The organism is Duganella aquatilis (assembly GCF_009674565.1).
GTDB lineage: Bacteria > Pseudomonadota > Gammaproteobacteria > Burkholderiales > Burkholderiaceae_D > Rugamonas > Rugamonas aquatilis.
The window spans coordinates 1-57,186 of the sequence record NZ_WKJL01000030.1; the positions used below are offsets into that span (position 1 = coordinate 1).

Annotated in this window: 36 protein-coding genes; 23 read left to right on the forward strand and 13 right to left on the reverse strand. The window is 63.8% G+C overall.

All coding sequences use genetic code 11. The features are described from left to right. Positions 1 to 87: 87 nt before the first annotated feature. On the reverse strand, positions 88 to 546 hold the full coding sequence (locus GJ698_RS26435) for a rhodanese-like domain-containing protein (protein WP_154360855.1): 459 nt from the start codon (positions 544 to 546) through the stop codon (positions 88 to 90). Positions 547 to 861: 315 nt separating this feature from the next. On the opposite strand from GJ698_RS26435, the gene glnA reads away from it, so the two are divergent. The 4 genes from glnA (at position 862) to ntrC (ending at position 5,554) form a co-directional block, all read left to right on the forward strand. After that, a complete protein-coding gene (glnA, locus tag GJ698_RS26440) occupies positions 862 to 2,277 on the forward strand; it encodes a type I glutamate--ammonia ligase (protein ID WP_154360856.1) in 1,416 nt (471 codons plus the stop codon). A 109-nt stretch (positions 2,278 to 2,386) separates the two neighbouring features. Next, positions 2,387 to 2,869: a DUF4124 domain-containing protein gene (locus tag GJ698_RS26445; protein ID WP_154360857.1), complete on the forward strand. Its 483-nt coding sequence runs from the start codon at positions 2,387 to 2,389 to the stop codon at positions 2,867 to 2,869. Continuing rightward, complete coding sequence (glnL, locus tag GJ698_RS26450; RefSeq protein WP_154360858.1) at positions 2,866 to 3,978, forward strand: nitrogen regulation protein NR(II); 1,113 nt, start codon at positions 2,866 to 2,868, stop codon at positions 3,976 to 3,978. Before GJ698_RS26445 ends, glnL begins: the two co-directional genes overlap by 4 nt. A gap of 64 nt (positions 3,979 to 4,042) precedes the next feature. Then, positions 4,043 to 5,554: a nitrogen regulation protein NR(I) gene (ntrC, locus tag GJ698_RS26455; RefSeq protein ID WP_154360859.1), complete on the forward strand. Its 1,512-nt coding sequence runs from the start codon at positions 4,043 to 4,045 to the stop codon at positions 5,552 to 5,554. Between the two features lie 53 nt (positions 5,555 to 5,607). On the opposite strand, the gene GJ698_RS26460 is transcribed toward ntrC, so the two are convergent. Continuing rightward, positions 5,608 to 6,345 carry an SDR family oxidoreductase gene (locus GJ698_RS26460; protein ID WP_154360860.1) on the reverse strand — a complete coding sequence of 246 codons (738 nt, stop codon included), beginning with the start codon at positions 6,343 to 6,345 and terminating at the stop codon, positions 5,608 to 5,610. Positions 6,346 to 6,440: 95 nt separating this feature from the next. Here GJ698_RS26460 and GJ698_RS26465 point away from each other — a divergent pair, with 95 nt between their 5' ends. Next, positions 6,441 to 7,355, forward strand: a complete 915-nt coding sequence (locus GJ698_RS26465; RefSeq protein ID WP_154360861.1) for an AraC family transcriptional regulator — start codon at positions 6,441 to 6,443, stop codon at positions 7,353 to 7,355. Here GJ698_RS26465 and GJ698_RS26470 read toward each other — a convergent pair. After that, entirely contained in the window at positions 7,327 to 8,268 is a 942-nt protein-coding gene (locus tag GJ698_RS26470; protein ID WP_154360862.1) for a GlxA family transcriptional regulator, read from the reverse strand. The two genes, GJ698_RS26465 and GJ698_RS26470, sit on opposite strands and share 29 nt — an antisense overlap. A gap of 90 nt (positions 8,269 to 8,358) precedes the next feature. Here GJ698_RS26470 and GJ698_RS26475 point away from each other — a divergent pair, with 90 nt between their 5' ends. Together GJ698_RS26475 and corA are read left to right on the forward strand one after the other, a co-directional pair. Beyond that, the gene (locus GJ698_RS26475; protein ID WP_154360863.1) at positions 8,359 to 9,144 is read left to right on the forward strand and encodes an SDR family NAD(P)-dependent oxidoreductase; all 786 of its coding nucleotides are present in this window, start codon (positions 8,359 to 8,361) and stop codon (positions 9,142 to 9,144) included. A 73-nt stretch (positions 9,145 to 9,217) separates the two neighbouring features. Next, positions 9,218 to 10,186: a magnesium/cobalt transporter CorA gene (gene corA / locus GJ698_RS26480; protein ID WP_154360864.1), complete on the forward strand. Its 969-nt coding sequence runs from the start codon at positions 9,218 to 9,220 to the stop codon at positions 10,184 to 10,186. Between the two features lie 54 nt (positions 10,187 to 10,240). Here corA and GJ698_RS26485 read toward each other — a convergent pair whose 3' ends face one another. Continuing rightward, the gene (locus GJ698_RS26485) at positions 10,241 to 13,006 is read right to left on the reverse strand and encodes a TonB-dependent receptor (protein ID WP_154360865.1); all 2,766 of its coding nucleotides are present in this window, start codon (positions 13,004 to 13,006) and stop codon (positions 10,241 to 10,243) included. A 312-nt stretch (positions 13,007 to 13,318) separates the two neighbouring features. Here GJ698_RS26485 and GJ698_RS26490 point away from each other — a divergent pair, with 312 nt between their 5' ends. Next, positions 13,319 to 14,668: a GAF domain-containing sensor histidine kinase gene (locus tag GJ698_RS26490; protein WP_154360866.1), complete on the forward strand. Its 1,350-nt coding sequence runs from the start codon at positions 13,319 to 13,321 to the stop codon at positions 14,666 to 14,668. A 76-nt stretch (positions 14,669 to 14,744) separates the two neighbouring features. On the opposite strand, the gene GJ698_RS26495 is transcribed toward GJ698_RS26490, so the two are convergent. Then, complete coding sequence (locus GJ698_RS26495) at positions 14,745 to 16,382, reverse strand: NAD(P)/FAD-dependent oxidoreductase (protein WP_154360867.1); 1,638 nt, start codon at positions 16,380 to 16,382, stop codon at positions 14,745 to 14,747. A gap of 98 nt (positions 16,383 to 16,480) precedes the next feature. Next, on the reverse strand, positions 16,481 to 17,209 hold the full coding sequence (locus GJ698_RS26500; RefSeq protein ID WP_154360868.1) for a 16S rRNA (uracil(1498)-N(3))-methyltransferase: 729 nt from the start codon (positions 17,207 to 17,209) through the stop codon (positions 16,481 to 16,483). 545 nt (positions 17,210 to 17,754) lie between these two features. On the opposite strand from GJ698_RS26500, the gene GJ698_RS26505 reads away from it, so the two are divergent. The 3 genes from GJ698_RS26505 to gap all read left to right on the forward strand — a co-directional run bounded on the left by GJ698_RS26505 (position 17,755) and on the right by gap (position 24,022). Continuing rightward, positions 17,755 to 20,781: a TonB-dependent receptor gene (locus GJ698_RS26505; protein WP_371865442.1), complete on the forward strand. Its 3,027-nt coding sequence runs from the start codon at positions 17,755 to 17,757 to the stop codon at positions 20,779 to 20,781. Positions 20,782 to 20,968: 187 nt separating this feature from the next. After that, complete coding sequence (gene tkt, locus GJ698_RS26510) at positions 20,969 to 22,963, forward strand: transketolase (protein WP_154360870.1); 1,995 nt, start codon at positions 20,969 to 20,971, stop codon at positions 22,961 to 22,963. A gap of 48 nt (positions 22,964 to 23,011) precedes the next feature. Next, positions 23,012 to 24,022, forward strand: a complete 1,011-nt coding sequence (gap, locus tag GJ698_RS26515) for a type I glyceraldehyde-3-phosphate dehydrogenase (RefSeq protein ID WP_154360871.1) — start codon at positions 23,012 to 23,014, stop codon at positions 24,020 to 24,022. Positions 24,023 to 24,184: 162 nt separating this feature from the next. Here the strand turns inward: gap and GJ698_RS26520 are convergent, their stop codons facing one another. Further along, positions 24,185 to 24,637, reverse strand: coding sequence for a cache domain-containing protein (locus GJ698_RS26520; RefSeq protein WP_154360872.1), 453 nt, complete (start codon positions 24,635 to 24,637; stop codon positions 24,185 to 24,187). A 100-nt stretch (positions 24,638 to 24,737) separates the two neighbouring features. Next, positions 24,738 to 27,488: a bifunctional [glutamate--ammonia ligase]-adenylyl-L-tyrosine phosphorylase/[glutamate--ammonia-ligase] adenylyltransferase gene (gene glnE / locus GJ698_RS26525; RefSeq protein ID WP_154360873.1), complete on the reverse strand. Its 2,751-nt coding sequence runs from the start codon at positions 27,486 to 27,488 to the stop codon at positions 24,738 to 24,740. 78 nt (positions 27,489 to 27,566) lie between these two features. On the opposite strand from glnE, the gene GJ698_RS26530 reads away from it, so the two are divergent. The 3 genes from GJ698_RS26530 to tldD are packed head-to-tail and all read left to right on the forward strand — an operon-like array spanning position 27,567 to position 34,063. Continuing rightward, positions 27,567 to 31,757: a YhdP family protein gene (locus GJ698_RS26530; protein WP_154360874.1), complete on the forward strand. Its 4,191-nt coding sequence runs from the start codon at positions 27,567 to 27,569 to the stop codon at positions 31,755 to 31,757. Positions 31,758 to 31,759: 2 nt separating this feature from the next. Continuing rightward, on the forward strand, positions 31,760 to 32,560 hold the full coding sequence (locus tag GJ698_RS26535; RefSeq protein ID WP_154360875.1) for a carbon-nitrogen hydrolase family protein: 801 nt from the start codon (positions 31,760 to 31,762) through the stop codon (positions 32,558 to 32,560). A gap of 42 nt (positions 32,561 to 32,602) precedes the next feature. Further along, complete coding sequence (gene tldD, locus GJ698_RS26540; protein WP_154360876.1) at positions 32,603 to 34,063, forward strand: metalloprotease TldD; 1,461 nt, start codon at positions 32,603 to 32,605, stop codon at positions 34,061 to 34,063. Positions 34,064 to 34,098: 35 nt separating this feature from the next. Here tldD and GJ698_RS26545 read toward each other — a convergent pair whose 3' ends face one another. Further along, complete coding sequence (locus tag GJ698_RS26545; RefSeq protein WP_229260184.1) at positions 34,099 to 36,735, reverse strand: TonB-dependent receptor; 2,637 nt, start codon at positions 36,733 to 36,735, stop codon at positions 34,099 to 34,101. A gap of 266 nt (positions 36,736 to 37,001) precedes the next feature. Beyond that, positions 37,002 to 39,638, reverse strand: coding sequence for a TonB-dependent receptor (locus tag GJ698_RS26550; RefSeq protein ID WP_154360877.1), 2,637 nt, complete (start codon positions 39,636 to 39,638; stop codon positions 37,002 to 37,004). A gap of 352 nt (positions 39,639 to 39,990) precedes the next feature. On the opposite strand from GJ698_RS26550, the gene aroG reads away from it, so the two are divergent. Then, positions 39,991 to 41,070 carry a 3-deoxy-7-phosphoheptulonate synthase AroG gene (gene aroG, locus GJ698_RS26555; RefSeq protein ID WP_154360878.1) on the forward strand — a complete coding sequence of 360 codons (1,080 nt, stop codon included), beginning with the start codon at positions 39,991 to 39,993 and terminating at the stop codon, positions 41,068 to 41,070. Positions 41,071 to 41,116: 46 nt separating this feature from the next. Here aroG and GJ698_RS31215 read toward each other — a convergent pair whose 3' ends face one another. The 3 genes from GJ698_RS31215 to GJ698_RS26565 form a co-directional block, all read right to left on the reverse strand. Beyond that, a complete protein-coding gene (locus GJ698_RS31215; protein ID WP_267874239.1) occupies positions 41,117 to 41,251 on the reverse strand; it encodes a hypothetical protein in 135 nt (44 codons plus the stop codon). A 190-nt stretch (positions 41,252 to 41,441) separates the two neighbouring features. Further along, complete coding sequence (locus tag GJ698_RS26560) at positions 41,442 to 43,610, reverse strand: TonB-dependent receptor domain-containing protein (RefSeq protein ID WP_371865443.1); 2,169 nt, start codon at positions 43,608 to 43,610, stop codon at positions 41,442 to 41,444. 58 nt (positions 43,611 to 43,668) lie between these two features. Beyond that, the gene (locus GJ698_RS26565) at positions 43,669 to 46,455 is read right to left on the reverse strand and encodes a TonB-dependent receptor (protein ID WP_229260185.1); all 2,787 of its coding nucleotides are present in this window, start codon (positions 46,453 to 46,455) and stop codon (positions 43,669 to 43,671) included. A gap of 322 nt (positions 46,456 to 46,777) precedes the next feature. Here GJ698_RS26565 and GJ698_RS26570 point away from each other — a divergent pair, with 322 nt between their 5' ends. The 8 genes from GJ698_RS26570 to GJ698_RS26605 all read left to right on the forward strand — a co-directional run. Then, positions 46,778 to 48,547 carry an ABC transporter substrate-binding protein gene (locus GJ698_RS26570; RefSeq protein ID WP_154360879.1) on the forward strand — a complete coding sequence of 590 codons (1,770 nt, stop codon included), beginning with the start codon at positions 46,778 to 46,780 and terminating at the stop codon, positions 48,545 to 48,547. Position 48,548: 1 nt separating this feature from the next. After that, on the forward strand, positions 48,549 to 49,487 hold the full coding sequence (locus GJ698_RS26575) for an ABC transporter permease (protein ID WP_154360880.1): 939 nt from the start codon (positions 48,549 to 48,551) through the stop codon (positions 49,485 to 49,487). Further along, positions 49,484 to 50,566, forward strand: a complete 1,083-nt coding sequence (locus GJ698_RS26580; RefSeq protein ID WP_154360881.1) for an ABC transporter permease — start codon at positions 49,484 to 49,486, stop codon at positions 50,564 to 50,566. The genes GJ698_RS26575 and GJ698_RS26580 overlap by 4 nt, the downstream gene beginning before the upstream one ends. Continuing rightward, positions 50,563 to 52,233 (forward strand): ABC transporter ATP-binding protein, encoded by a 1,671-nt coding sequence (locus GJ698_RS26585; protein ID WP_154360882.1) that lies wholly within the window; start codon positions 50,563 to 50,565, stop codon positions 52,231 to 52,233. Before GJ698_RS26580 ends, GJ698_RS26585 begins: the two co-directional genes overlap by 4 nt. A 25-nt stretch (positions 52,234 to 52,258) precedes the next feature. Next, a complete protein-coding gene (locus GJ698_RS26590; RefSeq protein WP_154360883.1) occupies positions 52,259 to 53,212 on the forward strand; it encodes a VTT domain-containing protein in 954 nt (317 codons plus the stop codon). Positions 53,213 to 53,421: 209 nt separating this feature from the next. Continuing rightward, positions 53,422 to 54,447, forward strand: a complete 1,026-nt coding sequence (locus tag GJ698_RS26595) for a glucokinase (RefSeq protein WP_154360884.1) — start codon at positions 53,422 to 53,424, stop codon at positions 54,445 to 54,447. 246 nt (positions 54,448 to 54,693) lie between these two features. Then, a complete protein-coding gene (scpB, locus tag GJ698_RS26600) occupies positions 54,694 to 55,416 on the forward strand; it encodes an SMC-Scp complex subunit ScpB (protein ID WP_154360885.1) in 723 nt (240 codons plus the stop codon). After that, positions 55,403 to 57,186 (forward strand): pseudouridine synthase (locus GJ698_RS26605; protein WP_154360886.1); only part of this gene is annotated, 1,784 nt, incomplete at its 3' end. The genes scpB and GJ698_RS26605, both read left to right, overlap by 14 nt.

Here is a 57,186-nt window from a genome sequence, read left to right on the forward strand (position 1 = left end):
TCAGTTCTGCCAATCGCACACGGGCTCTGCCGTAGCGGCCGCTACGGCAGAGCCCGTGTGCGATTGGCAGAACTGACCCCGGATTATTTAGGCGCCGATCCAGGGCAGGCCGGCCTTGCACCAGCCGCTGACGTTCTTGCGGTGGCCCAACTCGTCCTTGTCGCCTTCGAAGCCTTCCAGGATGTCGTAGCAGTGCTGGTAGCCGTGCTCGGTTGCCAGCTTGGCTGCACCACGCGAGCGCACGCCGGAACGGCACAAGAACAAAATCACCTGATCCTTGCGCGCCACCGAATTTAATTGCTCGATGAATTCATGGTTGGCGTTGCCGCCTGGATAAGTTGCCCACTGCACCGCACCATGTTGGGCGTCCGGAATGGCCACCCGGCCCACCCAGTCGCGCTCGGCGTTGGTGCGCACGTCGACCAGCTTGACGGCGTTTTCCGCCCCCAGCAATTCAAACGCTTCCTGCGGCGTGACCGCGCCGGCATAGGGCCAGTCCTTGCTCCGGCTGCGCGCCAAAGCCAGAATCTCATCTATTTTGCTCATAAGGTTTTCCGGTTATAGGTTTAAGTTTATTATAGGCGTCCGTGCGCGGCCCACGATTGCGATGCACCAAAACCATGCGCTTTTCAGAAAAAATCCTAAAATGCACTTACAAGGTGCAAAATACAGGAAATGCACTAAAGAAGTGCGAAGCTGATTTGCTGACAATTTGGGCAATTGGACACGCTCGTGAATTTTAGATTCATTTTGCACCCAAGTTCAAAGACGCTACCAACATATCGATATGAGTTTCGGGCTGGCACAGATACTGCTTACTTACGCCTCACGAGTTCCACACATTCCCTTTAGGAGATACGCATGGCAATGACAGCCGCAGAAGTTCTGAAAATGGTCCAGGAAAACGAAGTCAAATTCGTTGATTTCCGTTTCGCTGATACCCGTGGTAAAGAACAGCACGTCACCGTGCCTGTGTCGGCTTTCGACATCGACAAGTTCGAATCGGGTCACGCGTTTGACGGTTCCTCGATCGCCGGCTGGAAGGGTATTGAAGCATCCGACATGATTCTGATGCCTGATCCAAACACCGCGAACATCGATCCGTTCATGGAAGAGACCACGCTGTTCATGCAGTGCGACGTCATCGAGCCAGCCGACGGCAAGGGCTATGACCGCGACCCACGTTCCATCGCCAAGCGCGCTGAAGCCTACCTGAAATCGTCGGGCATCGGCGATACCGCCTACTTCGGCCCGGAACCAGAATTCTTCATCTTCGACAGCGTGCGCTGGAAGATCGACATGTCCGGCTGCTTCGTCAAAGTGGATTCCGACGAAGCGTCGTGGTCGACCGACAAGGAAATCGAAGGCGGCAACAGCGGCCACCGTCCAACCGTCAAGGGCGGCTACTTCCCAGTGCCACCAGTGGACAGCTTCCAGGACATGCGTTCGGAAATGTGCCTGATCCTGGAATCGCTGGGCATCCCGGTTGAAGTGCACCACCACGAAGTGGCCGGCGCTGGCCAGAACGAAATCGGCACCAAGTTCTCGACCCTGGTCGAGCGCGCCGACTGGACCCAGAACCTGAAATACGTGGTCTGGAACGTGGCCCACAGCTACGGCAAAACCGCGACCTTCATGCCGAAACCTATCGTTGGCGACAACGGTTCGGGCATGCACGTGCACCAGTCGATCTGGAAAGGCGGCGTCAACCTGTTCGCAGGCGACGGCTATGCCGGCCTGTCGGAAACCGCGCTGTACTACATCGGCGGCATCATCAAGCACGCCAAGGCACTGAACGCGATCACCAACCCAGGCACCAACTCGTACAAGCGTCTGGTGCCAGGCTTCGAAGCGCCAGTGAAACTGGCTTACTCGGCGAAAAACCGTTCGGCTTCGATCCGTATTCCACACGTGGCCAATCCAAAAGGCCGTCGTATCGAAACCCGCTTCCCGGATCCACTGGCCAACGTTTACCTGTGCTTCTCGGCGCTGCTGATGGCCGGTCTGGACGGTATCCAGAACAAGATCCACCCAGGCGAAGCAGCATCGAAAGATCTGTACCACCTGCCGCCGGAAGAAGACGCACTGATCCCAACCGTGTGCGCTTCGCTGGAAGAAGCCCTGGACAACCTGAACAAAGACCGCGAGTTCCTGACCCGTGGCGGCGTGTTCAGCGATTCCATGATCGATGCCTACATCGAGCTGAAAATGCAGGACGTACAACGTATGCGCATGACCACTCACCCTGCTGAGTTCGACATGTACTACTCGCTGTAATCACTGGCGTCAGCCGGTCATACAGAACGCGGGGCGAGCAGAGCTTTCCCCGCGTTTTTATTTGGATGCTGTATATTCGGAGGGACAGGTTCCACCCACGGATTTACGAATGACAACGAGTTTGAAACTGAGTGCGCTGCTGGCGCTGTTGGCTTCCGCCGCCGCACATGGACAGATCTACAAATGCCAGCCGCCCGGTGGCAGTGTCGAGCTCACCGACGTCAACCGCGGCAGCTACTGCAAGCTGATGGACCTGCCCGGCATGACGGTGCCGGCGCCAGCGCGGCGCGCGGCGCCGGCGGTGCGGAATGCCGCGCCGGTGACCACGCCGGGCGAGTTCCCGCGCGTCGACAACGCCGAGCAGCGCGCGCGCGACGCCGACCGCCGCGGCATTCTGGAAGACGAGCTGAAGACCGAACAGCAAAAGCTGGCCGAGCTGCGCCGCGAATTCAACAACGGCGAGCCGGAACGGCGCGGCGACGAACGCAACTATGCGAAATACCAGGAACGGGTGGCCACGCTGCGCGACAGCATCAGCCGCTCGGAAAAGAATGTCGATGCCTTGAAACGTGAGATTGCGAATATCCGATGAGCCTAGTGAGTAATATTGCGGCCCGCGCGGCCGCCGCCATCAACCGGCCGCCGGCCCTGGCCGGCCTGGAGCTGCTGGCTTCGGCCGTGGTCATGCTGGACGCCGGCGGCCACATCGCCTACGCCAACGCCGCCGCCGAAAACCTGCTGGAAAACTCGGTGAAGGCGCTGTCGCGCCAGAAGCTGGGCGCGCAGTTCGTCAATCCGGACGAGCTGGACAACATTGTCGCGCAGGCGCGCGAACACAAGTTTTCCGACCTGCGTCAGGACCTGACGCTGGAACGCGCCGGCCGCGAGCCGCTGCACGTGCACAGCATCGTCTCGGTGCTGGACGAGCCGGCCGGCCACGTGCTGATCGAACTGCGCGAAAACCAGCAGCACCTGAAGCTGGACCGCGAGGAGCGCATCCTCGACCAGAGCCAGGTCAACAAGGAGCTGATCCGCAACCTGGCGCACGAGATCAAGAATCCGCTGGGCGGCATCCGTGGCGCCGCGCAGCTGCTGGAGATGGAACTGCCGGCGCTGCACGCGGTGCAGCTGCGCGAATACACCCAGGTCATCATCAAGGAAGCCGACCGCCTGCAGACGCTGGTCGACCGCCTGCTGGCGCCGCACCGCCGGCCGCACATCGTCGGCGACGTCAACATTCACGAGGTGCTGGAGCGGGTGCGCAGCCTGATGCTGGCCGAGTTCCCGTCCGGCCTGACCATCCTGCGCGACTATGACGCCTCGATTCCCGAATTCCGGGGCGACAAGGAGCAGCTGATCCAGACCGTGCTCAACATCGCGCACAACGCCGCCCAGGCGCTGGCGACGCAGATCGAGGCGGGCGAGGCGCAGATCGTTTTCAAGACGCGGGTGGCGCGCCAGGTCACGCTGGCCAAGGTCCGTTACGGGCTGGCATTAGACTTGCATATCATTGACAATGGACCGGGTATCGCACCCCAGATCCGCGACCGCATCTTCTACCCACTGGTGTCAGGCAGGGAGGGCGGCAGCGGCCTGGGGCTGACCTTGGCACAGACCTTTGTGCAACAGCACATGGGCGTGATCGAGTGCGAGAGCCGGCCTGGATTTACGGATTTCCGTATTTTGCTGCCGTTGCCATAAGCCGTGGCGGGCAATGCGGACCGTGTCCCTTGATTGACGATCCATCGCGGAATACACACAACACATGAAGCCAATCTGGATAGTAGACGACGACGAATCGATCCGCTGGGTACTGGAAAAAGCATTAGCCAGGGAAAACCTGGCCACCAAGAGTTTTGCCAATGCACGCGACGCCATCGCCGCGCTGGAATATGAAACGCCGCAGGTGCTGGTGTCCGACATCCGCATGCCGGGCGACTCCGGGCTGGACTTGCTGCAACTGGTGAAGTCACGCCTGCCGGGCCTGCCGGTCATCATCATCACCGCTTTCTCCGACCTCGATTCCGCCGTGGCGGCGTTCCAGGGCGGCGCCTTTGAATACCTGGCCAAGCCGTTCGATATCGACAAGGCCGTCGAGCTGATCCGGCGCGCGCTGGATGAAAGCCTGCGCGAGACCAGCGTCGAATCGGGGCCGACGGAAACGCCGGAAATCCTCGGCCAGGCGCCGGCCATGCAGGAAGTGTTTCGCGCCATTGGCCGCCTGTCGCAGTCGAATGTGACGGTGCTGATCACCGGCGAATCCGGCTCCGGCAAGGAGCTGGTGGCGCGTGCGCTGCACAAGCACAGTCCGCGTGCGGCGCAGCCCTTCATCGCGCTGAACACGGCGGCGATTCCCAAGGATTTGCTGGAGTCCGAACTGTTCGGCCACGAGCGTGGCGCCTTCACCGGCGCGCAGACCACGCGCCGCGGCCGCTTCGAGCAGGCCGAGAACGGCACGCTGTTCCTCGATGAAATCGGCGACATGCCGTTCGATTTGCAGACGCGCCTGTTGCGCGTGCTGTCGGACGGTCACTTCTATCGCGTCGGCGGCCATCAGCCCTTGAAGGCCAACGTGCGCGTGATCACGGCAACGCACCAGAATCTGGAGCAGCGCGTGCGCGAAGGCCTGTTCCGCGAAGACTTGTATCACCGCCTGAATGTGATCCGTTTGCGTCTGCCCAGTTTGAGGGAGCGTCGCGAAGACATCCCTATTTTGGTGCGTCACTTCCTGGTGCAGAGTGCGAAACAATTGGGCGTCGAAGCCAAGCGCATGAGCGATGCGGCCTTGCAGTTCCTGGCCAGCCTGGAATTGCCGGGCAATGTGCGCCAGCTGGAAAACCTGTGCAACTGGATCACCGTGATGGCGCCGGGGCAGACCGTGGAGATCAAGGATCTGCCGCTGGAACTGTCGCAGGAGCAGAGTGCTTCGTCGTCTTCGGCGCCGTTGTCGGCCGGTGCGGCAACCGGCGACAGCTACAGCGCGCCGCAGCATCACGGCACGGTGACGGCGGTGGCGACGGATGTGTCCGCCAGCGCGGCCGGTTCGCCGGATGCGTGGCTGGGATTGCTGGAAATGCAGGCTGCTAGCATGCTCAGTGGCGGTCAGCAGGAGGTGATGGCGGTGCTGGGGCGGCAGTTCGAGTCGGCGCTGATCAAGACTGCGCTCAAGCATACGCATGGCCGCAAGAATGATGCGGCGGTGCGGCTGGGCATAGGCCGCAACACCATCACCCGCAAGATCGCCGAACTCGGCATCGACGGCGCGAAGGACGACTAAACCCCTTCACGCGTGAACCAAACGGCGCCTTGCTGCACAAGGCGCCGTTTTTTTTACATCAGCGCCACGGCATCGGCGCCGGCGGCGATGCGCAGGGGCGCGGCCGGATCGGTCGCGGCCTGCCACACCGCCTGCGCCACGTCGATCGCCTGCGTCACTTCCTCTGTCGATTGCTGCCATTCGGCAAACACATTCTGCGCCATGGCCGCATAGGCTTCCGGTATCGCGCCCTGCATGCGCAGCTGCGCGTTGGCGCCAAAGCTGGTGGCCGGCGCGCGGCCCGGCAGCACCAGGCTGACGCGCACCTTGAACTGCTCCAGTTCCAACGCCAGCGACGCGGTGAAGGCATCCACCGCCGCCTTGCTGCCCGTGTACACCGCCAGCAGCGGCAAGGACTTCAAAGTGACGGCGGAAGTGACGTTGATGATCACGCCGGCCTTGCGCTCGCGCATCTGCGGCAGTACCGCCTGCGTCATCGCCATGGTGCCGAAGGTATTGGTCTCGAACACTTCGCGTACCTTGTCCAGGCTGGTGCCTTCGAGCGCACCCAGCATGCCGATGCCGGCGTTGTTGACCAATACGTCGATCGGACCGGCGGCTTCCATCAGGTGGCGGATGCTGGCGGCGTCGCTGACGTCCAGCGGCAGCACGCGCAGATTTGCCGATGGCGGCAGCAGGTCCGTGCGCGGCGTGCGCATGGTGGCGATCACGCGCCAGTCGCGTTCAAGGAAATAGCGGGCGGTCTCCAGGCCGAAGCCGGACGAGCAGCCGGTGATGAGGATGGTTTTCATGGGAACTCCTGTAGATGGGTGTGTCCGCACTGTAGTCCGCCACCGCCGGACTTGCTACAATTGTTCGTCCATATTCCATTAGCAAGCGTCCAGATATGATCGATCCCCTCGCCGAAGTGGTGACCTTGCTGCAGCCACGCATCCGCTTCTCGAAAGTCGTCAGCGGTGCCGGCGCGTGGCGCGTGCGGCGCTCGCACGAAGGGCAGCCGTTTTACTGCGCGGTGCTGGAAGGCGCCAGCCTGCTGACCACCGAAGGGCAGGAAGCGCTGCCGCTGCGGCAGGGCGATTTCGTGCTGATACCGGAGTCGCACGCGTTCTCGATGAGCAGCCTGAAGCCGCCGCCGGCCGCCGCGCTGGATGTCGCGCCGCAGGCGCTGCCGAACGGCGAGTTCCGTTTCGGCCCAACCGACAGTCCGACCGAGGCCGTGCTGCTGATCGGCCATTGCGCCTTCGATTCGCCGGACGCGGCGCTGCTGGTCTCGCTGCTGCCGCGCCTGATCCACGTGCGCGGCGAACAGCGGCTGTCGACGCTGGTGCAACTGGTGGGCGAGGAATCGCGCGCACGGCGTCCGGGACGCGAGGTGGTGCTGGCGCATCTGCTGGAAGTGCTGCTGATCGAAGCCCTGCGCTCCAGCGCCGTCACCGCCGCGGCGCCGGGCCTGCTGCGCGGACTGGCCGACGAGCGCCTGGCGCTGGCGCTGCGGCGCATGCACGAGGACATGACGGCGCCGTGGACGGTGGCGCAGCTGGCCAGGGAAGCAGCGCTGTCGCGCTCCGCATTCTTCGAGCGCTTCAGCCGCGCCGTGGGCGTGGCGCCGATGGAGTACCTGCTGCGCTGGCGCATGGCCAAGGCCAAGCACCTGCTGCGGCGGCGCGAGGACAGCGTGGCCACGGTGGCCGAACGCGTCGGCTACGGTTCCGCCAGCGCGTTCAGCGTGGCGTTCACGCGCCACGTGGGCATGTCGCCGACCCGCTACGCGCTTACGCCGCCGCCCGCGCCGCCCGCTTGACCGCCTGCGGCGGCACACCGTAGGCGCGCAGGAAGGCGCGGCGCATGCGTTCGGGATCGTCGAAGCCGACTTCGCGCGCGACCACGTCGATGGCGTGGTTGCCTTCCTCGATCATGTTGCGCGCCGCTTCCACGCGCAAGGTTTCCACCGCCTTGGCCGGCGACTGGCCGGTCTCCAGCCGGAATGCGCGGCTGAACTGGCGCCGGCTCAGGCTGGCCGCATCGGCCAGTTCGTCGACCGACAGCGCCTTGCGCAGGTTGCGCTTGGCGTAGGTGAGGGCGGTCTGGATGCGGTCCGATTTCGGCTCCAGTTCCAGCAGCGCGGAAAACTGCGACTGGCCGCCGGTGCGGCGGTGATACACCACCATCTTGCGCGCCACATCGCGCGCCAGCTCGACGCCGTAATCGGCTTCCACCAGTGCCAGCGACAGGTCGATGCAGGCGGTCATGCCGGCCGAGCTCCACACGTGGTCGTGCTCGATGAAGATGCGGTCTTCCTCCACCCGGGTTTTCGGATAGCGGCGTTGCAGCTCGCGCGCCAGCGCCCAGTGCGTCGTCACGCGCCGGCCTTCCAGCAGGCCCGCTTCCGCCAGCAGAAAGGCACCGGTGCAGATGCTGGCGGTGCGGCGCGAGGCCTGGCTGGCGTCGCGCAAAAAGTCCACGAACGGGGCCGATGCCTGGATCAGCTCCATGCTGCCGGCCACCATGACGGTGTCGAAGCCCGGTGCCTTGAATGGCTGCGTCATGACCGCCACGCCGGATGAGCTGGCCACCGGCCCGCCGTGTTCGGACAGCATGGCCATCTCGTAATACGGGCCGCCCGGCATGGCGTTGGCAACCTCGAACACCGTCACCGCCGCCAGATCGACGATCTGGAAGCCGGGGAAAAGCAGCAAGCCGATGGTTTTTTTCATGATGGCCTAAAAGGAGGTATCTATGTCACACGGGCCTTAGTGTGCGCCCGTACACTGGGCCTGTCAACTTAACCAACAGGAGCAAACATCATGACCACCGCACTCATTACCGGCGCATCCTCGGGCATCGGCGCAGTCTACGCAGAACGTCTGGCCCGCCGTGGCTACGACCTGATCCTGGTGGCGCGCGACGCCGCCAAGCTGAGCGCGCTGGCGGGCCGTCTGGAAGCCGCCACCGGCCGCAAGGTCGACACCATCGCCGCCGACCTGGGCGTGAGCGCCGACCTGCGCCGCATCGAGCAGCGCCTGAGCAGCGACAGCAGCATCGGCATGCTGGTGAATAACGCCGGCCTCGGCTCGGTCAAACCGCTGGTCGATTCGACGCCGGAAGAGCTCGATACGCTGATCAACGTGAACATCACCGCGCTGACCCGCCTGACCCGCGCCGCCGCGCCGGGCATGGTGGCGCGCGGCCAGGGCGCCATCATCAACATCTCGTCGATCGCCGCGCTCAAGCCCGAGCTGTTGAATGGCACCTACGGCGGCAGCAAGGCCTTCGTGCTGGCGCTGAGCCAGTCGCTGCACCACGAAATCGGCGGCAAGGGCGTGCAGGTGCAGGCGGTGCTGCCGGGCGCGATCGCCACGCCGTTCTGGGACCGCGCCGGCCACGCCGTCGACAACCTGCCGGCGGAATGGGTGATGACGCCGGAAGACCTGGTGGACGCGGCCCTGGCCGGCTTCGACCAGCGCGAACTGGTGACCGTGCCGTCGCTGCCGGACCTGGACGACTTCAACCGTATGGAAGAGGCGCGCAACGCGCTGGCCGGCAACCTGTCGCGCAACAAGCCGGGCGTGCGCTATTTAACCGCTGCGTAATCTGTCGCAACATCAGTTTGAGGTAAGCTCTTGGCTGACGAAGCCAAGGGCTTTTCTTTTTTATGGAATGCGTATGCTGATTAATTGTGTGGCCTATCAGGACGGTAAAAAACTGGCCGACATTCCCGTGGAAGACATCAGCGACTATGTCGAGAAACCGGAGACCTTTGTCTGGGTGGCGCTGCGCGACGCCCAGCCCGACGAGCTGGCGGTGATGCAGCATGAATTCGGCCTGCACGAGCTGGCCGTGGAAGACGCCAGCCGCGGCCACCAGCGGCCGAAGATCGAGGAATACGGCGATTCGCTGTTCGTGGTGGTGAAGACCATCGAGTGCCACGAGCACGAGGTGACGGTGGGCGAGGTCGATATCTTCGTCGGCCAGAACTATGTGCTGTCCTCGCGCGACGGCGACAGCCAGCAGGGTTTCCAGAACGTGCGTGCGCGCGCCGAGAAGGAGCCGCACATGCTGCGCCTGGGCCCGGCCTTCGTGCTGTACGCGCTGATGGATACGGTGGTGGACCGCTACTTCCCGGTGCTGGACATGCTGGAAACCGAGCTGGAAAAAATCGAGGAGATGATCTTCACCCAGGGCCGCCAGCGCGACAACATCCAGCGCCTGTACCAGCTGAAGAGCAAGGTCACCGTGGTGCGCCACGTGGTGGTGCCGCTGATGGAAGCGGTGGGGCGGCTGCACGGCGGCCGCGTGCCGGCGATGTGCCAGGACACGCAGGAATACTTCCGCGACGTGCACGATCACCTGCACCGCATCAGCGCCTCGCTGGACGGCATCCGCGACACCATCGCCACCGCGATCCAGGTCAACCTGTCGATGACGGCGATCGAGGAAAGCGAAGTGAACAAGCGGCTGGCGGCGTGGGCGGCTATCTTTGCTATCGTCACCGCGTTTGCCGGGCTGTGGGGCATGAACTTCAAGTTCATGCCGGAGCTGGAGTGGAAGTTCGGTTATCCGATGGCGATCGCCATCATGGTCGGTGTCTGCCTGTACCTGCACCGGCGCTTCAAGAAGGCTGGCTGGTTATAAAAAAAGCCCCGCGCGGCTTGCACCGCGCGAGGCTTTGTTACAGCTGGCTACTGATTAGAACTTGTAGCCGGCGGTCACGTAGACGAAGCGGCCACGTGGATCGTACTGGTTGATGTCGTAGCCGGCCTGGAACTGGTTGGTCACCGCGGTGCCAATCGGGTCAGGCTGCTTGTCGAACAGGTTTTTCACGCCCAGCGCCAGGGTCACGTTCTTGATACCTTTCCAGGTAACGTTGGCGTCGTAGATGGCTTCCGAACCGATGAACACCTTGTTGTCGTTCAGGTCGTGGCCAACCTGGTAGCCGGTGCGGTAGTTCTGCACCAGGGTGGTCGACCATGGGCCTTTGCTCCAGGTGGCTGCCAGCTGGTGTTTCCAGCGCAGGATCACGCCGCCGTTTTGCGCGCCGATCACCGGAGTGCCGGTGTCGTCAACGATGGTGCCGACCTTGTGCGAGATATCGCCGCCAGGGCTGGTCTGGTCGAAGGTATCCATGTAGGTACCGTTCAGGTTGACGTCCAGGCGACCGAAGCTGAAGTTATCCTTCCAGTTGGCGAACACGTCCAGACCCTGCACGTTGGCGTTGCCGGTGTTGGCCAGGGTTTGCTTGATGCTCTGGATGTCGTTGCCCAGCAGGGTCACCAGGCCAGCGTAGGCTGGATCGCCAGCGCGGAAGCGCGACACGACTTCCTGTGCCGATGGGGTGGCCAGGATGTCACGGATGTTGATGTTGAAGAAGTCAACACCAATGCTGGTCGATGCCACCGGCTGCCAGACGGCGCCGAACGAGTACTGCTTCGACTTCTCTGGTTTCAGGTTCGGGTTGCCGCCGGTCAGCGAGTTCACTTGCAGGCCGGTTTGCTTGGTGCCTGGATCGTTGAACTGTTCCGAGGTGCCCAGGGTTTGCGGGGTCCACAGGTCAACCAGCGACGGTGCGCGGAAGCCGGTGCCGTAGGAGCCGCGCAGCACCAGTTCCTTGATTGGCTGCCAGCGGAAGTTACCCTTCCAGTTGGCGCTGTTGCCGACGTCGTTGTATTTGTCGTCGCGGGCCGCCAGGTTGATCTCCAGCGATTTCAGCACAGGAATGCTCAGTTCGCCGAAGGCCGAGTTGACGGTGCGGCTGCGGTCGATAGGCACGACCGAGCCGCCCAGGCCGGAGATGTCGCCCGACTCGTAGGCTGCGCTTGGATCGGTGATGTATTTCTCTTTACGCGACTGAACGCCGACCGCGTATTGCGGGGTGATGCCGGCCACGTTGAAGAAGTCGCCGGTGATCTTGGCGTCGAAGGCGTCGCTGGTCGACTTGGCGTTCAGGAAGGTGCCGCTGAAGGCGGCGGCCTTCAGCTGGTCAGCCAGGGCGCCGGTTTGCACGCCGCCTGCCGCCCATGGGTTCCAGTTGCTGTTGTTGATGATCTTGGCGTAGTTGACCTGCGAGAAGTAACCGGTGGTGACGGCGCTTTCCAGCTTCGATTCATTGTGGCTCACGGCGACTTCATAGTCGGCGAAGCTCAGCGTACCCTTGGCGCCCACCACGACGCGGGCCTGCTTGGCGGTGTCGACGTTCTGGCGTGGACCGTAGTCGAACACGCGCGAGGTGATCGACAGCGGCTGACCGATCAGGGAGGTGAAGCCCTGGCTGGTCAGGTATGGCACGGCGATCGACTGGTAGGCCGGGTTCGATGGGTACAGCAGCAGCGCCGGGATCACGCCTTGCTTCTCGAATTCGCCGTCGGTGGCGAAGAAGTCGGCACGGGCTGGCGATGGCTGGTAGGTCTGGGTGATCTTGCTCTGCGAGTACAGCACGTCAGCGAACAGCTGGTGGTTCTCGTTGATCTGATAGCTCAGGTTGCTGGTCAGGTTGTACAGTTCACGATCCGGGGTCAGGCCGACGTCCGGGCCGCTGTCGTAGGCGCAGTATGGCGAACCCTTGGCGCCGTTGGCGATGGTGCTCATCTTGATGGTGCTGCACTTGTCGCCGATGGCCAGCGGATTGCCGAAGCCGGAACCGCCGTTGCTGAAGCCGGTGACAGGGGAGTTGGTGGTGGTGTTCCACGCGCCCTGAATGTTACCCTGGCCGGTTGCGGTCGAGTTGTAGTAAGGCAGTTTGGTGGCGGACGCCGCGTAATCGCGGTCGCGGCCGAACAGCGCTTTTTCTTTCTCGTACGAACCCGACACCACAACGCTCAGCTTGTCGGTGTTGTAGCCGCCGGTGATCGAGGCCTTGGCGTTCTTGCCGCCGCCGCTTTCGGTTGGCGAGCCGTAGCCGCCGGTGACTTCGATGCCGTCCACGTGCTTGGACAGGATGAAGTTGACCACGCCGGCCACCGCATCGCTACCATACACGCCCGAGGCGCCGTCTTTCAGGATCTCGACGCGCTCGATGGCGGCCAGCGGAATCGCATTGATGTTGACCGAGGCGCCGTCGCTGCCGGCGAAGGCTGCCAGGCGGCGGCCGTTGACCAGCACCAGGGTCCGGGTCGAACCCAGGCCGCGCAGCGAGATCGACGACAGGCCGCCGGTGGACGAACCAGCGCCGGTGGCGTTGGTGGTGCCGCCGGCCGACGAGAACGCCGAGATCGACTGCAGCAGTTCTTCGGTGCTGGTGGCGCCGGTACGGGCGATGTCCGCCTTGCTCACCACCTGGACTGGCAGCGAGGTTTCGGCATCCACGCGCTTCACCGACGAACCGGTGATCTCCACGCGCTGGATCGGCGCGGTGTCTTGTGCGAATGCCGGCTGGGCCAGCAGGCCGACGCCGATCAGCGCCGCGCTGCCTGAGAACATCAGGCGCAGGGAACGCGAAATTACGGTTTCCATCATCATTCTTGTAACTCCCTTGAATTTATTACTTTTCGTCGCTAGGAAAGACGCTCTTCGGATAATGTCTTGGTAGATTATCCAAGGTGTGAATGAAACCACTGCAACGCTGTGACGGTCAATTGTCAATCTGTAATGTCAGCGCAAGAAACAACACTTTTGGGCCTTTTTCCAACAATTGGCAGACTACTTTTACACAAAAATACAAAATATTTCGTTTATTAACTAAAAATTGTGCTAAAGAACCGATTTTTATTAACCTAAATTCATGACGGGTTGGCGCTACAATGGCCTTACTTAGCGATCCGGAGCCAGGCCATGAGCGATAACCAGTATCGGATGTTCAACGCGGAGGAGGGGCGCGTGCTGGCCGAGGCCGCGCTGCGTTCGATCACCGACTCGACGGCGCGGGCGCGCGGCGACGATTTCCTGCGCATCCTGGTGCGCGACCTGGCGCGGGCGCTCGACGTGCGCTACGTGATCGCCGGCCGCGTGATCGGCATGGACGCCGGCGAAGGCATCCGCACGCTGGCGGTGTGGGGCGGCGACGATTATCTGCCCAATATGGAATACAGCCTGCAGCACACGCCCTGCCAGGACGTGACCGCGCAATGCATGTGCTTCCACGCCAGCGGCATCCAGGCCGATTATCCGCAGGACCGGCTGCTGGTCGACATGGGCGCCGACAGCTACATCGGCATGCCGATGATCGACACCGAAGGGCAGACGCTGGGCATCCTGTCGGCCATCGACACCGGACCGATGGCCGAGGACAAGCGGCTGCTGGCGCTGTCGCTGCTGTCAATTTTTGCCGCGCGCGGCGCCGCCGAGCTGCAGCACCAGGACCGCGAGCAGCAGCTGGAAGCCAAGGTGCGGCGCCGCACCGAGGCGCTGCTGGCGGCGCAGGCGACGCTGGTGGAACAGACAAAAATGGTGGCGCTGGGCACGCTGGTGGCCGGCGTCGCGCACGAAGTCAACACGCCGATCGGCGTCGCCGTTACAGCGGCGTCGACCATGGTCAGCTACGCCGACGACTTGCTCAAGTGCGTGGGCGGCGAGCGCGTCAGCCGCTCGGAACTGCAGGGAATGGCGCAGCGCTTGCGCGAGGGCGCGCTGCTGATCGAGCGCAACCTGGCGCGCGCTGCCGATCTGATCGGCAACTTCAAGCAGTTGGCGGTGGACCAGGGCAGCACCCATATTGCCGACGTCGGCTTGCGCGAGCATGCGCTCAGCGTGGTGTCGGCGCACGGGCCGGAATTACGCAAGGTCGGCATCAGCGTCGAGGTCGATATCGCGCCCGAGCTGCGCACGCAGCTCGACGCCGGCCGCTGGTCGCAAGTGCTGTCGAATCTGCTGATGAACGCGGCCAAGCACGGCTATCCGAATGGCGGCCCGGGCCAGGTGACCCTGGGCGCGCGGCTGGCGCTGGAGGGCGGCGTGCGCTGGCTGCTGCTGGAGTTTGCCGACGACGGCGTCGGCCTGACCAGCGAGGTACGCGAGCGGCTGTTCGAACCATTCTTCACCACCAAGCGCGGGCAGGGCGGTTCCGGGTTGGGCATGCACATCGTCTACACCATCGTGCACCAGATGGGCGGGCAGGTGGCGGTGGCCGCCACCGCGCCCGGCGCCGGCTGCCGCATCAAGCTGCGGCTGCCGGTCCGCGATTAAAAACCGGGGTCAGTGCCGACATTCGGACATTTCGCACGCGAAATGTCCGAATGTCGGCACTGACCCCGGTTTGGGTTTAGGCCTGGCGCGCCGCCATCGACAGCGCCACCGCTTCCGCCACTTTAATGCCGTCGACGCCGGCCGACAGGATGCCGCCGGCGTAACCGGCGCCTTCGCCGGCCGGGAACAGGCCCTTGGTGTTCAGGCTTTGCAGCGTGTCGTCGCGGCGCTTGATGCGGATCGGCGACGAGGTGCGCGTTTCCAGGCCGGTCAGCACGGCGTCATGCTTGAAGTAACCCTTGAGCTGCTTGTCGAACGCCGGGAAGGCTTCGCGCAGCGCCGTTACGGCGAACTCCGGCAGGATCTGCGCCAGGTCGGTCAGCGTGATGCCCGGCTTGTACGACGGCACCACGGCGCCGAAGTCGGTCGAGGCGCGGCCGGCCACGAAGTCGCCCATCAGCTGGCCCGGCGCGTTGTAGGTGCCGCCGCCCAGGTGGAAGGCTTTTTCTTCGAGGTCGCGCTGGAAGGCGACGCCGGCCAGCGGGTGGCCCGGATAGTCGACTTCCGGTGAAATGCTGACCACGATGGCGCTGTTGGCGTTGCGCTCGTTGCGCGAATACTGGCTCATGCCGTTGGTGACCACGCGGCCCGGTTCCGACGCCGCCGCCACCACCGTGCCGCCCGGGCACATGCAGAAGCTGTAGACGGCGCGGCCGTTGGAGGCGTGGTGCACCAGCTTGTAGTCGGCCGCGCCCAGGATCGGGTTGCCGGCGTTGGGGCCGAAGCGGCAGGTGTCGATCAGCGATTGCGGGTGCTCGACGCGGAAGCCGATCGAGAACGGCTTCGCTTCAATATAGACGCCGCGCTGGTACAGCATCTCGAAGGTGTCGCGCGCGCTGTGGCCGATGGCCAGCACCACGTGGTTGGCGACGATCTTCTCGCCGCTCTCCAGCATCAGGCCGCGCACCTGGCGGCCGTCGGCGGTGTCCTCGATGTCGATGTCGGTGACCTTGCTCTCGAAGCGGTATTCGCCGCCCAGCGCCTCGATGGTGTCGCGCATCGATTCGACCATTTTGACCAGGCGGAAGGTGCCGATGTGCGGCTTGCTGACGTAGATGATCTCTTCCGGCGCGCCGGCCTTGACGAACTCATTAAGCACCTTGCGGCCGTAGTGTTTCGGGTCCTTGATCTGGCTGTACAGCTTGCCGTCCGAGAAGGTGCCGGCGCCGCCTTCGCCGAACTGCACGTTCGACTCCGGATTGAGCTTGCGCTGGCGCCAGAAGCCGAAGGTGTCGACGGTGCGCTCGCGCACGATCTTGCCGCGTTCCAGAATGATCGGGCGCAGGCCCATTTGCGCCAGGATCAGCGCCGCCAGCAGCCCGCACGGGCCGATGCCGATCACCACCGGGCGCTGAAAGTCCGGATGCGCGGCCAGGGCGGCGCCGTCGGCGACGAATTTATACGCGGTGTCCGGCGACGGCATCAGGTGCACGTCGTGCTGCAGGCGCTTCAGCAGCGCCGCTTCGTTGACCACCTCCACATCCAGTGAATAAATCAGGACGATGGCGCTTTTCTTGCGCGCGTCGTAGCTGCGCTTGTAGATGGTGAAGCCGAGCAGGTCGGCGGCCGGGATGCCCAGGCGCGCCAAGATGGCGGCCGGCAGTTGCTCCTCGCTATGGTCGAGCGGGAGTTTGACTTCGTTTAAACGCAGCATGATGAGGTTCCAGAAATTGCGGGCTCCGTAGCTAGCGGAGAGTGGTGCGGCCGCCCGGTGGAAGCGGCCGCAGGCGCTATTTTACCTCGGCCGCGCGCTTACGCGAAGCCGCCCCAGGCCGCGCTCAGCGCCGCCACCGCCGCCAGTGCCGCGGTTTCGGTACGCAGGATGCGCGGCCCCATGGCCAGCGGCAGGGCGCCGTGGCGCAGCGCCAGATCTTCCTCTTGCTCGCTGAGGCCGCCTTCGGGGCCGACCACCAGCGTCACCGCCTGCGGCGCCTGGTGGCGCGCCCAGTCGGCCAGCGAATGTTCGGCGCGCGGCGTCAGGATGATGCGGCGGTGCAGGTCTTGCTGGGTGATCCAGTGCTTGTAGTCCTGCGGCGGCGCCAGCTGCGCCAGGCGGTTGCGTCCGCTCTGCTCGGAGGCCGAGACGATGATGCCGCGCCAGTGTTCCAGTTTTTTCTCCGCCCGTTCGGCCGACAGCTTGACCACGCAGCGCTGCGCCGCCAGCGGCTGGAAGCCGGACACGCCGAGTTCGATGGCTTTTTCGATAATCCAGTCCATCTTGCTGCCCTCGGGCAGCGCCTGCGCCAGCGTGACGGCGAACGGCAGTTCGGCCTCGCGCGCGGTGTGGGTCTTGATTTCGGCGCTGGCGCTGCGGCGGGCGATCTCGACCAGGCTGGCGGTGTATTCGCCGCCGTCGCCGTCGAACAGCGTGATCAGCTCGCCCTGGGCCAGGCGCAGCACCTGTATATGGTGGGCGACCGCCTCGGGCAGGGCGACCAGTTGGCCGATGGCCAGCGGCTGGGGAAGGTAAAAGCGCGGCATGTGGTTCCGATTAAATGATAAGCCCTCATTCTAATCGGTGCGAACCTGAAACTACCATCGGTTATACATCCCCATTGTGGTGCGCATTAATTCCGCGGTGGTGCGAATTACTGCCCGGTGCACCATCAAGTATCAAAATGGCGACAAAGCGGCGCCTGAATTTTATTCTGAGGAAACGGCTGGAGAGGCAGTGTGGGGAAATTTTATATCGATATGAGAAATTTACTCAGAACAAAACACAGGTGTTTCTCATTGGGCGGCGTATGAAATCCGTCGTTTCATCATAAATTATTTATTCAAAGGATTACACATATAAATAAGGGTTTGCGGCTTTTTTTCGATTTCCCGTTGTTTTATTGCATAACAAAAGTTGTATTGTTGACACAGTTGTTTGCCGCGTGTTTTTATTGATTTATGGGCGGTGTAATGGCGTCCGTAATTGTTGGTAAGAGATCTCCGTTAGAGAGACAAAAGGGTATTGTTGCCTACAAGGCAAAATTTATTCAAATTGGGAATACACTCATATGTTTAGAAAAACTGTTCTTGTGAACGCGCTGTCGCTCGCCTTCGGCGCGGCAGCCCTGTCGGTCGCAGTGGTACAGCCAGTCATGGCCCAATCCAACGCCTCCGGTAATATTTTCGGCCAGATCGATTCGCCGTCGGGTGCGTCGGTCCAGGTTGAAAACAAGGAGACCGGTCTGAAGCGTACCGCGCTTCCGGAATCCGGCGGTCGTTTCCAATTGACGGCGCTGCCGGTCGGCCGCTATACCGTGCAACTGGTACGCGACGGTAAAGTCGTGCAAACCAACGAAGTTGAAGTACAGATTGGCCAGGGTGTCGACGCCTCGTTCACCGCCGCCGTGCAGGCCGTGCAGGTGACCGGCCGCCGCAGCCGCATCGACGTATCGAGCACCAACAGCGGCGCGACCTTCACCGCCAAGGAACTGGCCAAGCTGCCAATCACCCCATCGGTGGCCTCGATCATTCAGCTGGCGCCGAACACCACCCGTGGCGACTCCCGCTACGGCGACGGCAATGCGCCTAGCTTCGGCGGTTCGGCGGCATCGGAAAACGCGTTCTACATCAACGGTTTCCCTGTCACCAACGTGCTGTTCCAGGTCGGTACTTCCGAACTGCCATTCGGCGCGATCGGCCAGGCGCAGGTGCTGACCGGCGGCTTCGGCGCGGAATTCGGCCGTTCGACCGGCGGTGTGATCAACATCTCGACCAAGAGCGGCACCAACACCTGGGAAGCCGGCGGCAGCGTCAGCACCGAGCCGAACTCGATGCGCTCGAAAGCCAAGAACATCTACTACGGCAACAACGGTCAGGCGACCGACGGCAAGCTGTACACCTGGAACCAGGACAATACGCGTGACAGCACCATCGCCAACGTGTATGTCGGCGGTCCGATCATCAAGGACAAACTGTTCTTCTACGCCAACGTCGAGCGCACCAAGACCGACATGGACAACACCCGCGTCAATGCGGACAGCGCGACTGCAGCCCTGACCGGTTGGGAAGAGCGTCGCGACACGATCAACCGCGGCCTGGTGAAAGTCGACTGGAACATCAACGACAACCACCGCCTGGAAGCGACCTACATCACCGACGATCCGAAGTCCGAACGTTCGTACTACGGCTTCAACTACACCCCGGGCTCCACCGGCTATCTGACCCACGGCAGCACCAAGAACGGCGGCGCGCACTACGAGAGCTATGGCCCGACCCCGGTCGCGGCCCGTGTCGGCGCCGATATCCGTATCCTGAACTACACCGGCAACCTGTCGGACGACGTGACGGTCACGGCCATGATCGGTGGCAGCACCACCCGCCACGAGTTCATCCCGTTCAACTACAACCCGAATGTGTTCCAGGTGTCGGCCCCAGCTGCTGCGCGCATCCCTGGCTTTAACTACACCACCACGCAGACCACCTCCGGCAACATCCTGACCGATGGCGCGCAAGACAAGCAGAAGGTGATGAACCTCAATCTGCAATACAAGATTGGCGATCACACCGTCCGCGCCGGTATGGACCAGAACAAGATCAGCTCGGTGGCCGGTACCAGCCGCGCCGGTGGCGGTACCTGGGCCTATGCTATCGCAAGCAATCCTAACCTGCCGATCAACGGCTCGGTTCCTGCGCCTGCCAGCAACGGCGGCTACGGCGCCCAGGGTTACTATGTGAGCCGCGTGCTGTCGTCGGGCGTTTCGACCCCGTCGGTGGACCAGGATGCGCAATACATCGAGGACACCTGGCAAGTCACGCCGAAGATCATCCTGAAGGGCGGCCTGCGTAATGAGCAGTTCACCAACTTCAACGGCGACGGCCAGCCATACATCGCGATGCGTCACCAGTTGGCGCCGCGTCTGGGTGCTACCTGGGATGCGCTGGGTGACTCGTCGCTGAAAGTATTCGGCAATCTGGGTCGTTATCACCTGCAAATGCCGACCAACGTGGCGGTCCGTGCAGCTGGCGCTTCGCTGAATACCCAGCAGTACTACACCTACACCGGCACCGATCCAGTGACCGGCGCGCCAACCGGCCTGACCCCACTGGGTGGCCTGTTCTCCGCCAACAACGAGTTCGGCCAGTCGAAAGACCCGCGCCAGGTCGCGGCCCAGAACATGGACTCGCTGTACCAGGATGAGTTGATCCTGGGCTTCGAGCGTGCCTACTCGGCGAAACTGAACTTCGGCGCCAAGGTCACCTACCGCAAACTGAAATCGACCATCGACGACTTCTGCGATCAGCGTCCGTTCGACAAGTACGCTGCCGACCACGGCATCACCAACCACTTCGTGTTCGGTTGCGCGCTGTTCAATCCAGGCAAGGACAACGACTTCCTGGTCGACTACGCCGGCGATGGCACGAAACTGACCCCGGTGCACCTGACCGCCGCCGAGCTGGGCTATCCAGACGTCAAGCGTAGCTATGCCGCGCTGGACCTGTTTGCCGAGCACCCGCTGCGTGATGGCTGGTACGGTAAGATCAACTACACGCTGTCGCGCAACTCCGGTAACACGGAAGGCCAGACCCGTTCCGATTCGGGCCAGGCTGACGTGTCGACCACCGCCGTGTTCGACTACCCAGAGTTGTCGCTGAACTCGGACGGCCTGCTGCCTAACGACCGCAAACACCAGTTGAAGGCGTATGGCTTCTACCAGTTCACCGACGAACTGAGCGTCGGCGGCAACCTGCTGGTTGCTTCCGGCCGTCCGAAGAACTGTATCGGCAACCTGCCTGACTCGTACTACACCGCCGGCAACCCGGCAACGGACTACGGCTCGGAGTTCTTCTTCTGCAACGGCGAAGCTGCGCCACGCGGTTCCCGCGGCCGTATGCCTTGGGACGTTCGTCTGGACCTGAACGTCGCTTACCAGCCACGCTTCGTCAAGGGCCTGGTACTGAAGGCTGACGTCTTCAACGTCTTCAACCGTCAGACCGCGCAGAACCAGACCGAGTCGTACAACACCGGCAAGGCAGTCAACGCCCTGTACGGCAACGTCATCAGCTACACCGCGCCACGCTCGGTCAAGCTGACCGCGGAGTACAACTACAAGTTCTAAACAATCCGGGCCGCCGGCTTGCCGGCGGTGCCTGACGCCAAATGCCGCCCGGTGCGAACCGGGCGGCATTTTTCATTTGCGCGCCCAAAGTGGTCATTTATAGGCCAGCCAGGCACGCTCTGGTAGAATAATGGGCTCTGCAAGCGCCGTCCTTGCTCACAGTTTCCATACTTCCGTGATATCTACGATGACCTCTACGCCCCAACACCCACAAAAGGCCAATGCGATCCGCGCGCTGGCGATGGACGCCGTCCAGAAGGCCAATTCCGGCCACCCAGGCATGCCGATGGGCATGGCCGAGATCGCTGTTGCGCTGTGGAGTGGCCATTACAGCCACAACCCGGCCAACCCGAAATGGGTGAACCGCGACCGCTTCCTGCTGTCGAACGGCCACGGTTCGATGCTGCACTACGCGCTGCTGCACCTGAGCGGCTACGCCGTCACCATGGACGACATCAAGTCGTTCCGCCAGATGCATTCGAAGACTCCGGGCCACCCGGAAGTCGGCTACACCCCGGGCGTGGAAACCACCACCGGCCCGCTGGGCCAGGGCATCGCCAACGCGGTCGGCATGGCGCTGGCTGAATGGCTGCTGGCAAGCGAATTCAACAAGCCGGGCCTGGACGTGGTCGACCACTACACCTACGCCTTCGTCGGCGACGGCTGCCTGATGGAAGGCATCTCGCACGAGGCGTGCGCGCTGGCCGGCACCCTGGGCCTGAAAAAACTGATCGCCCTGTACGACGACAACGGCATCTCGATCGACGGCAAGGTGGAAGGCTGGTTCACCGACGACACCCCGGCCCGTTTCGAAGCCTACGGCTGGAACGTGATCCGCGCGGTCGACGGCCACGACGTGGCTGCCGTATCGGCCGCCATCGCCGCCGCCAAGACCTCGGCCAAGCCGACCCTGATCTGCTGCAAAACCATCATCGGCAAAGGTTCGCCGAACCTGCAAGGCGGCGACAAGGTGCACGGCGCCGCGCTGGGCGACAAGGAAGTGGCCGCTGTGCGCGAATACATCGGCTGGAGCGCGGCCCCGTTCGAAGTGCCGGCCGACGTCTACGCCGCGTGGGACTTCAAGCCGGCCGGCGCCAAGCTGGAAGGCGAGTGGAACGCGAAGTTCGCCGAATATACGGCCAAGTTCCCGGCAGAAGCCGCTGAATTGACGCGCCGCATGGCTGGCGAGCTGCCAGGCGCGTTCGACGCCGCCCTGGCCGCCGGCATCGCCGCCACGGTCGAAAAGAAAGAAAACATCGCCACCCGCAAGGCCAGCCAGAACGCCATCCAGGCGCTGGCGCCGGTGCTGCCGGAATTCCTGGGCGGCTCGGCCGACCTGACCGGCTCGAACCTGACCAACTGGAAGGAAATCACGCCAGTGCGTTCCGGCCAGCCAGGCAACCACATCAACTACGGCGTGCGCGAGTTCGGCATGTCGGCGATCATGAACGGCGTCGCCCTGCACGGCGGCTACATCCCGTTCGGCGCCACTTTCCTGACCTTCGCCGACTACAGCCGCAACGCGCTGCGCATGGCCGCGCTGATGAAACAGCGTTCGATCTTCGTGTTCACCCACGATTCGATCGGCCTGGGCGAAGACGGCCCGACCCACCAGTCGGTCGAGCACGTTTCGTCGCTGCGCCTGATCCCGAACCTGGACAACTGGCGTCCATGCGACACCACCGAATCGATGGTGGCGTGGGGCGCGGCGGTCCAGCGCAAGGACGGTCCGTCGACGCTGATCTTCTCGCGCCAGAACCTGCCGTACCAGGAGCGTTCGGCCGAGCAGATCGCCGACATCGCCCGCGGCGGCTACGTGCTGCGTGAAGCGGCCGACGCCCAGGTGACGCTGATCGCCACCGGCTCGGAAATCGAACTGGCGCAGGCCGCCGCCTCGGCGCTGGCCGCCGAAGGCATCACCGCGCGCGTGGTGTCGATGCCGTCGACCGATGTATTTGACCGTCAGGACCCCGCCTACAAGGCCGGCGTATTGACCAAAGGCGTGCCACGTGTGGCAATCGAAGCTGGCGTGACCGATTTCTGGTACAAGTACGTTGGCCTCGAAGGCGCTGTTGTCGGCATCGATACCTTCGGTGAGTCGGCTCCGGCAGGCGTGCTGTTCAAGCACTTCGGCTTCACGGTGGAAAACGTCGTGGCGAAAGTCAAAACTGTCATTGCTTAATCTATAATTGCTTGTTGCCTTAACTATATTTCTAATCAGGAGCAAAGTATGACGATCAAAGTTGCAATCAATGGCTATGGCCGCATCGGCCGTAATGTACTGCGCGCTTTCTACGAAGGCGGCAAAAAACAGGACATCCAGATCGTTGCCATTAACGACCTGGGCGACGCCAAGTCGAATGCCCACCTGACCCGTTACGACACCGCCCACGGCAAGTTCCCTGGCACCGTGACCGTCGACGGCGACAACATGATCGTGAACGGCGACGTGATCCGCGTGTTCGCGCAGCGCAACCCGGCCGAAATCCCATGGGGCGACCTGGGCGTGGACGTGGTGCTGGAGTGCACCGGCTTCTTCACCACCAAGGAAAAGGCTTCGGCCCACCTGAAGGGCGGCGCCAAGAAAGTCATCATCTCGGCCCCGGGCGGCAAGGATGTCGACGCCACCATCGTGTACGGCGTCAACCAGCACGTGCTGAAGGCGTCGGACACCGTGATCTCCAACGCATCGTGCACCACCAACTGCCTGGCGCCACTGGTCAAACCGCTGAACGACGCCATCGGCGTTGAAACCGGCCTGATGACCACTGTGCACGCTTATACCAACGACCAGGTATTGTCGGATGTTATGCACGAAGATCTGCGTCGCGCCCGTTCGGCCACCATGAGCATGATTCCAACTAAAACCGGCGCTGCCGCTGCGGTTGGCCTGGTATTGCCGGAACTGAATGGCAAACTGGATGGTTTCGCGATTCGCGTACCGACCATTAATGTTTCGCTGGTCGACCTGTCGTTTATCGCCAAGCGCGATACCACCGTGGACGAAGTTAATGCGCTGATGAAAGCGGCCGCTGAAGGCGCGCTGAAAGAAGTGCTGACTTATCAAACCGAGCCATTGGTTTCGGTGGACTTCAACCATAATCCAGCGTCGTCGAATTTCGATTCGACCCTGACCAAGGTTTCGGGCCGCCTGGTGAAAGTATCGTCGTGGTACGACAATGAATGGGGTTTCTCGAACCGCATGCTGGATACCACCGTCGCACTGATGAACGCCAAGTAATCCGGAGTATCTCCGCTAAAGCCTCCCGGTTCGCCGGGAGGCTTTTTTTTATGCAGCCCAAGCCAAAAACTGGTGTTTGCGTGCCAATTTCTGGCTTGTTTGCGGGGCAGGGACGTAAAAAAGCCGGGACGCAGCCCGGCTTTTGCTTGGGAGAAGAGCGGCTTACTTGTAGGCGCCGGAACCGATCAGGAAGTCGTCGACTTTCTCGACATAGCCGGCCTTGGTTTCCACCGTCTTGGTGACGGGATTCGGCCATTTAAAATCCACCCAGCCGCTGCCCTTGGTTTTGGCGACGTCGATCATTTCTTTAATCATCAGCTTGCCTTCATTATCTTTCAGCGTGATTAAAGATTTACCCACCATTTTAGGATTATTCCCGTGGGCTAATGCGATGCCATTAAAATCATAAACGTAGATATATAAATCGCGGTCATGGAAAGTAGTATTAGTGGGATCGGAAATCGCGGCAAAGGCTTTTTCCTTGCCATCGGACTTTACTAATGCGACGGCTTTTTTCACCATCGCCACCGCTTCTTCCCGACTTCCTTTTTCTGTCGCCGATGAAACCCCACACAGCGCAAGACTGATAGCGGCTGCTGCAAATAATGCTTTCATGCGAGTTCTCCTGTTTTAAATGACAGCGTGCCTGCTGCGCTTTTATGATTATGGCTATCCATATTAGCGCAGCTAAAGAACAGAGAAACGGTCGGCGTTGCTAAATGGCAACATCCTCACTAAACAAACTCTCCCACAAGGCCCGTACCTGCGCCGCCTGGCCAGCCACCAGCGCCGGGTCGATGCGCGCCAGATCCTGTCCCTGCAACCGTAACTGGTGTTGCAGCTTGCGGTATTTGCGGTAGGCGTCGGCCACGCTGGCGGCCAGGCTGGCGTCAATCAACCCCAGTTCGGCGCACATTTTCAATAATGCAATGTTGCCAAAATTGGCAGTCAGCTGCGGATAGGTATGGGCGTGCTGCAGCACCAGGTATTGCACGATGAATTCGATATCGATCATGCCGCCCGGGTCCTGCTTCAGGTCGAACAGGGCGCTCAGGTTGGGCTTGGCGTCGACCATGCGCTTGCGCATCGCCAGCACCTCCTGCTTGAGCGGACCGTCGGCCGGGCGTTCCTTGCGCAGCACCGCCTCGCGGATCTGCTCGAAATGCTGGCCGATGGCGACGTCGCCGGCGCAGTAGCGGGCGCGGGTCAGCGCCTGGTGCTCCCAGACCCAGGCCGAGTTGCTCTGGTACTTTTCAAACGACGACACCGACGACACCAGCATGCCGCTGGCGCCGTCCGGGCGCAGCGCGGTGTCGATGTCGAACAGGATGCCGGCCGAGGTATGCGAGGTCATCCAGGTAATAAAACGCTGTGCCAGCTTGGCGTACTGGGCCGGCGCGTCCTGGTCCGCATCGTCGTAGAGGAAGATCACGTCGAGGTCGGACACATAGCCCAGCTCCTTGCCGCCCAGTTTGCCGTAGGCGATGACGGTGAACAGCGGCACCTCGCGGTGGCGCGTGGCCACCGTCTGCCATACCGCCTTGATGGTGGCGGCAACAATGGTGTCGGCCAGCGCCGACAGGTAGTCGGCCAGTTTCTCGACCGTCAGGTCGCCGGCCAGGTCCTGCGCCAGCAGATGGAACAGCTGGGCGTGGTGGATTTCGCGCAGGATGTCCATCTGGCGCTCGGTGTCGCCGGGGCAGGCCGCCAGTTGCTTGTCGATATCGGCCGCCAGCGCCGCCGGGTCGAAGACGGCGTTGCGCACGCGGTCGTCCAGCAGTTCGTCCAGCAGAATCGGGTGCTGACTGAGGAATTGCGCGGCCCAGCCGCTGGCGTGCACCATGCGGATCACCCGCGCCAGCGTGTGCGGATACTCGGTCAGCAGCGACAGATAGGCCGAACGGCGCGCGATGGCTTCCAGGAAATCCAGCAGCCGGCCCAGCGTGGCCAGCTGGTTACCGCCGCTCGATTCGCTGGACGCCTGGATAATCAGCGGCAGCGCGGTGTTGATCAGTCCCTGCAGGCGGTTGCGGCTGGCTTCCGGCAGCGATTGCAGGCGCGGCGCCTGCCAGGTGGCGATCAGGCGCTTGGTGGCGTCTTCCGGCGCCTCGAAACCAAGGGCGGTGAAGCGCGCCACCATGGCTTCGCGGTTGTCCGGATCGGCGCATTCGTTGCTGGATTGCAGTTCGATGTCGTTTTCGCTGGTTTCGGTCTTGTCCGAGAACATTTCGTCGAACTGGCCGGCGACGAACTGGCGGTGCGCTTCCAGTTGCAGCAGCAGCGTCGCCACGTCAGGCAGCCCCATCATTTCGGCGACGGTCTGGCGGTCGGCGTCGTTGGCCGGAAGGGTGTGGGTCTGGGCGTCGTCCAGGTATTGCAGGCGGTGCTCCAGGTTGCGCAGGAAAGTGTAGGAAGCCAGCAGTTGGTAGACGATGGCGTGACTTAGCAGGCCTTTCTCGGCAATAATGCGTAGCGTGGTACGCGTCGAGCGGTCGCGCAGGGCGGCGTCGCGGCCGCCGCGGATCAGCTGGAACACCTGCGCCAGGAACTCGATTTCGCGGATGCCGCCACGGCCCAGCTTGACGTTGTTGCTGCGGTCCGGGTGCAGCCGCTCCTGGCGATTCACCTCGGCGCGGATCTGCGCGTGCATATTGCGGATGGCGTCAATCACGCCAAAGTCCAGGTAGCGGCGGAACACAAAGGGCCGCACAATCGCATCCAGCGCGGCGATATCCTCGGCGCGCCCGGTGACGGCGCGCGCCTTGACCCAGGCGTAGCGCTCCCACTCGCGGCCCTGGACGATCAGGTATTGCTCCACCATGCCCAGGCTGGCGGCCAGCGGGCCGGAGCCGCCGTTGGGCCTCAATGCCATATCGACGCGGAACGTGTAGCCATCTTCGGTGATCTCCGCCAAGGCGGCGATCAGTTTCTTGCCGAGGCGGATGAAGAATTCGTGGTTGGACAGGCCGCGCTGGCCCGGACCGGCGGCGGTGTCGCCGTCTTCCGGGTAGACGAAGATCAGGTCGATGTCGGAGGATACGTTGAGTTCGCCGCCGCCTTGCTTGCCCATGGCCAGCACCATCATTTCCTGCGGCAGGCCGGAATCGCGTCCGATCGGCTGGCCGTGCGCCGCCACCATTTCCGCGTGCAACTCGGCCATGTGCTGCTGGATGGCGAAGTCGGCGAAGCGGGTCATGGTTTCCACCACTTCGGCCAGGTTGGCCTTGCCTTCCAGGTCGCGCCGGATCAGGGTGCAGACCAGTAGATGGCGCAGGCGGCGCATGGCGCGCACCAGCGGCAGTCCGCCAATTGCTTCTTTCTGTAAATAATCCGCCAGATCGATCTGGGCAAGCGATAATTGCGCCAGTTCATCAACCTTGGCGGCGCGCTCGGGGGCGGCTGCCAGCCAGCGTTGATAAAAGCGGGAAACTAACGGCGAAACAGGGGAGACGGACGGTAGAGTCATAGAGGGATAAGGTAGAATTGCTACGAAAACCGAGTTTAGCGATTTATTTCACGCATGGCCTGATTTATTAGCGTATTAATGCAAAAACCAGAAGAGGAGACCGTGACAGGCGAAGGCCCATTGGCAGCGCGCTGGCACCGGCTTCGTACCGCCTACAGGATCTGCAATCTGGCCACCCATCACGTGCTGGGCTTCACGCTGAAGCTGGCGCTGCTGTTGTATTTTGCCTTCACCATCCTGTTCCTGACGCTGCGCTACGTGGTGCTGCCGAATATCGACCATTACAAGGGCGATATCGAGCGCCTGGCCAGCCGCGCGGTCGGCAACCAGGTCACCATTTCCCGCGTGTACGCCTCGTGGAACGGCTTCCGGCCCAACCTGTTCCTTGGCGACGTGGTGCTGCACGACCAGAAGGGCCGTCCGGCGCTGACGCTGCCGAGCGTGTCGGCCACCTTGTCGTGGTGGTCGGCGGTGGCGCTGGACGTGCGTTTCCAGTCGCTGGAGCTGACCCGGCCGGACCTGTCCGTGCTGCGCGACACCGACGGCAAGCTGTACGTGGCCGGCATTTTCATCGATCCGAGCAAGCCGAGCGACGGCAAGGGCCTGGACTGGCTGCTGATCCAGCGCGAAATCGTCATCCGCGAAGGCCGGGTGCAGTGGACCGACCGCCAGCGCGCGGCGCCGCCGCTGGCGCTGGACAACTTCCAGTTCGTGCTGCGCAACCAGTGGCTGCATCACCAGGTGTCGCTGCGGGCGACGCCGCCGGCGGCGCTGGCGCAGCCGCTCGACCTGCGCGCCGACTTCACCCATCCGGCGTTCGGCGCCCGCGTCTCCAATTTCTCGATGTGGAAGGGCGAGCTCTACGCCGACATCCGCAACACCGACCTGCTGGCCTGGAAGACCTGGATCGATTATCCGTTTGAACTGAGCAAGGGCCACGGCTCGCTGCGCGCCTGGGTCGGCGTCGACCAGTCGCGCCTGACGGGCGTCACCGCCGATGTCGGCCTGAGCGACATCACCGCCGTGCTGGGCAAGGATCTGCCGCTGCTGGACCTGCAGCAACTGGGCGGCCGCATCGCCGTCCACGAAGACATCCGGCCGCCGCTGGCGCGCAAGGGCGCGGTGACGCCGCGCTTCGGCGCGCTGGGCCACAGCCTGGAACTGAGCAAGCTGACGCTGACCACGCGCGACGGCCTGGTGATGGCGCCGACGTCGCTGTCGGAAAAATTCGTCGCGGCGGCCGGCGCCAAGCCGGACAAGGTCGAGGTGCGCGCGCCGCAGCTGGACCTGCAAACCCTGGCCGGCCTGGCCGAACGCCTGCCGCTGACCGAACGCCAGCACAAGATGGTGGCCGGCTTCGCGCCGCGCGGCCTGCTGCAAAACTTCTCCGCCGAATGGCAGGGCGCCTTCCCGGCCTTGCAGACCTACCGCATCAAGGGCGACCTGGTGGGACTGGGCCTGAAGCCGCAGCCGCCGCGCCTGGCCCAGCCCAAAAACGGCAAGACGCCGGCTATCGCCGGCATGCCGGCGCTGCCCGGCTTCGACAACCTCAGCGGCTCGATCGACGCCACCGAGCAAGGCGGCAATTTCAGCCTGAATTCGCAGCAGCTGGTGCTGCAGATGCCGGATTATTTCGCCGAACCGTCGATGCCCTTCGATCACCTGAACCTGAAGGCGCGCTGGTCGTTTGAAGCCGACAACCAGCTGCTGTTCCAGATCGACGCCATGGATTTCGAGCAGGAAGGCATGAGCGGCACGCTGCAAGGCTCGCACCTGATCCCGCTGGCCGGCAAGGGCCCCGGCAAGGCCGACCTCAGCGGCACGCTGACCGGCTTCCAGCTGAACCGCATCGGCCGCTACCTGCCGATGCAGACGCCGCACGAAATCACCCACTGGCTGACCGGCGCGCTGGAAGGCGGCGTCGCCTCCGACGTGACGATCCGCCTGCGCGGCGACCTGGCGCATTTCCCGTTCAAGGGCGACAGCGCGGCCGACAAGGCGCGCGGCGAATTCCGCGTGGCCGGCAAGCTGACCGACGCCAGGCTGAATTACGAGCCGGGCTACTATCTGCATGACGGCAAGGAACTGGGCAAGGACGGCAAGCCGCTGCCGCTGTGGCCGCAGGCCGAGCACATCAAGGGCAGCTTCCTGTTCGAAGGCGCGCGCATGGAAATCCGCGGCGACACCGCCACCACCGCCGGCGCCGCGCTGAGCAACGTCAAGGCGGTGATTCCAGACCTGAGCGTGCACGATTCGATGCTGGAAATCGACGGCAACGCCGCCGCGCCGATGCAGGAATTCCTGCGCTACGTGTCGATCAGCCCGGTGCTGGACTGGATCTCGCGCTTCACCGAAGAAACCCAGGCCAGCGGCAACGCCAAGCTGGCGCTGAGCCTGCGCATTCCGCTGGCGCACGCGATCGACACCAAGGTGCAGGGCACGGTGCAGCTGGCCAACAACGACATCGTGCTGATGAACGATTTGCCGGTGGTGCAATCGTCGCAGGGCAAGATTGAATTCAACGAACGCGGCGTCAACCTGAACCAGCTGTCCGGCGTGTTCCTGGGCGGTCCGGTGTCGATCACCGGCGGCACGCAGAAGGACAACGCGATTGTCGTCAAGCTGGGCGGGCTGATGACGGCGGACGGCTTCCGCCAGGCCTTCCCGATGCCGGCCATGCAGCGCCTGGCCGATCGCTTCGCCGGCGCCACGCGCTACAGCGGCACCGTCACGGCGCGCGACCACCAGGTGATCGTGGCGGTCGATTCCAGCCTGACCGGGCTGGCGCTGGACCTGCCGGCGCCGGTGAACAAAACCGCCACCGACAGCATGCCGGTGCGCTTCCTGCTGACCAGCGGCCTGACGCCGGACGCGGGCGGCCTGCTGCATGACGACATCCGCATCAACCTGGGCAGCGGCATCGCCGCGCGCTACCAGCGCCAGAAGCAGGGCAAGCAGCACTGGAAGCTGGTGCGCGGCGGCATCGGCATCAACGTGCCGGCGCCGGAACCGGACAGCGGCATGGCCTTCAACATCAATATGCGCGAGCTGAACGTCGACAACTGGCTGGACTTCGCCGACACCGTGGCCGGCAAGGGCGAGGCCGCCGCGCCAGCTGCGGCGGCCGACAGCACCGACTTCACCCAGTACGTGGTGCCGGACGCCATCGCCGCGCGCACCAGCGAGCTGGTGATCGGCGGCCGCAAGCTGGAAAACGTCGTGGTCGGCGTCACCCACCAGAAGGGCACCTGGCAGACCAGCATCGACTCCACCCAAGCCAACGGCTACCTGACCTGGGCCGAGCCGTCGACCGGCGCCGGCCTGGGCAAGGTGACCGCGCGCCTGTCGTCGCTGGTGATCCCGGAATCGGCCTCCAGCGAGGTGCAGGCGCTGCTGGACGACAAGAGCGCCGCCGCCACCATCCCGGCGCTGGACGTGGTGGTCGAGCGCTTCGAACTGTTCAACAAGCCGCTGGGCCGGCTGGAACTGCAGGCCAACAACGCCGCGCTAGCCAACGCACGCGAATGGCGCGTCAACAAGCTGTCGCTGGTCAACGCCGACGGCGAGTTGAACGGCACCGGCAAGTGGGTCACCAAGGGCGGCGTGCATGAGACCACGCTCAACTTCAACCTCGGCATCATCGACGCCGGCAAGCTGCTGGAACGCTTCGGCTATGCCGACACGCTGAAGGGCGGAAAGGGTTCGCTGAAGGGCGACATCGCCTGGAAGGGCCTGCCGTATTCGATGGACCTGCCGAGCCTGTCCGGCCAGATCGCCCTGAATGTCGAGAAGGGCCAGTTCCTCAAGCAGGACCCCGGCGCCGCCAAGCTGCTCGGTGTGCTGAGTCTGCAAGCCTTGCCGCGCCTGCTCAAGCTGGACTTCCACGACGTCTTCTCGGAAGGCCTGGCGTTCGACGGCATCACCGCCAACGCCACCATCAACCGCGGCATCGTCAAGACCGACAACTTGAAAATGCATGGCGTGGCCGCAACTGTGTTGATGGACGGCGTGGCCGACATCGCCAACGAAACCACCAATCTGCACGTGGTGGTGATCCCCGAGGTCAACCTGGGCACGGCGCCGCTGGTGTATGCGCTGGCCGTCAATCCGGTGATCGGCCTCGGCAGCTTCCTGGCCCAGCTGTTCCTCAGCGCGCCGGTGATGAAGGCGCTGACCTACCATATGCAGGTGAGCGGCCCGTGGAAGGCGCCGGTTGTCACCAAGCTGGATGCCGCTAAACTAGAACAGACCGCCCCGCCGAAAGGATAGCCATGAACAATACCGTTGCCGCCATACAAATGATTTCCTCGCCATCGGTGGTGGAAAACATCGTCACCGCGCGCCGGCTGGTGACCCAGGCCGCCCAGGGCGGCGCGCAGCTGGTGCTGCTGCCGGAATACTGGGCCATCATGGGCTTGCAGGACAGCGACAAGGTCAAGGTGGCAGAGCCGCTGGGCAGCGGCCCGATCCAGGACTTCATGGCCGGCCTGGCGCGCGAGCTGGGCATCTGGCTGATCGGCGGCACCTTGCCGCTGGCCTCGGACGACGCCGACAAAGTCATCAACACCACGCTGGTGTACAACCCGCAGGGCGAGCACGTCAGCCGCTATGACAAGATCCACCTGTTCGGCTTCACCAAGGGCAGCGAGTCGTACAATGAATCGAAGACCATCGTGCCGGGCACCCATGTCGGCGTGTTCGAGTCGCCGTTCGGCAAGGTCGGCATGTCGGTGTGCTACGACCTGCGCTTCCCGGAACTGTTCCGCGCCATGGGACCGGTGTCGCTGATCGTGGTGCCGGCCGCGTTTACCTACACCACCGGCATGGCGCACTGGGAAATCCTGCTGCGCGCGCGCGCCATCGAAAACCAGTGCTATGTGCTGGCGGCGGCGCAGGGCGGCATCCATCCGAACGGCCGCCGCACCTGGGGCCACAGCATGCTGATCGACCCATGGGGCACGGTCAAGTCGGTGCTGGCCGAGGGCGAGGGCGTGGTGCAGGGGGACGTCGACCTGGCCTATATGGAAGGCGTGCGCGACAGCCTGCCGGCGCTGAAACACCGGACCATGTGATATCCACTACAATGCCGGTAACACCTCACAGAAAGCATCACCATGAAGCCATTTGAACCCAACCTGTCCACCCTGGCCGTAGCGCGCGATATCCTGCTGACGCCGTTCGGGCTGGATGAAGGCAAGCTGCTCAAGACCCTGGGCGCGATGTTCACCCACAAAGTCGACTACGCCGACTTGTATTTCCAATTTACCAAAAACGAAGGCTGGAGCCTGGAAGAGGGCATCGTCAAGACCGGCAGTTTCTCGATCGACCAGGGTGTCGGCGTACGCGCCGTGTCGGGCGACAAGACCGCGTTTTCGTATTCGGACGAAATCTCCGAGGCGGCGCTGCTGGATGCCGCCGCCGCCACCCGCACCATTGCCCGCGCCGGTTCCGGCAAGGTCAAGGTGGCCGGTGCGATGAACCACGTCGGCGGCCGCGCGCTGTACCTGCCGCACGATCCGCTGGTGTCGCTGGACGCCACGGCCAAGGTCAAGCTGCTGGAACGCATCGAGAAAATGGCGCGCGCGAAAGACCCGCGCGTGGTGCAGGTGATGGCCAGCCTGGCCGGCGAATACGACGTGGTGCTGGTGGTGCGCAGCGATGGCGTGCTGGCGGCCGACATCCGTCCGCTGGTGCGCGTGTCGCTGACCGTGATCGTCGAACAGAACGGCCGCCGCGAAGTCGGCTCGTCGGGCGGCGGAGGTCGTTATGACTACAGCTACTTCAGCGATGCATTGCTGGAGCAGTATGCTGACGACGCCGTCAAGTCGGCGCTGGTGAACCTGGACGCGCGTCCGGCGCCGGCCGGTCCGATGACCGTGGTGCTGGGCCCTGGCTGGCCTGGCATCCTGCTGCACGAGGCGATCGGCCACGGTCTGGAGGGCGACTTCAACCGCAAGGGTTCGTCGACCTTCTCCGGCCGCATCGGCGAGCGTGTGGCGGCCAAGGGTGTCACCGTGGTGGATGACGGCACGCTGGCGGATCGCCGCGGTTCGCTGAACATCGACGACGAAGGCAACCCGACCCAGTGCACCACGCTGATTGAAGACGGCATCCTGAAAGGCTACATCCAGGACACCATGAACGCGCGCCTGATGAAGATGCCGGTGACCGGCAACGCGCGCCGCGAATCGTTCGCGCACCTGCCGATGCCGCGCATGACCAACACCTACATGCTGGGCGGCGACAAGGATCCGGGCGAGATTCTGGCGTCGGTGAAGAATGGCTTGTATGCGGTGAACTTCGGCGGCGGCCAGGTTGATATCACCAACGGCAAGTTCGTGTTCTCGGCCAGCGAGGCTTATATGATCGAGAACGGCAAGATCACCTATCCGGTGAAGGGCGCGACCCTGATCGGCAATGGTCCGGAAGTGCTGAACCGCGTATCGATGATCGGCAACGACATGAAGCTGGACCCGGGCGTGGGCGTGTGCGGCAAGGAAGGCCAGAGCGTGCCGGTGGGCGTCGGCCAGCCGACACTGCGCATCGACGGGGTGACCGTCGGCGGTACAGCGTAAAAAAAAAGCCCGGCATGCCGGGCTTTTTAAGCTACTTAGAACTTGTACGACGCCTTCACGTAGAAGGTCCGGCCCAGCGGGTCGGTAAAGCGTGGATCGTAGCCGCTCTGGAACGTCGTGCCCTGGTTGGTGTACGGCGGCGCGCTGTCGAACAGGTTCTTGATGCCGACCGTCAGGTCGGTATTCTTGAAGCCGGTGTAGCTGGTCGACAGCGAATACGTCGAGTACGCACGCACCTTGTGGTAGTACGCATCGTCCACATCGTTCTCATCCACATAACCGCTCAGATACTTGTTCGAGAAGCTGGCGCCCCACGGGCCCTTCTTCCAGCTGATGGTCGCATTGTGCTTCCAGCGGAACACCGGCGCATTGTCGCCATACACGCCGACGTTTTCCACGAACTCGCCACCGGTCTCGTTCTGGTACTTGTAGCTGTGCACCCAGGTACCGTCGAACTGGAAGCCGAAGTCGCCGTACGAGGTGCGCGGCAGTTTCCAGCGCAGGCTGGTGTCGATGCCCGAGGTCTTCACTTCACCCAGGTTGTCCAGCACCGCATTCACGTACTGCAGCGTCTTGCCATCGGCCGAGTACACGAAGTAGCTCTTGTACTTCTCATAGTTGTCGAAGATGGTCGATTCGGACACGGTGCCGATCGAATCCTTGATCTTGATGTTGAAGTAGTCGAACGACACGCTGACCGCGTTGAACGGCTCGAACACCACGCCCAGCGCGAAGGTCTTGGATTTCTCCGGCTTCAGGTTGGCGTTGCCGCCGCTGCGGATGTACTGCTGCTGGTTGCACGCCACGTTCGGGTTGGCGCCGGTGGCCGCCACGCCGCCAGGGCACAGCACCGGATCGTCATACGAGTTGCTGGTGAAGGTCGAGGTGGCCGGGCCGTGCAGGTCGTACAGCGTCGGCGCGCGGAAGCCGGTGTTATACGAGGTGCGGAACAGCACTTCCTTGCTGGCTTCCCAGCGCAGGCCGACCTTCGGATTGAAGCTGCCGCCGACGTCGTTGTAGTGGTCGTAACGGGCGGCGCCCGACAGTTCCAGGGTCTTGGTCAGCGGCACGCTGATTTCCGAGTACAGCGCGGCGATGTTGCGCTGGCCGGCCTGGTCCTGCGCATCGGCATAGCCGGAGCTCGACGCCTGCGAGGCCAGCGCGGTGTTGACGTCATAGGTCGCCTTGTCGTGGCGGAACTCGCTGCCGATCGCGAAGCCGACGCCGCCTGCCGGCAGCTGGTAGATCTCGCGGCTGATCTTGCCGTCGACGCCGATGCTGGTCATCTTGGCCGCCAGGTATTCGCCGCGCAGCTGCGCCGCATCGATGTAGGCGGTGCCGGTCGCCGACTGTTCGCCGAACGGATTCAGCGTGCCGTCCAGCACGCCGGCTTTCATCAGCGAGTCGTTGGTGTAGCCGCCGATGAAGGCGCTGGCCGCCTTGTTGATGCCGTAGGTCAGGCCGACGTTGTAGTCCCAGCCGCCCACCAGGCCTTCGGACGCCAGCACCAGGCGGTCGGAGATCGAGGTGTCGTAGCCCATGCGGTTGCCGGCGGCCACGGTACGCCAGTTGATGGTCAGGTCTTCGCCGGTCAGGCCGGCCACGGCCGGCACGCCGGCGCTGCCGCCCGGATAGTACGGGCTGGCCGAGGTCATGGTGATGCCGGTCAGCGGCGACGGCGCGATGCTGCTCTGGTTGGTCGAGCGGCTGTGCAGGTATTCAATCGTCGCGACATTGTCTTCGCTGAGCTTGAAGGTGGCCTTGCCCAGGAAGGATTCCTGCTGCGTCTTCGGAATGTCCTGGATGTAGGCGATGGTGTCGGTACGGCAGGTGCCGTTCGACTTGCTGATCAGGCCCTTGCCGACGCAGCCGCTGGCGTAGTACGGGTTGCCGGTGATGCCGTTGGCCGAGTAGAAGTTGCCCGGCTGCGAAGTGCCGCTGCTGTTGTTGATGCCCTTGTCGGCGCGCACGCTGGTGCTGGAGAAGTCGCGGTCCACCGCGTCCAGCGCGGTCTGTTTGTGGAAGTCGACCACGCCGAAAACGTTCCAGCCGTCCTTGTCGAGGTCGCCGTAGCCGCCCGACAGGTTGAGGCGCGATTCGGCGCCGGCGCCGCTGGCCTGCGGCTGGTAGCGCTCGACGCTGACGTTGGCGCCGGTGACCGAGCGCTTGGTGATGAAGTTGATCACGCCGCCGATGGCGTCGGTGCCGTAGATGGCCGAGGCGCCGTCGCGCAGCACTTCGACGCGTTCCAGCGCCGACAGCGGAATGATGTTCAGGTCGACCGAGGAACCGTTGAACGGATGGTTGGCCAGGCGGCGGCCGTTCAGCAGCACCAGCGTCTTGTTGCTGCCCAGGCCGCGCAAGTCGGCGGTGGCGATGCCGCCGGTGCCGGAGCCGACCGACTGGCTGCTGCCGGTCACGCTCTGGTTCATCGACAAGGTGTTCATCACCTCGGCGGCGGTGGTCAGGCCTTGCTTCTCGAAGTCGGAGGCCTTGATGGTGGTGATCGGCAGCGCCGTTTCCGTGGCCAGGCGCTTGATGCTGGAACCGGTCACTTCCACGCGCTGGATCGGGGCGTCGTCGGTTTGCGCCAGGGCGGCGTGCATGCCGACCGCCAGGCCGCCGGCAAACAGCGCGCGCAAGGTCCGGGACATCGCTCTTTCAATCATCATTGTTTTAACTCCTGCATTGGTATGGGAATGGGTGGTTTGCTTCGTGAGCAAAGGCCATCAAACCATCGGCAGGGGGACTGGAACAATGACGCTCGAACAATTTTGCTGCGATGCGACAGAACGCAAAACGTCACAGTTGTTAAGAGGCTTTTTTGCCTGTGGCGATGAAGCGGGCGCTGCGGCGCGGCCTGCCGCCACAGCGTCCGGTTACATCTGCTTACATGCGCTAGGAACTTAACATCGAGTGACGGGGTGTAAAGTTTTGTTCAGAACTTGTAGGTGAGGCGCGCGTACCACGTGCGGCCCAGCGGATCGGTGTAGCGCGGATCGTAACCCTGCTGGAAGGTGGTGCTCTGGTTGGTGAAGGGCGGATCTTCATCGAACAGGTTGCGCACCCCCAGCGTCAGGTCAACGTGGGCGATGCCGCTGTAGTTGCCGGACAGCGCCCAGGTCGAGTACGACTTCACCTGGTTGAGGAATTCCGGATCCACCGCGTTCTGGTCGGTGTAGCCGGACATGTAGCGGTTGGTCAGCGACGCACCCCATGGTCCCTGCTGCCAGCTCAGCGTGGCGTTGTGGCGCCAGCGGAACACCGGCGAGGCGTCGGCATAGCGGCCGAGGTTTTCCGTGAAGGCGCCGCCGCGCTCGTTCTGGTAATCGTAGTTGCGCACCCAGGTGCCGTCGATCTGCAAGGCCAGCGTGCCGTAGCGGCCTTTCGGCAGGCGCCACAGCAGGCTGGTGTCGACGCCGCTGGTCTTGACCTCGCCGAGGTTGTCGGTGATCAGCGAAACATCGTCGAGGCGGGTGCCGGCGGCGTTGTAGTGGAATAAGCCCTGGTACTTGGCGTAGTCGTTGAACACGGTCTGTTCGGCCAACGCGCTGATCTGGTCGCGCAGGCGGATGTTCCAGTAGTCGAGCGACAGCGTCAGGTCGCGCACCGGCTCGAACACCACGCCGGCGCTGTAGGTCTTGGAGCGCTCGGGCCGCACATTTGGATTGCCGCCCTGGCGGATGTTCTGCTGCTGGTCGCAGGCCAGGTTAGGATTGGCGCCGGCCACCGGCACGCCGCCGGGGCACAGCACCGGATCGTTCCACGGATCGGAGGAGTTGGTCACCGTCTGCGGGCCGTGCAGGTCGAACAGCGTCGGCGCGCGGAAGCCGCGGTTCCACGAGGCGCGCAGCAGCAGCGCCGTCACCGGCTGGTAGCGCAAGCTGAGCTTCGGCGTGAAGCTGCGGCCGACGTCGCTGTAATGGTCGAAGCGGGCGGCGGCGTTGAGCTCCAGGTTCTTGATCACTGGCGCGTTGAGTTCGGCGAACAGGGCGTAGATGCGGCGGTCGCCGGACTGGTCCTGGGCGTCGGCATAGCCCGAGCTGGACGCCTGCGAGGCCAGCGCGCGGTTGATGCTGTACAGCGCGCGTTCCTTGCGCGCCTCGGCGCCGAGCGCGAAGCCCAGCGCACCGCCGGACAGCTGGTACAGGTCGCGCCCGGCGCGCACGTCGAGCGCGGTGGCGCGCATGCGCGCGCGCAGGTATTCGCCGATCAGCAGCGAGTCCTGCAGATAGGCCAGGCCGGCCGCGCTCTGCTCGCCGAAGGGATTCAGCAGGCCGCTACCGACGCCGTCGATCATGCGCTGGTCGATCACGTAGCCGCCGGCAAAGGCGCTGGCGGCCTGGCTGATTGAATGGTTCAGGCCGGCGCTATAGTCCCAGCCGGCCAGCGTGCCTTCGGCGCTGAGCACCAGCCGGTCGGCGGTGCTGGTCGAGTAGTCGGCGCGGCGGCCGGTGACCAGCGGCCGCCAGCTGACGTCGAGATCCTCGCCGCTCAGGCCGGCCACGGCCGGCACGCCGGCGCTGCCGCCCGGATAGTAGGGACTGTCGCCGTGCATGATCAGGCCGATGCCGGCCAGCGGCGGCGGCGCCACCCGCGCGGTGTTGGTGCTGCGCGCGTGCAGCAGTTCCAGCGCCAGCGTGTGATCCTGGCTCAGCTTGTACGACGCCCGGCCCATATACGACTCCTGCTTGGTGTAGGGAATGTCGTCGACCTCGCGCGTGTAGTCGTAGCGGCAGGTGGGCGAGCCGCTGGTGTTGGGCACCGAGGCCGGCGGCAGGCAGCCGCCGGCGAAGGCGGGATTGCCGCTGATGCCGTTGTCCGAAAAGAAGTTGGCGGGGAAGGGCGTGCCGCTGGTCTGGCTGACGCCGCGGCTGGGGATCACGCCGGTGGCCGAGAACGGCCGCGCGATGGCCGGCAGTTCCAGCTGGCGGTGGACGTCGATCACGCCGAACACGTTGAAGCGGTCGGTGGCGAGATCGCCGAAGCCGCCGCTGAGGTTGAGCCGGCGCTCGCTGCCGCCACCTTGCTCCTGCGGCTGGTAGGCTTCCACGGTGACCTCGCCGCCTTTCACCTGGCGCTTGGTGATGAAGTTGATGACGCCGCCGATGGCGTCGCTGCCGTACACGGCGGAGGCGCCGTCGCGCAGGATTTCCACCCGGTCGAGCGCCGACAGCGGAATCACGTTGAGGTCGACGCTGTCGCCGAGGATGGGATGGGCGGCGATGCGGCGGCCGTTGAGCAGCACCAGCGTGCGCTGGCCGCCCAGGCCGCGCAGGTCGGCCTGCGACTGGCCGCCGGTGCCCAGTCCGACCGACTGCGCGCTGGACACCGAGGTCTGGTTCATCGGTATGCTGTTGAGCACCTGCTGGGCGGTGGTCAGCCCCTGGCGGGCGAAGTCTTCGGCGCGGATCGAGGTCAACGGCAGCGAGGTTTCGCTGGCGATCCGGCGGATCAGGCTGCCGGTGATTTCCACCCGCTGGATCGGCTCGGTGGTGTCCTGGTCGGGCGTTTGCGCCGCGGCGTTGGCCGCCAGCAACGCCGTGGCGATGTGCGTGATAAAGCGTTTGGTCATCGTGTTTCTCCCTTGAATGGCCGCAGTGCGATGTGCATGCGCAGCAAGCCCAGTCTTGCGGTGTTCAAGGAAGGGAAATCTGATCTGCATCAGGTGTGCGCGATAAACTGCTTGCCAAGCGCCTGAAGTTGTTGTTATAGTCGTCCAACACATACGGACTGACATGACCCACTTCTACTTTAACGGCTGGTTTTACTTTAGCTTCCCAACCCCTCAGGCGGTGGAGTAGCGGCCGGTGCACGTAGAAGCAAAAACGAGTCCCAGCGAATTCCCGAAAAAACCGCCTCCTCCCGAGGCGGTTTTTTTTTACCCGTGTTTTTATCGATGTTTTTAGATCACTTGGAGAACAGCAATGCCCCGTACCGATGACTTACGCATCCGCGAGATGAAGGAATTGACGCCACCGTCCCACCTGATCCGCGAGTTTGCGTGCACGGAAGCAGCTGAACAGACCGCCGCCAATTCCCGCGTGGCGCTGCACCGCATCCTGCACGGCCAGGACGACCGCCTGATGGTGGTGATCGGCCCGTGCTCGATCCACGATCCGAAGGCGGCGATGGAATATGCGCGCCTGCTGGCGCCGCTGCGCCAGCAACTGGCCGGCGACCTGGAAATCGTCATGCGCGTGTACTTCGAAAAGCCGCGCACCACGGTGGGCTGGAAGGGCCTGATCAACGATCCGTACATGGACAACAGCTTCCGTATCAACGACGGCCTGCGCATGGCGCGCGAGCTGCTGCGCGACATCAACGAGCTGGGCTTGCCGGCCGGCACCGAGTTCCTCGACGTCATCAGCCCGCAGTACATCGCCGACCTGATCAGCTGGGGCGCGATCGGCGCCCGCACCACCGAGTCGCAGGTGCACCGCGAGCTGGCCTCCGGCCTGTCCTGCCCGGTCGGCTTCAAGAACGGCACCGACGGCAATGTGCGGATCGCGGTGGACGCCATCAAGGCCGCCTCGCAGCCGCACCATTTCCTGTCGGTGACCAAGGGCGGCCACTCGGCCATCGTGTCGACCAACGGCAACGAGGACTGCCACATCATTCTGCGCGGCGGCAAAACGCCGAACTACGACGCCGCCAGCGTCGACGAAGCCTGCAAGGCGATCGCCGGCCAGGGCCTGGCGCCGCGCCTGATGATCGACGCCTCGCACGCCAACAGTTCGAAGAAACCGGAAAACCAGGTGCCGGTGTGCGCCGACATCGCCGGCCAGGTGGCGGCGGGCGACAAGCGCATCGTCGGCGTGATGGTGGAATCGCACCTGGTGGCCGGCCGCCAGGATCTGGTGCCGGGCAAGGAACTGACCTATGGCCAGTCGATCACCGATGGCTGCATCGACTGGGACAGCAGCGTGCAGGTGCTGCAGGGACTGGCCGCGGCCGTGCGCCAGCGCCGCCTGGCGACCATCGCCGCCGAAGCGGCGGCAAAATGAAAAAAGCCGGGCTGGTCCCGGCTTTTTTGATGACTGCGGTCTGCGCTTACAGCGTGTAAGGACCATAGGCGTAGTGCTTGCCCAGGGTTTCCAGGGCGCGGCGGATGATGCGCTTCCACGATGGCGTGGCGGCAGTTTTGGCGACGGTTTGGGTGGCCAGGGTAGCGGTAGCAGTAGTCATGGTGGTTTCCTGTGGACAGCAATGATTATCGATGGACACAGCTTACCGCAAGCGCAGATATAAATATAATTTTAAATTTCGATATGCGCCATATGTAAAATGGATAACTTAGGCATATGAGACATACGCTGCCTGAATAATGGAAAAGGGCCGGCACATGGCCGGCCCTTCGGTCGTTCCAGCGCAGGGCTTAGAACTTGTACTGCGCCGTGATGTAGAAAGTACGGCCCAGCGGATCGGCGTAGCGGCCGTCGTAGCCGACCTGGTTGCCGCCGCCCGAGTTACGCACCGAGAACGGCGGATCCTGGTCCAGCAGGTTGCGGATGCCGGCGGTCAGGGTCAGGTTTTTGATGTAGTTCAGCTTGGCCTGGTAGTCGACCGTGGTGTACGACTTGACGTTGCGGTCCATGCCGGCGGTGGCGCCGATGCTGCCGTCGGCGTTGACCACACGCACCTGGGCGTCGTCGGCGGTCAGCACCTTGTCGTGGTAGCCGGAGCGGTAGTTCACCGTCAGCGAGTTGCTCAGCTTGGTCGAGGTCTTCAGCGTGAAGATCATGCGGCTGACCACGCGGAACACCACGTCGTCGTAGGAGTCGAAGCGGCCGATCGATTTCTCGGTGCCGACGCCCGGCGTTTCCTGTTCAGCCTTGAGCATGAAGGTGCCGGTCCAGTTGACGCTGGCCTTGCCGATCGGCGTGGCCGCGCGCAAGGTGGTGTCCCAGTCCACGCCCTGGAAGTGCGACGACGCCAGGTTCATCGGCGCGCGCACCGCCACCAGCACATTGCTCTTCTGGATAGGGTCGGCGTACACGGCGATCCACTGGTTGGCCAGGGTCGGGTTGGTGAACAGCTGGTCCTGCGAGAAGGTGCGGATCTGGTTCTTCAGCTTGACGTCCCACCAGTCCAGGCCCACCGAGAAGGCGGTGGTCGGCTCCAGGCGGAAGCCGACGGTGGCCTGTTTCGAGGTTTCGGCTTTCAGTGCGCCGGCGCCGGTAGCCGGGTTGCCGCTGTCGAGCAGGCCGTATTCCGACGAGCCGGGACGGCAGTACACGGCGCGTGGATCAGGCGACTTGACCGGGCAAGGGAAGGCGTTCGACGAACCGGCGTTTTTCAGCGGGTCGGCGATGTTGTTCATGGTCGGCGCCTTGAAGCCGGTGCCATAGGAGCCGCGCAGCAGCAGCGACTGGGTCGGCGTGTAGCGCAGCGCCAGCTTGTAGGTGGCCTTGGCGACGTCTTCGCCCAGCTTGCCGCCCGGCGCTGCCTTGCCGGTGGAGTCGTAGCTGGTGTTGTGCTTCTGCACCGCGTCATAGCTGTCGTAACGCACGGCGGTGGTGGCTTCCAGATCCTTGGCGACCGGCATCAGCAGCTCGGCAAACGCGCCCCAGTTGTTGCGGCTGGCGTCGAGCGCCTGCGAGCCGGTGCCGCCGCCGATTTCCACGTCGGTCCAGCCCGGATTGCCAGGGCCGGGGCCCATGGCGATCTGCGATGGCGTGTCTTCGTATTTCTGCTTGGTGAAGTCGGCGCCGACGCCCAGGGAGGCAGGGCCGCCCGGCAGTTCAAACACTTCGCGCGAGGCGTGGGCACTGACCACGTCGATCTTCGACTTGGTCACGTCCAGGTCCTGGTGCAGCACGGCGGCCGCCAGTACCGACGCGGCGCCGGTGCTGGAGACGAAGGGGTTGTACTTGCCGGTGCGGATCAGTTCCTCGAACTTGTCGCCGCTCATGTAGCCGGCCAGCGCCTTGTCGGTCTGCTTGTTCTGCGAATGGGTGTAGGACGCGCCCACGTCCCAGCCGGCGTAGTTGCTGTCGATGCCGAAGACGATGTGGGCGGCGTCGGTGCGGTACTCGTCGGTACGGCCGCCGGCATCGGCGCCGCGGTAGTACAGGAAGGCGTCGGTGGCGTCAGCGGCGTTGATGCCCTGGCTGGCCAGCAACGGCGCGACCGAGCTGTTGTAGGCGCCGATGTAGTTGTTGTTGACGGTCTTGACGCCGGTCACCGGATCGGTGCTGAACACGGTCAGCGGCTGCGCGGCCGGCGCGTAGCGCGCGGTGTTGGTGAACTTGGACAGCACCACTTCGCTGTAGGCGGTGGTGTCCTTGCCCAGCTTCAGGGTGCCGTTGGCAAAGATGCTGTCGCGCTTGAGTTCCGGCAGCAGTTGCACGGTGGCGGCGTAGTCGAAACGGCAGGCGCCGCTGCGCGAGAAGGTGTTGGCCTGGGTGCAGCTCTTCTTGTTCAGCAGGTCGGTGTTGAGCACGATGTCGTCGTTGGCGGTGACCACTTCGACGTTGGCCGGTGTCGAGTTGATACTGGTCTGCCAGGTGGCGTACTGCTTGCCGTCGTGGGTGAATTTCTGCACGCCGGACACGCCTTGCGGCGGGTCCGGCTCCGGTCCGACCGGTTCCTGCTAGAGGAACTTAGTCAAACTTGTATTGCAGGCCGACTTTGACGTAGCGGCCGGTGGCGCCCGAGGCGTCCATCGGGTTGAAGCTCATGCCGCCGTAGGTCAGCGCGTCCAGCGGGGCGATGCGGTCCAGCACGTTGTTCATCGATGCGTACAGTTGCAGCGCTTTGCTCCAGTTGTAGCGGGTCGACAGGTCCAGCGTGGTGAACGATGGCAGGCGGCAGGCGCCGTTCGGCGAAGGCGTGCCGTTGGCGAACAGCACTGCGCAAGGCGCGCCTTCGTAACGGATGTTCTTCATGTCCGAGCGGTAGTTGACGGTACCGGCCACGTTCCAGTTGCCCTTGTCCCAGGAGGCGATCAGGTTGATCTTGTCCTTCGGCGTGCCGGCGCAATCCGAGGTATCGCAGTTGCCGTGGGTGCCGGCGAACTGGAAGGTCTGGCTCTTGTCGGCGCGTACCCACGAAGCCACGTGCGACCACACCAGGTTGATGGTGCCCTTGCCGTAGTCACCCAGGCGCAGACGCTGTTTGACGTCCAGGTCGATACCTTTGACTTCGGTGTAGCTGGAGTTCTGGTATGGCGCCTTGGAGATCAGCAGGGTGCCGGTGTTGGGCTGCACTACGCCGTTCACCACCAGGTTGTTGTCGGCGCGCACGGCGGTTGGCAGGGCGGCGGCTTCAACATACGACAGCGGATTGATTTCGTTGGTGCGGCGGATTTTCCACGCGTCCAGCGACATATTGGTGTCGTTCAGCGGATCCCAGACCATGCCCAGGGTGTAGCCTTTCGACTTTTCCGGGGCCAGGTTCGGGTTGCCGATCTTGACCGCGCCGATCTGGATGTTGCAATCCAGGGTGGTGGCGCCGCCGGCTGCCGGCTTGCCGCCAGGGCAACGGACCGGATCGACCACCGACGAGGTGCCGGTCGACTGGCTGGCCAGGTTGGATTCCGCCACGCCAGGGGCGCGGAAACCTTCGGTGTAGGTGCCGCGCAGCGCGAAGCTCTTGATCGGGGTCCATTTCGCGCCCAGTTTCGGCGTGGTCGAATTGAAGTTCGAGTAGTGGTCGTAACGCAGCGCGCCCGACAGTTCCACGGTCTTCAGGACCGGCGCCAGCAGTTCGGCGTAGATGGCCGATACCTTGGTGTCGCCCTTGGCGGCCACGTAGGAGATGTTGGTCGAGCCGTCGTCCGAACCGGTCAGCGACGGGTTGTCCAGCTGCTCGTGGCGGTGTTCGCCGCCGATCGCCAGGCCCAGGTTGCCGCCTGGCAGTGCGAACAGTTCACGCGAGGCCTTGAAGTCGACGATGTCCAGCTTGGTGGTCGAGTTGGACGAAGCGTTGACGCGCAGCGCGGCGTACAGCGAGGCCGGGTTCTTGTAGGCTTGCGAACCGATGTAGTACGGGAAGTACTGGCTGGTTGGATCGCCCAGTGCCGATTTCAGCACTTTCATGTTCAGCTGGTTGGTCCACTCCAGGTACAGCTTCGATTCCGAGTGGGTGAAGCCGGCATCCCAGTCCCAGCCGAAGTTGCTGCCCTTGGCGCCCAGCACGATGCGGCTGAAGTCGTTGTTGGCGATGTGGTTGCTTGGGCCCAGGTCGAACATCGAGTAGCGCAGACGGGTGTCGGTGCCGAAGATGTTTTGCGGGTGGGCGCCCGACATCAGCAGGTCGTTGCTGTACAGGATGATGCCGTTCGGGTTGGCGGCGGTGGCCGGGAAGGTCACGTTCGGGGTGGCCGAGACCGGCGCCAGCATGAACGAGCTGTTGCGGGTCGAGTAGCCCAGTTCGGTGTACACCTGCAGGTCGGAGTTCACCTGCAGGGTGCCGCGGGTGTACAGGTTCAGCGATTCAACGTTCGGTTGCAGGTCGCGGAACTGGTCTTGCGACCACAGGCAGCCGCCGGCGGCGTCCTGCTTGACGGTCTGCGAGAACTGCGAGCAGCCGCCCAGCGAGACGTAGTTCTTGGTTTTCGGGTCCATCAGCGCGCCGGTCGGCGTGGCTGCCGAGGCGCCCGGGGTGATGTAGCCGCCCATGTACTGGGTGTTCTGCAGGTAGCCCCATGGACGGATGTCGCCGTGGCCGATCCAGCCGCGGTCCTTGCGGGCGGACGCCGCCAATTCGTCGGACTTCTTGTACTCGATGTTGAACACCAGGTTGTACTTGTCGTCGTCCAGATTGCCCTTGCCGATGGTGACGGCCAGGTTGTTCTGGTTGTTGTCGCTGTAGCGCGACGTGCCGGTGTCGGCCTTGATGGTGACGCCTTCGAAGTCTTTGCGCAGGATGATGTTGACCACGCCGGCGATGGCGTCGGCACCGTAGGTCGACGAGGCGCCGTCCTTCAGCACTTCAATGCGTTCCACCAGCTGCATCGGGATGGTCGACAGGTCGGTGAAGCTCTTCTGGCCGTCATCGGCGCGGGCGAACGGCGCCATGCGGCGGCCGTTCAGCAGCACCAGGGTCGAGGTCGCGCCTAGGCCGCGCAGCGAAATGGCGGTCGAACCGGCGGCGAAGCCGCTGCCGAAACCGCTCGGCAGCGAACCGGCGCCGTCCACGGTCAGGCTCTGCAGGAATTCGGCGACGGTGCCCTTGCCGGATTTCATCAGCTCGTCACGGGTGATCATTTGCACCGGCGAGGCGGTCTCGGCGGACGCGCGCTTGATGCTCGAACCCGTGATTTCCACGCGCTGGATCGGGCCGGTCGGCTCGGCGTTTTGGGCGAAGGCTGGCATGGCCAGGACTGCTGCTACGGAACCCGAGAACATCAGGCGCACGGAGCGGGATAAAACCGTTTCCATCATCATCAACAAACACTCCAAAGAAATTCGCATTCAGCCCAATCATGCGGAAATTGCAGATCAGACTCGGTATTTCGTAAATAAAGTAATTACGAAAGGGGCGCATGTAACCATCTGTAGAAGTTGCTTGTCAAACACAATTGCGATTTTTGACGTGCCAAAACAACAGTTTGTGTAAAAAATACACGGCTTTTTGTAAAGGCATTTGCGCCGCAACGCCAGATGGCATGCGGGTTTGCGTACGGCAACACTGTGCCGCAGCACAGAATTTGCTTGACTCCGCGGAATCGCGGTATTGTGATCGCCATTTTGCGGCGTAAGGATGGGTATGCAGTGTTTGAAAATTGCCGCGGCCGCCAGCCTGGTTCTGCTGGCGACATGCTGTGCGCAGGCGGCGCCGGTGAAGACCTTGCGCTACATCCTACCGGCCGCCGAGGCCAGCTTCGATCCGGCGCTGGGGCGCGACTACTATACCGGCCACGTCACCGAGGCGATCTTTGAAACGCTGTACACCTATGACTACCTGGCGCGGCCGGTGAAGCTGGCGCCGGAGACGGCCGCCGCGCTACCGGAAGTATCGGGCGACGGCAAGACCTACCTGATCCGCCTGAAGAAGGGCAGCTATTTCACGCCCGACCCGGCTTTCGGCGGCAAGCCGCGCGAACTGACGGTGGCCGACTACGTCTATTCCTGGAAGCGGCTGTTCGATCCGCGCCTGGCCTCGCCCAACGCCTGGCTGCTGGAAGGCAAGGTGATCGGCCTGGATGCGCTGGCCGCCCAGGCCCAGCAGACCGGCCGCTTCAACTACGACGCGCCGGTGGCGGGGCTGGAGATCATCGATCGCTACACGCTGCGCATTCACCTGACCCACACCGATTTCAACCTCGGCATGATCCTGGCCTATGAGCCGCTGGCGGCGGTGGCGCGCGAGGTCGTCGAAAAATATGGCGACGCCAAGGGCGAGGTGGCCGGCCACCCGGTCGGCACCGGCGCTTACAAGCTGGGCGAATGGATACGCGGCAGCCGCATCGTGCTGGAAGAGAACACCGGCCATCGCCCGGAGACCTGGGACTTCCAGCCCAGCGCCGATGGCGACGAGCGCATCGTGGCGCGCATGCGGGGCAAGAAGATGCCGCAGATCGGCCGCATCGAGATCAGCGTGCAGCTGGAGGACCAGTCGCGCTGGCTGTCCTTCATCAGCGGCGGCGCCGATATCTTCTGGCTGGAGGGCGCGCTGTCGCCCAAGGCGCTGGTGGACGGCAGGCTGCGGCCGGAACTGGCGGCGCGCGGCATCCAGCTGTCGCGCATCGTCGATCCGGAACTGAGCTATTACTACTGGAATATGCGCGATCCGGTGGTGGGTGGCTTCAGCAAGGAAAAGATCGCGCTGCGGCGCGCCATCGCCATGGCGCACGACGTGGACGAGGAAATCAGGCTGGTGCTGAATGGCGAGGCGCAGCGCCTGTACTTCCCGATCCCGCCCGGCGTGGCCGGCCACGCTGCGAACTACCAGCCGCTGCTGCGCTACGATCCGGCGCTGGCCAACCGGCTGCTGGACCGCTATGGCTACAAAAAGGGCGCGGACGGCTGGCGCACGCTGCCCGATGGCAAGCCGCTGGTGATCACCTACACCTCGCGCAACGAGGCCAACGGCGTGCTGATGGCCGAGCTGTGGCGCAAGACTTACAACCGGCTCGGCATCCGCATGGAGAACCAGCGCATGATCTTCAGCGATATCCAGAAGGCGGAAACGCTGTGCAAGGTGCAGACGCGTACCTACCAATGGCTGGCCGATTATCCGGACGGAGACAATTTCATGCAGCTGTTCTACGGCGGCAATATCGGCCAGAACAACAACGGCTGCTACCAGGATGCGCAGTACGACGCCTGGTTCGAGGCCAGCCACAGCATGCCGCCGGGACCGGAGCGCGATGCGCTGTACCGCAAGATGGCGCGCCAGATCGAGGCGCAGGCGGTGGCCATGCCGGCGTTCTCGCGCTACCGCAACATGCTGGCGCAGCCGGCTGTAATAGGGTACAAGAAACATCCCATCCTGCACCAGGAATGGAAGTACATCGATATCGAAAGCAAGGACTGAGATGCTGGCTTACATCGTTCGACGCCTGTGGCAGATGCTGCCGACCATGCTGGGCGTGGTGCTGCTGGTGTTCGTGCTGTTCAACTGGGTGGGCGGCGATCCGGCCTACATCCTGGCCGGCAAGATGGCCAACGCGGAGAGCATCGCCAACATCCGCCGCCAGCTCGGCGTGGACCAGCCTTATTACGTGCAGCTGTGGATTTTCATCAGGCAGATCGCCACCTTCGACTTCGGCCTGAGCTGGGCCACCAGCGAGCCGGTGTCGCACATCATCGCGACGCGACTGGGACCGTCGCTGACGGTGCTGATACCGCTGACCGTGCTGGAAACGCTGATCGGCATCGCGCTGGCGCTGGTGATCGCCTTCGTGCGCGGTTCGCTGACGGACCGCGCGGTGATGATCGCCTGCACGGTTGGCATGTCGGTCAGCATCCTGGTCTACATCATCGTGTTCCAGTACGGGCTGGCGTATCAGCTGGGCCTGTTCCCGGTGCAGGGCTGGGGCGAAAGTTTTGGCGAGAACCTGCTGCGCTACGCGGCGCTGCCGATCCTGATCGGGCTGGCGGTGTCGCTGGCGCCGACCTTGCGCCTGTTCCGCAGCTTCGTGCTGGACGAGGTGGGGCAGGACTATGTGCGCACCGCGCGCGCCAAGGGCCTGAGCGAGCGGCGCGTGATGTGGGTGCACGTGCTGCGCAATGCGGCGATTCCTATCCTGACCTACGTGATGGCCAACCTGCCGGCGTTGCTGATCGGTGCGTTTCTGCTGGAGCGTTTCTTCGGCATACCGGGCATCGGCCGCGAGGTGATCCTGGCGGTGGAACGCAGCGATTTTCCCGTGATTAAAGCGATCACCGTCTACGTGGCGGCCGCCACCATGGTGTTCAACCTGTTGACGGACCTGCTGTACCAGGCGGTCGATCCGCGGGTGAAGCTCGCATGAGGGCGCAGGGACTGTGGGGGCTGGCCTGGCGGCGTCTGCGCGCGGACCGGGTGGCGATGGTGGCACTGGCCGTGGTGCTGGCGTTCCTGCTGATGGTGGCGCTGTCCGCCAGCGGTTTGATCGTCGCCGATTGGGAAGACGAGGTTGGCGTCAATTACGCGCCGCCAGGTTTCAGCCACGCGGCGACGACCGCTGTTGCACCGGCCGCGCGGCCGCAGGCCTTGCCCGACAATCCCTTCGATCCCCTGGCCGACGACATGCGCGCACTGCGCGCGCAACTGGCCGGCGGCGCGGTGGAGATGTATGGCGTGGCCGATCCGCTGGCCGCCGATATGGCGGCATTGCGGGCGGCACAGCCGGCCGGCGCGGGCGGGGCAGTGGAGGGCGCCGCGCGGCGCGCGACCTTGCCCTTCGGTGGCGACAAGTGGGGCCACGACATCATCAAGAAAACCATCAAGGGCGGCGAGACCTCGATCGTGGTGGGGCTGGTGGCGGCGCTGCTGGCGGTGGCGCTGGGCACGGTGTTCGGCGCGCTGTCCGGCTATTGCGGCGGCGTGGTCGATGACTTCTTCAACTGGTTCTACAGCATCTTCACCGCGATTCCCTCGGTGCTGATGATACTCACCGTGGCGGCGGTGTTGCAGCAGAAGGGCGTGCTGACCATCGTGCTGATCCTCGGCCTGACCGGCTGGACCGGCCCGTACCGGCTGATACGCGCCGAATACATCAAGCACAAGGCGCGCGAGTACGTGATGGCCGCCGACGCCATCGGCGCCTCGCACTGGCGCCGCATGTTCGGCCACATCTTCCCGAATATCAGCCACGTGGCGCTGGTGCAGATGTCGATCCTGGTGGTGGGCTTCATCAAGGCCGAAGTCATTCTCAGCTTCCTCGGCTTCGGCGTGCCGGTCGGCGTGGTGTCGTGGGGCAGCATGCTGAACGAGGCGCAGAACGAACTGATCCTCGGCCGCTGGTGGCAGCTGACCGCCGCCGCCATCGCCATGGCGCTGCTGGTCACCGCCTTCTCGCTGTTCACCGACGCCCTGCGCGACGCCCTCGATCCCAAGGTGAAACCATGACGCTGCTCGACGTCCGCAACCTGCGCATCGCCTTCCGCGTCGACCGCGCCACTACCGCCGAGGCCGTGAAAGGCGTCAGCTTCAGCGTGCCGCGCAACGCCACCGTGGCGCTGGTGGGCGAGTCCGGCAGCGGCAAGTCGGTCAGCTCGCTGGCGGTGATGGGGCTGCTCGATCCGGCATCGGCGCTCATCGATGCGGCCAGCAGCATCCGCTTCGACGGCACGGAGCTGCTGGCGCTGGATGGCCGCCAGCGCCGCGCGCTGTGCGGCAAGGACATCGCCATGATCTTCCAGGAGCCGATGTCGTCGCTGAACCCGGTGTTCACCGTCGGCGCGCAGATCGGCGAGGTGCTGCGGCTGCATATGGGCATGGGCAAGGCCGCGGCGCGTCGCCGCACGCTGGAACTGCTGGAGGAGGTCGGCATTCCCGATCCCGCCGCCAAAATCGACGCCTATCCGAGCCAGCTGTCCGGCGGCCAGCAGCAGCGCGTGATGATCGCCATGGCCATCGCCTGCGAACCGCGGCTGCTGATCGCCGACGAGCCGACCACCGCGCTGGACGTCACCATCCAGAAGCAGATCATGGAACTGATCGCCCGCCTGCAGCAGCGGCGCGCCATGTCGGTGCTGTTCATCACCCACGACCTGGGACTGGTGGCCGAGATCGCCGACCACGTGATCGTCATGCGCCACGGCGAGGTGCGCGAAGCCGGCCCGGCGCAACAGGTGCTGACCCAGCCGGCCGACGCCTACACCCGGGCGCTGCTGCATTGCCGGCCGTCGCTGGAAGCGCGGCCGTGGCGCCTGCCCGTCATCGCCGATTATCTGGATGGTGCGGCACCGCCGCCGCAACCCGAACGCCAGCGCGGCACGTCGCCCGACGACCAGCCGCTGCTGGAAGTGCGCAACCTCAGCAAGCATTTCACCGTGCGCCAGGGCTGGTTCGGCAAGCGCACATTCCATGCGGTGAAGGACGTCTCGTTCACGCTGGCGCGCGGCAAGACCCTGGGCGTGGTGGGGGAATCCGGCTCCGGCAAGACCACCGTCGGCCTGACGCTGCTGCGGCTGCACCAAGCCAGCGGCGGCAGCGCCGTGTTCGACGGCCGCGACCTGCTGAACATGCCGGCGCGCGAGTTCCAGGCCTACAAGCGCCGCATCCAGATCATTTTCCAGAATCCGTATGCGTCGCTGAACCCGCGCTTCACCGTCGGCGATATCCTGCTGGAACCGATGCGCATCCACCGCATCGGCGCCAGCGACCGCGAACGCATGGGCATGGCGCAGGCGCTCTTGGAAAAAGTCGGATTGCCCGCATCTGCGGTGTCCCGCTATCCGCACGAGTTTTCCGACGGCCAGCGGCAGCGCATCGCCATCGCCCGCTGCCTGAGCTTGCGGCCGGAAATCCTGGTCTGCGATGAATCGGTGTCGGCGCTGGACGTGTCGGTGCAGGCGCAGGTGCTCAACCTGCTGCAGGATTTGCAGGACGAACTGGGGCTGTCGTATATCTTCATTTCCCACGATTTGTCGGTGATGAAGTACATGGCCGACCAGGTGATGGTGATGCACCAAGGACAAGTGGTGGAACTGGCCGATGCGGACGAGCTCTACCGTAATCCGCAACAGCCGTACACGCGCGCGCTGCTGGCGGCGATCCCTCGCAGCAGTTAAGCGATTTTTAAGTTAAGATATCCGAATGGCGAATTTAATCCTCCTGCTTCAAGAATATGGCGTCCTGATCGTGTTCGGGATCGTGCTGATCGAGCAGATCGGCATGCCCATCCCTGCGTTCCCGATTCTGATTGTGGCCGGCGCCATGTCGGTCGACGGCGACACCAACTGGTTCGCCGTGCTGGCGGTCGCCATGCTGGCCTGCCTGATCAGCGACAGTTTCTGGTTCCGCGCCGGCCGCTTCTACGGCAAGCGCATTCTCAAGCTGTTGTGCAAGATTTCGCTGTCGCCCGACTACTGCGTCAGCCAGACCGAGGACAACTTCAAGCGCTGGGGGCCGAAGGCGCTGATCGTTTCCAAGTTCATTCCCGGCTTTAACGTCATCGCGCCACCGCTGGCCGGCGCCATGGGCACGCGCCGCGGCGTGTTCCTGTCCTTCAGCATTCTCGGCAGCCTGCTGTGGGCCGGCACCGGCATCGGCATCGGCGCCTTCTTCCACACCAGCGTCGACCAGCTGCTGGACATCCTGAGCACCATGGGCACCACCGCGCTGCTGGTGCTGGTGGTGCTGCTGGCCTTGTTCGTGGCGTTCAAATACGTGGAGCGCAAGCGTTTCCGCCAGTCGGTCGACATCGAGCGCATCACCGTGGACGACTTCAAGCAGATGATGGAGCAGGGCCACGAGCCGATCCTGGTCGACGCCCGCAGCGCTACCGCGCAAATGCTGGACCCGGCGGTGCCCGGCGCGCTGCTGTTCAACGGCGGCGACCTCAGCGAGGAAATCACCGGTCTGGACAAGAGCCGTCCGATCATCGTGTATTGCAGCTGCCCGAACGACGTGACCGCCGCCCACGTGGCCAAGAGCCTGGTGGGGCAGGGCTTCCACCGCGCCCGTCCGCTGCACGGCGGCCTGGACGCATGGAATGCCGCCTTCCGCAGCGAATCGCTGCCGCAGCAGGATCACGCCGCATCGGCCTGAGCGTAGCCACCGCAAGCAACGCCGCCCCGCGCGGCGTTTTTTTCAGTCGATCATGGAAGCGCTTCCATGGTGTTGACTGGTAGTCATACTACGGCGCAAACCTCCCTCTTTGGAAAGTTCTGTGGCAAAACTGTACTAAAACTACAAACTCCGCTTGCCTGTGGCGGCGAGTTACCTTAAGCTTAAGCCTCAACTATTTTCGACTCATCATGACAGCTCAGTCCGTACAAACGCCTCCCTCCCTGACCACTGTATTCCCTGGTGGCCCGCGTCTGCTGGCGGACATCGGCGGCACCAATGCGCGCTTTGCGCTGGAAACCGCTCCGGGCCGGATTGAAGCGATCGAAGTGCTGGCGTGCGCCGCCTACCCGACCTTGGTCGCCGCCCTGGTCGCGTACCTGGCCTCGCCGACCGTCGCCCAGGCGGGCGTCACCGGCATCCGGAACGGCGCGATTGCGATTGCCAACCCGGTCACCGGCGACATGGTGCGCATGACCAACCACCACTGGGCATTCTCGATTGAGGCCCTGCGCCGCGAAGTCAACTTCGACACCCTGGTGGTTGTCAACGACTTCACCGCGCTGGCCAGCTCGCTGCCGCAGCTGTCGGCAACGCAGAAACACCAGGTCGGCGGTGGCGTCGGCGTGCCGGGGACGCCGCTGGGCCTGATCGGCGCCGGCACCGGCCTGGGCGTCTCCGGCCTAATTCCGGGCAAGGACGGCTGGACCGCGCTGCTCAGCGAGGGCGGCCACGTCACCTTCTCGCCGGCCAATCCGACCGAAGTGGCGATCCTGCAATTCGCCTGGAAAGAATTCGAGCACGTCTCGGCCGAGCGCCTGATGTCCGGCGCCGGTATCGAACTGATCTACCGCGCGCTGGCCGACCACGGCGACCTGCCGGCTGAAAAACTCAGCGCCGCCGAGATTTCGCGCCGCGCGCTGGCCGGCGAATGCACGCTGTGCGACGAAGTGATCGAAGCGTTCTGCTGCATGCTGGGCACCATCGCCGGCAATATCGCCGTGACCCTGGGCGCGCAGGGCGGTATTTATATCGGCGGCGGCATCGTGCCGAAGCTGGGCGAGCGTTTCGACCGCTCCGGCTTCCGCGCCCGCTTCGAAGCCAAAGGCCGGTTCGACAAATACCTGGCCGCCGTGCCCACCTTTGTGATCACCGCCGAGTACCCTGCGTTTGTTGGTGTTTCGGCAATTTTGTCGGAACGCTTGACTGCGGAGTAAGTTCCGTTACATTTCGATGACGTCGAAATGCGCGTTTTGTGGTTTTATCAGGTACAATTCGCGTTGTTGGATGAAACGTCTGGCTTCCTGCCCACGTTTTACGTAGAAAAAGCAACGGTTCAGGCCGTTGCTGGCATGTCCCTCCTTCCCGCCGGGTGCGCATAGGCCTTGGTGTCGGAAAAGCAGCTTCAGCGAGTAACTCCCACCAGCCTCACTGAATGTGATTGATTTCTTTCGATTTTGCTTATGGATACAGTTGAGGCTAAAAGAGTCCTCGAAACCGCCTTGCTATGCGCTCGTGAGCCGTTGTCGATCCACAGTCTGAAAAAGCTGTTTGTCGAACTGGATGACCAGGACAGGCCGCGCGGCCCCGGTGTAGGTGCCGATACGATCAAGGAATTGCTGGAAGAATTGCGGCTCGACTGGGCCGGCAAGGGCGTCGAAGTGATCAGCCTGTCGACCGGCTGGCGCTTCCAGAGCCGTCCGGAAATGAAGCTGTACCTGGACCGGCTGAATCCGGAAAAGCCGCCGCGTTATTCGCGGGCGACGCTGGAAACGCTGGCCATCATCGCCTACCGGCAGCCGGTCACGCGCGGCGATATCGAAGAGATACGCGGCGTCGCCGTCAATTCGCAGACGATCAAGATGCTGGAGGACCGTGGCTGGGTGGACGCCATTGGTTATCGTGATGTCGTCGGCCGCCCGGCCTTGCTGGGCACCACCAAGCAGTTTTTGGATGATTTGGGCTTGAATTCGCTGTCCCAGCTGCCGCCATTGCAGCAAATCAGTGATGGGCAAAATGCAATGGAAACATTGGAAGCAGCCCTGCAAGAGAATTTTGAGAAAGCGGCGCAGCAGGACAGCGCTGAGCACGTAGCTCCGCCCGAGGCTGAGCAAGAAACAGGCCCCGCGCCAGATTTAACGGTTGACGCTGAGCACAACCAAGAAACGAATAATGAACAAACCTAATACCCCTGAGACAGTCAACGACGCAGCTGCGGCCGAAGTTGTCGCCAAGCCGAAACGCCGTACCAAAGCCCAGATCGAAGCCGATACTGCCGCCGCTGCCGCCTCCGGCGAGGCGCCAGTCGCCAAGCCCAAGCGTGCCGCCAAGGTGGTCGCCGACGTGGCCGCCGCCGATGCACCGGCGCCGGTGAAAAAGCCGCGCGCCAAGAAGGCGGACGCCGAACGCCAGCAGCGTCCACGCGGTCCGCGCCAGATGCGCGAACAGCGCGCGCTGCGCGAGGCCAGCATGCCGCGTCCGGAGCCTGTCGCCGTGGTGGAAGGCGCCGCCGCGCCGGTGGAAGAGGGCGCCGCCCCGGCCGTCGGCCGTGACGGCAAGCCGCGCCAGGAGCGTGGTCCGCGCAATGAACAGCGCAATGGCAAGCAGCGCAACGGCAAGAACGGCAAGCCGCGCCAGGGCGGTCAGAACGCTGGCGGCGCCAAGGGCAATGACGCCGACGCCGCATTCTCGTACGTAACCTCGGATGCGTTCGACCGCGAAGACGGCAAGGGCCGTCAGCCGGCCAAGGCTGTCCGCCGCGACCTGACCTCGGACGACGACGCGCCGAAGCTGCACAAGGTGCTGGCCGAAGCCGGTCTGGGCTCGCGCCGCGACATGGAAGACCTGATCGTTGCCGGCCGCGTGTCGGTCAACGGCGAGCCGGCCCACATCGGCCAGCGCATCCTGCCGACCGATGCGGTGCGCATCAACGGCAAACTGATTCAGCGCCGCGTCAGCAAGAAGCCGCCGCGCGTGCTGGTGTACCACAAGCCGGCCGGCGAAATCGTCTCGATGGACGATCCGGAAGGCCGTCCATCGGTGTTCGACCGTCTGCCGACCATGAAGGCCGGCAAATGGCTGGCCGTCGGCCGCCTCGACTTCAACACCGAAGGCCTGCTGCTGTTCACCACCTCCGGTGACCTGGCCAACCGCCTGATGCACCCGCGCTACGGTATCGACCGTGAATACGCGGTGCGCACCCTGGGCGAGCTGGAAGAGGGCATGCGCCAGAAACTGTTGGCCGGTGTCGAGCTGGAAGACGGTGTGGCGCAATTCTCCAAGATTGCCGACGGTGGCGGCGAGGGCATCAACAAGTGGTACCGCGTGATCATCGGCGAAGGCCGTAACCGCGAGGTGCGCCGCATGTTCGAGGCGATCGGCCTGACCGTGTCGCGCCTGATCCGTACCCGCTACGGCGCCATGACCCTGCCAAGCAGCCTGAAACGCGGCCGTTGGGAAGAGATGGAAGAAAACGCCGTGCGCGGCCTGATGGCAGCCTACGCGGTCGAGAAAAAAGGCGGCGGCGACGCGCCTGCGGCAGCGCCTGCTGCCGCCGCTCCGCGCGGCAAGGGTCAAGGTCAACAACAGGCCAAGCCGGCGCAGAACAAGGGTCCGGAAAAACGCGGCCGTAACGGTGGACGCGACCAGCAGGCTGAACGCGCCGAGCGCCGCGACGATCGTGATTTCTACGATGATGACGAGGACGACGAAAACGAGCCGAACTTCAACCGCGCCGACACCAGCAACGCCAACGCGCTGCCGTTCGCCAAGCAGCCGCGCGGCAATGGCCGCGGCCAGGGCGGCTTCGGCGGCAATGGTGGTAATGGCGGCGGCAATGGCGGTCGTGGCGGCAAAGGCCGTCCGGGCGGCGCGCAAGGCGGCCAGGGGCAGGGCTCCGGCCGTCCCGGCGGTCGTCCGCAGGGCATCGGCGCCTACGCCGGCGGCCGTCCGCTGGG

Excerpts from the sequence above, each read along its gene's own strand:
- GJ698_RS26435 (WP_154360855.1), bottom strand. The coding sequence starts at position 546 with ATGAGCAAAATAGATGAGATTCTGGCTTTGGCGCGCAGCCGGAGCAAG.
- glnA (WP_154360856.1), top strand. The coding sequence starts at position 862 with ATGGCAATGACAGCCGCAGAAGTTCTGAAAATGGTCCAGGAAAACGAA.
- GJ698_RS26445 (WP_154360857.1), top strand. The coding sequence starts at position 2,387 with ATGACAACGAGTTTGAAACTGAGTGCGCTGCTGGCGCTGTTGGCTTCC.
- glnL (WP_154360858.1), top strand. The coding sequence starts at position 2,866 with ATGAGCCTAGTGAGTAATATTGCGGCCCGCGCGGCCGCCGCCATCAAC.
- ntrC (WP_154360859.1), top strand. The coding sequence starts at position 4,043 with ATGAAGCCAATCTGGATAGTAGACGACGACGAATCGATCCGCTGGGTA.
- GJ698_RS26460 (WP_154360860.1), bottom strand. The coding sequence starts at position 6,345 with ATGAAAACCATCCTCATCACCGGCTGCTCGTCCGGCTTCGGCCTGGAG.
- GJ698_RS26465 (WP_154360861.1), top strand. The coding sequence starts at position 6,441 with ATGATCGATCCCCTCGCCGAAGTGGTGACCTTGCTGCAGCCACGCATC.
- GJ698_RS26470 (WP_154360862.1), bottom strand. The coding sequence starts at position 8,268 with ATGAAAAAAACCATCGGCTTGCTGCTTTTCCCCGGCTTCCAGATCGTC.
- GJ698_RS26475 (WP_154360863.1), top strand. The coding sequence starts at position 8,359 with ATGACCACCGCACTCATTACCGGCGCATCCTCGGGCATCGGCGCAGTC.
- corA (WP_154360864.1), top strand. The coding sequence starts at position 9,218 with ATGCTGATTAATTGTGTGGCCTATCAGGACGGTAAAAAACTGGCCGAC.
- GJ698_RS26485 (WP_154360865.1), bottom strand. The coding sequence starts at position 13,006 with ATGATGATGGAAACCGTAATTTCGCGTTCCCTGCGCCTGATGTTCTCA.
- GJ698_RS26490 (WP_154360866.1), top strand. The coding sequence starts at position 13,319 with ATGAGCGATAACCAGTATCGGATGTTCAACGCGGAGGAGGGGCGCGTG.
- GJ698_RS26495 (WP_154360867.1), bottom strand. The coding sequence starts at position 16,382 with ATGCTGCGTTTAAACGAAGTCAAACTCCCGCTCGACCATAGCGAGGAG.
- GJ698_RS26500 (WP_154360868.1), bottom strand. The coding sequence starts at position 17,209 with ATGCCGCGCTTTTACCTTCCCCAGCCGCTGGCCATCGGCCAACTGGTC.
- tkt (WP_154360870.1), top strand. The coding sequence starts at position 20,969 with ATGACCTCTACGCCCCAACACCCACAAAAGGCCAATGCGATCCGCGCG.
- gap (WP_154360871.1), top strand. The coding sequence starts at position 23,012 with ATGACGATCAAAGTTGCAATCAATGGCTATGGCCGCATCGGCCGTAAT.
- GJ698_RS26520 (WP_154360872.1), bottom strand. The coding sequence starts at position 24,637 with ATGAAAGCATTATTTGCAGCAGCCGCTATCAGTCTTGCGCTGTGTGGG.
- glnE (WP_154360873.1), bottom strand. The coding sequence starts at position 27,488 with ATGACTCTACCGTCCGTCTCCCCTGTTTCGCCGTTAGTTTCCCGCTTT.
- GJ698_RS26530 (WP_154360874.1), top strand. The coding sequence starts at position 27,567 with ATGCAAAAACCAGAAGAGGAGACCGTGACAGGCGAAGGCCCATTGGCA.
- GJ698_RS26535 (WP_154360875.1), top strand. The coding sequence starts at position 31,760 with ATGAACAATACCGTTGCCGCCATACAAATGATTTCCTCGCCATCGGTG.
- tldD (WP_154360876.1), top strand. The coding sequence starts at position 32,603 with ATGAAGCCATTTGAACCCAACCTGTCCACCCTGGCCGTAGCGCGCGAT.
- GJ698_RS26545 (WP_229260184.1), bottom strand. The coding sequence starts at position 36,735 with ATGATGATTGAAAGAGCGATGTCCCGGACCTTGCGCGCGCTGTTTGCC.
- GJ698_RS26550 (WP_154360877.1), bottom strand. The coding sequence starts at position 39,638 with ATGACCAAACGCTTTATCACGCACATCGCCACGGCGTTGCTGGCGGCC.
- aroG (WP_154360878.1), top strand. The coding sequence starts at position 39,991 with ATGCCCCGTACCGATGACTTACGCATCCGCGAGATGAAGGAATTGACG.
- GJ698_RS31215 (WP_267874239.1), bottom strand. The coding sequence starts at position 41,251 with ATGACTACTGCTACCGCTACCCTGGCCACCCAAACCGTCGCCAAAACT.
- GJ698_RS26565 (WP_229260185.1), bottom strand. The coding sequence starts at position 46,455 with ATGATGATGGAAACGGTTTTATCCCGCTCCGTGCGCCTGATGTTCTCG.
- GJ698_RS26570 (WP_154360879.1), top strand. The coding sequence starts at position 46,778 with ATGCAGTGTTTGAAAATTGCCGCGGCCGCCAGCCTGGTTCTGCTGGCG.
- GJ698_RS26575 (WP_154360880.1), top strand. The coding sequence starts at position 48,549 with ATGCTGGCTTACATCGTTCGACGCCTGTGGCAGATGCTGCCGACCATG.
- GJ698_RS26580 (WP_154360881.1), top strand. The coding sequence starts at position 49,484 with ATGAGGGCGCAGGGACTGTGGGGGCTGGCCTGGCGGCGTCTGCGCGCG.
- GJ698_RS26585 (WP_154360882.1), top strand. The coding sequence starts at position 50,563 with ATGACGCTGCTCGACGTCCGCAACCTGCGCATCGCCTTCCGCGTCGAC.
- GJ698_RS26590 (WP_154360883.1), top strand. The coding sequence starts at position 52,259 with ATGGCGAATTTAATCCTCCTGCTTCAAGAATATGGCGTCCTGATCGTG.
- GJ698_RS26595 (WP_154360884.1), top strand. The coding sequence starts at position 53,422 with ATGACAGCTCAGTCCGTACAAACGCCTCCCTCCCTGACCACTGTATTC.
- scpB (WP_154360885.1), top strand. The coding sequence starts at position 54,694 with ATGGATACAGTTGAGGCTAAAAGAGTCCTCGAAACCGCCTTGCTATGC.